The organism is Salinithrix halophila (genome assembly GCF_042650125.1).
Taxonomy (GTDB): Bacteria; Bacillota; Bacilli; order Thermoactinomycetales; family DSM-45169; genus Salinithrix; species Salinithrix halophila.
On the sequence record NZ_JBHSAP010000009.1, the window covers coordinates 341,124 to 398,794 of the forward strand.

General features: G+C 53.2%; 54 protein-coding genes, 1 riboswitch and 2 other annotated features (2 of these 57 cut by a window edge). Of the genes, 9 read left to right on the forward strand and 45 right to left on the reverse strand.

Features of this window, described 5'->3' with window-relative positions; all coding sequences use genetic code 11:
- The 12 genes from ACFOUO_RS07955 to gpr form a co-directional block, all read right to left on the reverse strand.
- On the reverse strand, positions 1-116 hold the beginning of the coding sequence (locus ACFOUO_RS07955; protein ID WP_380703969.1) for a 16S rRNA (uracil(1498)-N(3))-methyltransferase. It extends 640 nt beyond the left edge of the window; the window shows 116 of its 756 coding nt (coding positions 1-116); it begins with the start codon at positions 114-116; its stop codon lies beyond the left edge, outside the window.
- Between the two features lie 17 nt (positions 117-133).
- Positions 134-1,069 (reverse strand): 50S ribosomal protein L11 methyltransferase, encoded by a 936-nt coding sequence (gene prmA, locus ACFOUO_RS07960; RefSeq protein WP_380703971.1) that lies wholly within the window; start codon positions 1,067-1,069, stop codon positions 134-136.
- Between the two features lie 51 nt (positions 1,070-1,120).
- On the reverse strand, positions 1,121-2,248 hold the full coding sequence (gene dnaJ, locus ACFOUO_RS07965; RefSeq protein ID WP_380703973.1) for a molecular chaperone DnaJ: 1,128 nt from the start codon (positions 2,246-2,248) through the stop codon (positions 1,121-1,123).
- 128 nt (positions 2,249-2,376) lie between these two features.
- Positions 2,377-4,227, reverse strand: a complete 1,851-nt coding sequence (dnaK, locus tag ACFOUO_RS07970; RefSeq protein ID WP_380703975.1) for a molecular chaperone DnaK — start codon at positions 4,225-4,227, stop codon at positions 2,377-2,379.
- A 55-nt stretch (positions 4,228-4,282) separates the two neighbouring features.
- Positions 4,283-5,032 (reverse strand): nucleotide exchange factor GrpE, encoded by a 750-nt coding sequence (gene grpE, locus ACFOUO_RS07975; protein ID WP_380703977.1) that lies wholly within the window; start codon positions 5,030-5,032, stop codon positions 4,283-4,285.
- Positions 5,033-5,037: 5 nt separating this feature from the next.
- Positions 5,038-6,582 (reverse strand): TCP-1/cpn60 chaperonin family protein, encoded by a 1,545-nt coding sequence (locus ACFOUO_RS07980; protein WP_380703979.1) that lies wholly within the window; start codon positions 6,580-6,582, stop codon positions 5,038-5,040.
- Between the two features lie 212 nt (positions 6,583-6,794).
- The gene (gene hrcA / locus ACFOUO_RS07985; RefSeq protein WP_380703981.1) at positions 6,795-7,820 is read right to left on the reverse strand and encodes a heat-inducible transcriptional repressor HrcA; all 1,026 of its coding nucleotides are present in this window, start codon (positions 7,818-7,820) and stop codon (positions 6,795-6,797) included.
- An 80-nt stretch (positions 7,821-7,900) separates the two neighbouring features.
- A complete protein-coding gene (hemW, locus tag ACFOUO_RS07990) occupies positions 7,901-9,073 on the reverse strand; it encodes a radical SAM family heme chaperone HemW (protein ID WP_380703984.1) in 1,173 nt (390 codons plus the stop codon).
- A gap of 81 nt (positions 9,074-9,154) precedes the next feature.
- Positions 9,155-10,990 carry a translation elongation factor 4 gene (gene lepA, locus ACFOUO_RS07995; protein ID WP_380703986.1) on the reverse strand — a complete coding sequence of 612 codons (1,836 nt, stop codon included), beginning with the start codon at positions 10,988-10,990 and terminating at the stop codon, positions 9,155-9,157.
- Positions 10,991-11,170: 180 nt separating this feature from the next.
- Positions 11,171-11,542 carry a DUF3679 domain-containing protein gene (locus ACFOUO_RS08000; protein ID WP_380703988.1) on the reverse strand — a complete coding sequence of 124 codons (372 nt, stop codon included), beginning with the start codon at positions 11,540-11,542 and terminating at the stop codon, positions 11,171-11,173.
- 32 nt (positions 11,543-11,574) lie between these two features.
- Positions 11,575-12,720 carry a stage II sporulation protein P gene (spoIIP, locus tag ACFOUO_RS08005; protein ID WP_380703990.1) on the reverse strand — a complete coding sequence of 382 codons (1,146 nt, stop codon included), beginning with the start codon at positions 12,718-12,720 and terminating at the stop codon, positions 11,575-11,577.
- 95 nt (positions 12,721-12,815) lie between these two features.
- Positions 12,816-13,934, reverse strand: coding sequence for a GPR endopeptidase (gpr, locus tag ACFOUO_RS08010; RefSeq protein WP_380703992.1), 1,119 nt, complete (start codon positions 13,932-13,934; stop codon positions 12,816-12,818).
- 197 nt (positions 13,935-14,131) lie between these two features.
- On the opposite strand from gpr, the gene rpsT reads away from it, so the two are divergent.
- Complete coding sequence (gene rpsT / locus ACFOUO_RS08015; RefSeq protein ID WP_380703994.1) at positions 14,132-14,398, forward strand: 30S ribosomal protein S20; 267 nt, start codon at positions 14,132-14,134, stop codon at positions 14,396-14,398.
- Positions 14,399-14,476: 78 nt separating this feature from the next.
- On the forward strand, positions 14,477-14,875 hold the full coding sequence (locus ACFOUO_RS08020; protein WP_380703996.1) for a cytidine deaminase: 399 nt from the start codon (positions 14,477-14,479) through the stop codon (positions 14,873-14,875).
- Between the two features lie 62 nt (positions 14,876-14,937).
- Here the strand turns inward: ACFOUO_RS08020 and trpS are convergent, their stop codons facing one another.
- Complete coding sequence (trpS, locus tag ACFOUO_RS08025; protein ID WP_380703998.1) at positions 14,938-15,924, reverse strand: tryptophan--tRNA ligase; 987 nt, start codon at positions 15,922-15,924, stop codon at positions 14,938-14,940.
- 40 nt (positions 15,925-15,964) lie between these two features.
- Positions 15,965-16,191, reverse strand: a binding site (T-box leader).
- 197 nt (positions 16,192-16,388) lie between these two features.
- Here trpS and ACFOUO_RS08030 point away from each other — a divergent pair.
- Together ACFOUO_RS08030 and ACFOUO_RS08035 are read left to right on the forward strand one after the other, a co-directional pair.
- Positions 16,389-16,886, forward strand: coding sequence for a CcdC family protein (locus tag ACFOUO_RS08030; RefSeq protein WP_380704000.1), 498 nt, complete (start codon positions 16,389-16,391; stop codon positions 16,884-16,886).
- Between the two features lie 131 nt (positions 16,887-17,017).
- Complete coding sequence (locus ACFOUO_RS08035) at positions 17,018-18,523, forward strand: M1 family metallopeptidase (protein WP_380704002.1); 1,506 nt, start codon at positions 17,018-17,020, stop codon at positions 18,521-18,523.
- A 48-nt stretch (positions 18,524-18,571) separates the two neighbouring features.
- Here ACFOUO_RS08035 and ACFOUO_RS08040 read toward each other — a convergent pair whose 3' ends face one another.
- The 11 genes from ACFOUO_RS08040 to ACFOUO_RS08090 all read right to left on the reverse strand — a co-directional run bounded on the left by ACFOUO_RS08040 (position 18,572) and on the right by ACFOUO_RS08090 (position 30,213).
- Positions 18,572-19,093, reverse strand: coding sequence for a GNAT family N-acetyltransferase (locus ACFOUO_RS08040; RefSeq protein ID WP_380704004.1), 522 nt, complete (start codon positions 19,091-19,093; stop codon positions 18,572-18,574).
- Positions 19,094-19,253: 160 nt separating this feature from the next.
- Positions 19,254-19,742, reverse strand: a complete 489-nt coding sequence (locus ACFOUO_RS08045) for a DUF523 domain-containing protein (protein ID WP_380704006.1) — start codon at positions 19,740-19,742, stop codon at positions 19,254-19,256.
- Between the two features lie 211 nt (positions 19,743-19,953).
- Entirely contained in the window at positions 19,954-20,994 is a 1,041-nt protein-coding gene (holA, locus tag ACFOUO_RS08050) for a DNA polymerase III subunit delta (protein ID WP_380704008.1), read from the reverse strand.
- Between the two features lie 14 nt (positions 20,995-21,008).
- Positions 21,009-21,731: an anti-sigma factor family protein gene (locus tag ACFOUO_RS08055; RefSeq protein ID WP_380704010.1), complete on the reverse strand. Its 723-nt coding sequence runs from the start codon at positions 21,729-21,731 to the stop codon at positions 21,009-21,011.
- Positions 21,728-22,279, reverse strand: a complete 552-nt coding sequence (locus ACFOUO_RS08060) for an RNA polymerase sigma factor (protein WP_380704012.1) — start codon at positions 22,277-22,279, stop codon at positions 21,728-21,730. The genes ACFOUO_RS08055 and ACFOUO_RS08060 overlap by 4 nt, the downstream gene beginning before the upstream one ends.
- Positions 22,280-22,384: 105 nt before the next feature.
- Positions 22,385-22,714, reverse strand: coding sequence for a hypothetical protein (locus tag ACFOUO_RS08065; RefSeq protein WP_380704014.1), 330 nt, complete (start codon positions 22,712-22,714; stop codon positions 22,385-22,387).
- Positions 22,715-22,795: 81 nt separating this feature from the next.
- On the reverse strand, positions 22,796-23,014 hold the full coding sequence (locus tag ACFOUO_RS08070; protein ID WP_380704016.1) for a hypothetical protein: 219 nt from the start codon (positions 23,012-23,014) through the stop codon (positions 22,796-22,798).
- 95 nt (positions 23,015-23,109) lie between these two features.
- Positions 23,110-24,045: a pseudouridine-5'-phosphate glycosidase gene (locus ACFOUO_RS08075; protein WP_380704018.1), complete on the reverse strand. Its 936-nt coding sequence runs from the start codon at positions 24,043-24,045 to the stop codon at positions 23,110-23,112.
- Positions 24,029-25,150 (reverse strand): carbohydrate kinase, encoded by a 1,122-nt coding sequence (locus ACFOUO_RS08080; RefSeq protein ID WP_380704020.1) that lies wholly within the window; start codon positions 25,148-25,150, stop codon positions 24,029-24,031. Before ACFOUO_RS08080 ends, ACFOUO_RS08075 begins: the two co-directional genes overlap by 17 nt.
- A 168-nt stretch (positions 25,151-25,318) precedes the next feature.
- On the reverse strand, positions 25,319-27,727 hold the full coding sequence (locus tag ACFOUO_RS08085; RefSeq protein WP_380704022.1) for a DNA internalization-related competence protein ComEC/Rec2: 2,409 nt from the start codon (positions 27,725-27,727) through the stop codon (positions 25,319-25,321).
- 128 nt (positions 27,728-27,855) lie between these two features.
- The gene (locus tag ACFOUO_RS08090) at positions 27,856-30,213 is read right to left on the reverse strand and encodes a transglycosylase domain-containing protein (protein WP_380704024.1); all 2,358 of its coding nucleotides are present in this window, start codon (positions 30,211-30,213) and stop codon (positions 27,856-27,858) included.
- 703 nt (positions 30,214-30,916) lie between these two features.
- Between ACFOUO_RS08090 and ACFOUO_RS08095 the strand changes: the two genes are divergently transcribed.
- A complete protein-coding gene (locus ACFOUO_RS08095; protein ID WP_380704794.1) occupies positions 30,917-31,735 on the forward strand; it encodes a YitT family protein in 819 nt (272 codons plus the stop codon).
- 74 nt (positions 31,736-31,809) lie between these two features.
- Here the strand turns inward: ACFOUO_RS08095 and ACFOUO_RS08100 are convergent, their stop codons facing one another.
- The 4 genes from ACFOUO_RS08100 to ACFOUO_RS08115 form a co-directional block, all read right to left on the reverse strand.
- The gene (locus ACFOUO_RS08100) at positions 31,810-32,070 is read right to left on the reverse strand and encodes a hypothetical protein (protein ID WP_380704026.1); all 261 of its coding nucleotides are present in this window, start codon (positions 32,068-32,070) and stop codon (positions 31,810-31,812) included.
- Between the two features lie 230 nt (positions 32,071-32,300).
- A complete protein-coding gene (gene dcd, locus ACFOUO_RS08105) occupies positions 32,301-32,858 on the reverse strand; it encodes a dCTP deaminase (protein WP_380704028.1) in 558 nt (185 codons plus the stop codon).
- A gap of 129 nt (positions 32,859-32,987) precedes the next feature.
- On the reverse strand, positions 32,988-34,169 hold the full coding sequence (locus tag ACFOUO_RS08110) for an aminotransferase class I/II-fold pyridoxal phosphate-dependent enzyme (protein WP_380704030.1): 1,182 nt from the start codon (positions 34,167-34,169) through the stop codon (positions 32,988-32,990).
- Between the two features lie 6 nt (positions 34,170-34,175).
- Complete coding sequence (locus tag ACFOUO_RS08115) at positions 34,176-35,351, reverse strand: aminotransferase class I/II-fold pyridoxal phosphate-dependent enzyme (RefSeq protein ID WP_380704032.1); 1,176 nt, start codon at positions 35,349-35,351, stop codon at positions 34,176-34,178.
- Between the two features lie 116 nt (positions 35,352-35,467).
- Positions 35,468-35,576: riboswitch (SAM riboswitch) on the reverse strand.
- 543 nt (positions 35,577-36,119) lie between these two features.
- On the opposite strand from ACFOUO_RS08115, the gene ACFOUO_RS08120 reads away from it, so the two are divergent.
- Positions 36,120-37,313 (forward strand): ornithine--oxo-acid transaminase, encoded by a 1,194-nt coding sequence (locus ACFOUO_RS08120; protein WP_380704034.1) that lies wholly within the window; start codon positions 36,120-36,122, stop codon positions 37,311-37,313.
- 355 nt (positions 37,314-37,668) lie between these two features.
- Here the strand turns inward: ACFOUO_RS08120 and ACFOUO_RS08125 are convergent, their stop codons facing one another.
- Positions 37,669-38,448, reverse strand: coding sequence for an MBL fold metallo-hydrolase (locus ACFOUO_RS08125; protein WP_380704036.1), 780 nt, complete (start codon positions 38,446-38,448; stop codon positions 37,669-37,671).
- Positions 38,449-38,612: 164 nt separating this feature from the next.
- Between ACFOUO_RS08125 and ACFOUO_RS08130 the strand changes: the two genes are divergently transcribed.
- A complete protein-coding gene (locus ACFOUO_RS08130; RefSeq protein WP_380704038.1) occupies positions 38,613-39,413 on the forward strand; it encodes a DUF2935 domain-containing protein in 801 nt (266 codons plus the stop codon).
- A 118-nt stretch (positions 39,414-39,531) separates the two neighbouring features.
- Here ACFOUO_RS08130 and gntK read toward each other — a convergent pair whose 3' ends face one another.
- Positions 39,532-41,085: a gluconokinase gene (gene gntK, locus ACFOUO_RS08135; protein ID WP_380704040.1), complete on the reverse strand. Its 1,554-nt coding sequence runs from the start codon at positions 41,083-41,085 to the stop codon at positions 39,532-39,534.
- Positions 41,086-41,386: 301 nt separating this feature from the next.
- Positions 41,387-42,034, reverse strand: coding sequence for a helix-hairpin-helix domain-containing protein (locus ACFOUO_RS08140; RefSeq protein WP_380704042.1), 648 nt, complete (start codon positions 42,032-42,034; stop codon positions 41,387-41,389).
- 146 nt (positions 42,035-42,180) lie between these two features.
- Between ACFOUO_RS08140 and comER the strand changes: the two genes are divergently transcribed.
- Complete coding sequence (gene comER, locus ACFOUO_RS08145) at positions 42,181-43,014, forward strand: late competence protein ComER (protein WP_380704046.1); 834 nt, start codon at positions 42,181-42,183, stop codon at positions 43,012-43,014.
- Between the two features lie 541 nt (positions 43,015-43,555).
- On the opposite strand, the gene leuS is transcribed toward comER, so the two are convergent.
- The 10 genes from leuS to ACFOUO_RS08195 all read right to left on the reverse strand — a co-directional run bounded on the left by leuS (position 43,556) and on the right by ACFOUO_RS08195 (position 53,091).
- Complete coding sequence (gene leuS / locus ACFOUO_RS08150) at positions 43,556-46,015, reverse strand: leucine--tRNA ligase (RefSeq protein ID WP_380704049.1); 2,460 nt, start codon at positions 46,013-46,015, stop codon at positions 43,556-43,558.
- A gap of 76 nt (positions 46,016-46,091) precedes the next feature.
- Positions 46,092-46,338: a binding site (T-box leader), on the reverse strand.
- Between the two features lie 100 nt (positions 46,339-46,438).
- Positions 46,439-46,780, reverse strand: a complete 342-nt coding sequence (gene rsfS, locus ACFOUO_RS08155) for a ribosome silencing factor (RefSeq protein WP_380704051.1) — start codon at positions 46,778-46,780, stop codon at positions 46,439-46,441.
- Complete coding sequence (yqeK, locus tag ACFOUO_RS08160; protein WP_380704053.1) at positions 46,777-47,367, reverse strand: bis(5'-nucleosyl)-tetraphosphatase (symmetrical) YqeK; 591 nt, start codon at positions 47,365-47,367, stop codon at positions 46,777-46,779. Before yqeK ends, rsfS begins: the two co-directional genes overlap by 4 nt.
- Positions 47,354-47,944 (reverse strand): nicotinate-nucleotide adenylyltransferase, encoded by a 591-nt coding sequence (gene nadD / locus ACFOUO_RS08165; protein ID WP_380704055.1) that lies wholly within the window; start codon positions 47,942-47,944, stop codon positions 47,354-47,356. The genes yqeK and nadD overlap by 14 nt, the downstream gene beginning before the upstream one ends.
- A gap of 32 nt (positions 47,945-47,976) precedes the next feature.
- Positions 47,977-48,825: a shikimate dehydrogenase gene (locus ACFOUO_RS08170; RefSeq protein ID WP_380704057.1), complete on the reverse strand. Its 849-nt coding sequence runs from the start codon at positions 48,823-48,825 to the stop codon at positions 47,977-47,979.
- Positions 48,826-48,862: 37 nt separating this feature from the next.
- Positions 48,863-49,966, reverse strand: coding sequence for a ribosome biogenesis GTPase YqeH (yqeH, locus tag ACFOUO_RS08175; protein ID WP_380704059.1), 1,104 nt, complete (start codon positions 49,964-49,966; stop codon positions 48,863-48,865).
- Complete coding sequence (locus ACFOUO_RS08180; protein ID WP_380704061.1) at positions 49,963-50,484, reverse strand: YqeG family HAD IIIA-type phosphatase; 522 nt, start codon at positions 50,482-50,484, stop codon at positions 49,963-49,965. The genes yqeH and ACFOUO_RS08180 overlap by 4 nt, the downstream gene beginning before the upstream one ends.
- Positions 50,485-50,714: 230 nt before the next feature.
- Positions 50,715-50,921, reverse strand: coding sequence for a hypothetical protein (locus tag ACFOUO_RS08185; protein ID WP_380704063.1), 207 nt, complete (start codon positions 50,919-50,921; stop codon positions 50,715-50,717).
- A 70-nt stretch (positions 50,922-50,991) separates the two neighbouring features.
- Positions 50,992-52,716 carry a serine hydrolase gene (locus tag ACFOUO_RS08190; RefSeq protein ID WP_380704065.1) on the reverse strand — a complete coding sequence of 575 codons (1,725 nt, stop codon included), beginning with the start codon at positions 52,714-52,716 and terminating at the stop codon, positions 50,992-50,994.
- A gap of 177 nt (positions 52,717-52,893) precedes the next feature.
- Complete coding sequence (locus ACFOUO_RS08195; RefSeq protein WP_380704067.1) at positions 52,894-53,091, reverse strand: hypothetical protein; 198 nt, start codon at positions 53,089-53,091, stop codon at positions 52,894-52,896.
- A 240-nt stretch (positions 53,092-53,331) separates the two neighbouring features.
- Here ACFOUO_RS08195 and ACFOUO_RS08200 point away from each other — a divergent pair, with 240 nt between their 5' ends.
- Positions 53,332-54,798: a catalase gene (locus ACFOUO_RS08200; protein ID WP_380704069.1), complete on the forward strand. Its 1,467-nt coding sequence runs from the start codon at positions 53,332-53,334 to the stop codon at positions 54,796-54,798.
- Between the two features lie 91 nt (positions 54,799-54,889).
- On the opposite strand, the gene ACFOUO_RS08205 is transcribed toward ACFOUO_RS08200, so the two are convergent.
- From ACFOUO_RS08205 to ACFOUO_RS08220, 4 genes are all read right to left on the reverse strand, one after another.
- Positions 54,890-55,708 (reverse strand): HAD family hydrolase, encoded by an 819-nt coding sequence (locus ACFOUO_RS08205; protein ID WP_380704071.1) that lies wholly within the window; start codon positions 55,706-55,708, stop codon positions 54,890-54,892.
- Positions 55,701-56,471, reverse strand: a complete 771-nt coding sequence (locus ACFOUO_RS08210) for a DeoR/GlpR family DNA-binding transcription regulator (protein ID WP_380704073.1) — start codon at positions 56,469-56,471, stop codon at positions 55,701-55,703. Before ACFOUO_RS08210 ends, ACFOUO_RS08205 begins: the two co-directional genes overlap by 8 nt.
- 123 nt (positions 56,472-56,594) lie before the next feature.
- A complete protein-coding gene (locus tag ACFOUO_RS08215) occupies positions 56,595-57,476 on the reverse strand; it encodes an SDR family oxidoreductase (protein WP_380704796.1) in 882 nt (293 codons plus the stop codon).
- Positions 57,477-57,591: 115 nt separating this feature from the next.
- Positions 57,592-57,671: the 3' end of a DUF4397 domain-containing protein gene (locus ACFOUO_RS08220; protein WP_380704075.1), read on the reverse strand. 715 nt of this gene lie beyond the right edge of the window; the window shows 80 of its 795 coding nt (coding positions 716-795); its start codon lies off the right edge, out of view; it ends in the stop codon at positions 57,592-57,594.

The following is a 57,671-nucleotide window of genomic DNA, read 5'->3' on the forward strand; positions in this document are numbered from 1 at the left end:
TTATCACCTACGGACAACCGCAGCACGTTTTTGATATGGTGTACATCCGTATCCCGAATTCGGATCGTTCCTGTATTTTCATCGATTTGGTTCGAGTTTACAAAATAACGTTGCATCATACACCCCTATTATCCTAACACGATTGGGCTCTAAGCGCCACCCAATCCCCGTCGTGAATCCCTTCCACCACAGTCAGCCCCGCCTTAGCAAGACCTTTGGTTACCGTCTCCTCCTTGTGTTGGACGATACCGGATGCGATAAAAGTTCCACCAGGCTTTAAGACCCGGGGGACATCCGCCGTAAATCGGAGGATGATCTCTGCCAAGATATTGGCTACCACCATGTCGACACGCTTGTCCACCCCTTGAAGAAGGTCATTTTGCCGGACGAAGACCCGATCGGCTACGCCATTGAGATCGATGTTGGACCGAGTAGCCTCAACAGCTACGGGATCCAGGTCGAGGGCGAGCACCTCCCGAGCTCCCAACTTGGCAGCGACAGCGGATAGAATACCGCTCCCGCAGCCTACATCAATGACCGAACCCCCTGGTCTGAGGGCCTTCTCCATCAGTTGGATGCTCAGGGTGGTCGTTGGATGCGTACCAGTCCCGAAAGCCATCCCAGGGTCCATTTCGATGACCTCTTCCCCCGGTTCAGCTTCATATTCCTCCCAGACAGGTTTTATTGTCATCCGCTGGGTAACGCGTACAGGTTTATAGTAGGCTTTCCAAGCATTCACCCATGACTCCTCCGCCACCCGGCGCACGAAAACAGACACTGACCCTGGGTCCAGACCAAACCGGGCTAGTTCTTTTGTCTTTTCTTCCAGGGTCCCCGGCAGGGAAGGATTGTAGACTTGTTCTGGAAAGTAACCCGAAATCCAAACCCCTTCTTCGGGAAAATCCTTCGCATCCAGAGCGATTATCTCCCCGAGGCGGGTATCCCATTCTCTTTCGAGGGCTTCCGAATCCATTGTGGCCGTTCCTTCAGCCCCGGCTTCAAACAATAAGTTGGCAACAGCATCTTCCGCCTCCCTGTTGGTATGGATCCGGACTTCCATCCAATCCATGCAGCACTCCACCCTTCCCACGATAAAAAAACGGGCGCAGTGCCCGTCGAATTATTCTCCCGTGAAAGCTCTTTTCATTTTATCAAAGAAATTGCTGTTCTGTTCGGAGATGTAATCACCAGATAGGCGACCGAACTCCCGTATTGCCTTTTTTTGTTCTTCCGTCATCCGCGTGGGAGTGACCACTTTTACCTTAACAAGCTGATCCCCGCTCCCGTTTCCATAAAGGCGGGGCACTCCTTTGCCTCGAAGCCGGAATTCCGACCCTGACTGGGTGCCTGCCGGGATTTTCAGTTTCGCACGGCTATCCAGGGTCGGAACGACCACCTCATCGCCGAGAGCCGCCTGTACAAATGTGATCGGAAGTTCACAAGTGATGTTATCCCCATCTCGGTGGAAAAATTCATGGGGCCGAATCTGAACGACAATATACAGATCACCTGGAGGGCCTCCGTTCACCCCGGCTTCCCCCTCCCCGGAGACACGCAGCTGCTTGCCCTCGTCGATCCCCGGGGGAATGTTGATGTGGATTTTTTTCCGCTTCTTCACTTGGCCATTCCCGCTACATTCAGGACACTTTTCGCGAATGATTTTCCCCCGACCGCTACACTGCTGGCAGACCCGCTTATTGACGATACGACCAAAGGGGGTGTTTTGCACTGTCTCCGCCTGCCCGGTCCCTTTACAAGTGGGGCAAGTCTCCGGTTTGGTGCCAGGTTTCGCTCCGTTTCCGTGGCACTTGCCACAGGTCTCCGTGCGAGGAATAGCGATATCCATCTTTTTGCCGAAGACAGCATCCTTGAAATCAATCGTCAAACGGAATTCCAAATCAGCTCCCTGTCGAGGAGCGTTGGGGTTGCGTCGCCCCCCTCCGAAAAACATATCGAAAATGTCGCCGAACCCAAAATCAGAGGCTCCGCCTCCTCCGAAACCGCCGAAGCCTCCTGCTCCAGCCGCTCCCGGATCCGCATGGCCAAACTGATCGTATCCGGCTTTTTTCTGCGGATCACGCAATACTTCATAGGCTTCGGTTGCCTCTTTGAACTTCTGTTCCGCATCCGGTGACTTGTTGACGTCAGGATGATATTGACGGGCCAGCTTACGGTAGGCCTTACGGATCTCGTCAGCCGATGCATCCCGACTGACCCCTAGTACTTCATAGTAATCCCGCTTGCTCACCGGATCACCTCCTTCTAATGCCAACATATGTCTCCCCCAGAGAAGAGGTCAACCCTCCTGAGGGAGAAAACATCAAAAGCCAAAGCCAGGATAGCAGCCCGGCTTTGACTTCCAACCAGAGGAAATCCTTATTTCCCCTCTTTTTTGTCCTCGTCATCCATCACTTCGTAATCCGCATCGACAACGTCATCCCGTTCTTGATTTGCTTGGCCGGTGTCGGCACCCTGTTGCGCTTGGGCTTCGGCTGCCTGCTGTTGATACAGCTTGACGGAAAGCTCCTGCACTACTTTTTCTAGCTCTTCGGAAGCGCTCTGGATCGCTTCATCGTCGCTTCCTTCCAGCGCCGTTTTCAACTTTTCTTTGGCTTCCTCAGCTTTTTGACGATCCGCTTCCTCCACTTTGTCCCCAAGATCTTTCAGGGTCTTTTCCGTCGTGAAGACGAGCTGATCGGCCTTATTGCGAATTTCCACTTGCTCTTTCCGCTTTTTGTCCTCATCAGCATGTTCTTCCGCTTCTGTCACCATGCGGTCGATCTCGTCATCGGTGAGGCCACTGGAGGATTGGATGGTGATATCCTGGCTCTTGCCGGTTGCTTTATCCTTGGCGGATACGTTGACGATCCCGTTAGCGTCGATTTTAAAGGCAACTTCGATCTGCGGAACACCACGGGGAGCCGGCGGGATATCCTGAAGCTGGAAGCGACCGAGCGTTTTGTTATCGGCTGCCATCTGACGCTCACCTTGGAGTACGTGGATGTCCACCACGGTTTGATTGTCGGCAGCAGTAGAGAAAATCTGGGATTTCTCCGTCGGAATCGTGGTGTTTCGCTCGATCAGTTTCGTAAAGACACCGCCCAGGGTTTCGATCCCAAGGGAAAGAGGGGTAACGTCGAGAAGGACGACGTCTTTCACATCGCCGGAGAGCACGCCGCCTTGGATAGCAGCACCCATGGCCACGACTTCATCGGGGTTAACGCCCTTGCTCGCTTCCTTTCCGGTCAGCTTCTTGATCGCTTCCTGCACCGCCGGAATCCGAGTGGACCCGCCAACCAGGATAACACGGTCGATCTCGGAAGGATCCATGCCCGCGTCTTTCAGCGCCTGACGTGTCGGGCGCATGGTACGTTCCACCAACTCTGCGGACAGTTCTTCGAACTTCGCCCGGGTCAAGGTTAGCTCCAAGTGTTTCGGCCCGGTGGCGTCAGCAGTCAGGAAGGGCAAGGAGATCATGGTGGTCAATACGCCGGAGAGATCTTTTTTCGCCTTCTCCGCGGCATCTTTCAGGCGTTGCAGGGCCATACGGTCGTTGGAGAGATCGATCCCATTCTCCTTCTTGAATTCCTGCACCAAGTAGTCGATGATGACTTGGTCAAAGTCGTCACCGCCCAGCTTATTGTCCCCGCTGGTCGCCTTCACTTCGAAAAGGCCTTCTCCCATTTCCATGATGGAAACGTCAAAGGTCCCGCCCCCAAGGTCGAAAACGAGAATCGTCTGGTCGCCGTCCTTATCCATTCCGTAGGCAAGAGCCGCAGCCGTTGGTTCGTTGATGATCCGGAGTACGTCGAGCCCCGCGATCTTACCGGCGTCCTTCGTCGCCTGACGCTGGCTGTCATTGAAATAGGCCGGGACAGTGATCACCGCCTGGGTGACCTTTTCCCCCAGATAAGCTTCAGCGTCCGACTTCAGTTTTTGCAGGATCATGGCAGAGATCTCTTGGGGAGTGTATTCCTTATCCCCGAGCTTCTCTTTGTGATTGGTTCCCATCCAACGCTTGACAGAGCTGACGGTGTTATCAGGGTTGGTAATCGCCTGACGTTTAGCAGAGTCACCGACCAGACGCTCACCGGACTTGGAGAATCCTACGACAGAAGGGGTTGTGCGCCCCCCTTCCACATTGGCGATCACCTCTGCTTCGCTTCCTTCCATAAAAGCGACGCAGGAGTTGGTGGTTCCCAAGTCGATTCCAATTACTTTGCTCATTGATGATGTACCCCCTTATGATAATCCTGTACAGATCGGTTTCTTCATTGGCCCGTCAGGAACTGACTTTCACCATCGACGGGCGAAGCACCCGGTCCTTAAACCGGTAACCCTTCTGCAGCTCCTGAACAACCATACCGGGTTCAACACCGGCTACTTCCTCTTCCATCACTGCGGTATGCTCATGAGGATTAAACTCCCGGCCTTCCGCTTCAATGACCGACAATCCTTTATCGCTCAGAACTTGCAAAAGTTGCCGATAAACCATATCGACACCCTGGCGGAGAGCGTCGGTTTCCCCACTTTCCTCCCCTGCGGCCAGAGCCCGTTCCAGATTATCCAGAACAGGGAGAAGGGATTCTGCCAGAGAAGCCGCTGCATATTTGGCGGTCTCCTCCTGGTCTTTCTTGGCACGGCGGCGAAGGTTTTCAAAATCCGCCCGGGCGCGAAGAACCAACTCCTGGTTCTCTTCCGCTTCCCGCTTCCATTTCTCCGCTTCCTGGCGCCATTCCTCTTCCCCGCCTGCTATAGAGCCAGCGGTAGCCCGGTCCTCCTCGTGATCCGTTTCACCTGGGGGGGCTTCTGCTGGGGATGGTTCCTCAAGTGGGGTCGGCTCGGGTTCCGGATCCCTATGTAACGTTCCGTTCCCCTCCGTGCCGACAACCGGTTCCGTCGTTTCCTCCGGACCGGCATCTTGGGCGGCGGTTTTCTGCCGCTCTTGGGCCTTGCGTTTTCTCTCTTCCGCTTGTTTCATTTTCCTGAGTTCCCGAGCCGTCCGTGGTCGGGGCTGGTTGTTAGACGTCAACTGTCTCACCTCAAACTTTCATCATCGGTGCCTCTCATCCGGACCACCGTGTGAATACGCAGGATCGCCGTGCTTACTTCCCCAGCTGCCTGGAGGGCATGGTATTTGACAGGAAGGGGATCTACCACACCCATATCTACCATGTCACATACGGCTCCCCGGTCGCAGTCGATCCCGAGGGAAGCCGACTGTCGTTTCCACTGAAGAGCCTTTACCTCCTCCACCTTTTCCAGGGGATTGAAGCCGGCATTGGCGACCACCTGACCCATCGGTCGGTGAAGAACTTCTGCCACAGCGGCCACTCCAAAAGCCTCCATTCCCTGAACCGTATCCCGGTATTTCTCTACCTCCCGGGCGAGAGCGAGCTCAGCAGCTCCTCCGCCGGGGAGAAAACCACCACGGATGGCCGCTTGAACCGCTGCCGCCGCATCTTTGGTAATTCGCTCTCTTTCTTCCACTACTTCTTCCGTTGCCGCGCTCACAAGAATGGTGGCGAAGGGCCGACCTGCTCCACCTGCGATCCGAATGCAACCGAGGCGTTCTTCGTCCTCTACCTCTTCCGCCATGCCGATCATTCCCTCTAACTCCTCTGGAGCCTTGGCGAGTCCAGTCCGCTTCACCACCCGAGCGCCGGTATGTTCGGCGGCACGATTCAAGTCTCGCTCGGAAACCCCGGCTACCACAAGAATGTCGGCGTCAGAAAGAAGGTCATCAGCATCCGGGTCCACATCTCCCCCGATCAATACCAGATCAACCTTCATTTCCACCAATTTCTCAATCATACGGTGAAATTTCTCCCGGTTTTCCTCCTGTTTCCGGAAGCCGGCTTCTGAGTGGGCCGCCACAGGCTCTGGTGCCAAATCACTGCCAACGACCAATACCCGCGCCTCCGCTTTCAGAGAGGGAGACTGCAGATTGAGACGACTACCCCGAATCAAGAGACCCGAGAAAATACTGCTCTCTGCCCTCGGATGAGCCGTCACTGCGTCAGAGAGGCGGAAATGTTTATCTAAAAGCTTTTCCCGCCCGACCATCAGGGCCGCCTCCATCACCAGTTCGGTAACGTCTTCCTGTTCGCGGCCCGCGGTATAAGCAATCCGTTGTAACCACTCATCTTCCAGATCCCAAATCGGATTGGCCATACCCTGCATCCGTTCTACGGCAAAACGGATCCCACGGCGGATACCCGTGATTACCTTCGCCACAGGTACGCCGCGTTCCACTTGTTTCATCCCCTCTTCCACGAGAGAAGCAGCAAGCAGTGTTGCCGTTGTTGTGCCATCCCCGACTTCTTCCTGCTGAGCACGAGCGATACTGGCAACCATCCGAGCAGCAGGATGAGAGATTTCCATCCGGTCTAAGATGGTCACGCCGTCATTGGTTACGATTACTTCGCCATCATCACCCACCAACATGGTGTCCAATCCCTTAGGACCGAGGGTCCCCTCGACCGCCGAGGCAATAGCCCGAACAGCTTCAGCATTACTGGGAAGGGCACTTGAGCGGGTTCGATCATCCTTGGCCGGGGTAACGTATTCCAGTTGCTCCATTGTAGACGACCCCACCTTCTCACTGATACTGGGCAATAGCCCAGTGAGGTTGCTAACCGGGGAAGACCTCTTCCTCCCCGGCGATATCCATTCAGACTTTTCCATCCATCAACTGAGCAAAAGACCCGGTATCAACCAAACACAGGGGCGGAGGGTGTCCATCACCCCCGCCCAATTTGATGTAGCCATCGGTTTGCAATCCTTTACCCGTATCAACCGTAAAGTTGGCGAAGATGCCGGGAGAGGTCGTCAGTCAGGACCTGTAACAGACTGACCACTTTGCGATAGTCCATCCGAGTCGGCCCAAGGACACCGACCGTTCCCAGAGAGCGTCCGTCTACCGAGAAGGTGGCAGTCACGATGCTACAATTGTTAACCGCTTCAATGGAGTTTTCCTGTCCAATACGGACATGGACTCCCGCATCGTTTGCCGCAAAGAGCCTGGTAACGGTATCAGTCTGCTCAAAGATTTCCATCAAGGCTTTTACCTTATCGAGGTCACGGAATTCAGGCTGGGTCAACATGTTGGTTGTGCCGCTGGTAAAGACCCGTCCGTCTACGTCTACCGCCAGCATCTGGTCCACAACCGACACCAAGAATTCATACTGTTCCACATGCCGGTTCAGCTCAGCGTATAGTTCCTGATAAACGCTCCGCTTCAAGCGGTAAAGAGGCAGCCCGGACAGCTTGGCGTTCAAGAGATTGACCAGCTGCTCGATCGAAGAGAGGGACACCCCTTCGGGAACCGTGAAACGTCGCTGGTCTACATGGCCCGTATCGGAAACCACGATGGCCACCGCCGACCGTTCGTTCAACGGGATCACCTGCAGATGCTTTAGCTTGTTATGGTAAACTTCGGGTCCCAGGATAATGGAGGTGTAATTAGTGATCTTCGACAGGATGGAAACCGTCTGCTGAATGGTTAATTCCAGAGCATCCATCTGTGAAGTAAACAGACGGCGAACTTCCAGCAGATCCTCCCGCTCCAATCGCTGGGGACCCATCAGGTAATCCACATAATATCGGTAACCGAAATGGCTCGGTATGCGGCCGGCAGATGTGTGCGGCTGCTCCAAAAAGCCCATGTCTTCCAGGTCCGCCATCTCATTGCGGATCGTGGCGGCGCTGTAGCCGATGTCTTCTCGTTTGGAAACCGTTCGGGAACCGACCGGCTCCGCGTGAACGATATACTCCTCGACGATGGCTTTAAGTATTTGTCTTTGCCGCTCCGTCAACATCTGCCTCCCCCCTTTGTTAGCACTCAATCAACCCGAGTGCTAAAAGCTTACCATAAAAGTATCAAACCCCTCCCCCGATGTCAACGACAAACCCCGTCTATCCGCGCTTCTCCTAGAAAAGAGGCGAACACCTCGTTGCCGAACAAGAGGCCCTTATCCGTAAGGCGCCAGCGCTCCTCTTCTCTGACAAGCATCCCCTGTTGCTCCAACTTTTCCAACACCGGACCAAACACGTCTTCCAGCCTATAGCCGAAACGGCGGTAAAATGGCATCTTCCCTACTCCTTCCGCCAATCGGAGACCCAGAATCATTTCGTTTTCCATTGCCTCGTGGAAGGGAACTTCCAGGGTTTCGACGGTCGGGCGCCCCGTCCGGGAGCGGCGAATGTAGTCTCCAACCCCCTTGACGTTCATATGGCGGATCCCACCGGCATAGCCGTGGGCTCCTGCTCCGAAACCGTAATAGGGATGGTTCTTCCAATAGGTGGAGTTATGACGACTTTCAAAACCCCTGCGGGCAAAGTTGGAAACTTCATATTGAACGTAGCCAGCTGCAGACAGACGTGCCCGTGTCAATTGATACATGGCCAGTTCATCATCTTCCGATGGAAGGGGAAGCCGTCCTTGAAGGAGCTTCGTATGGAAAAGCGTTCCCTCTTCCACTTTCAGGCTATAGACAGAGAAGTGATCCGGGGATAGAGCCAGCCCCTGTCGGATGGCTTCTTCCATATCTGCCGGTGTCTGCTTCGGCAAGCCAAACATCAAGTCGAGGGAGAGATTGTCGATCCCGGCAGCTCGAGCCTGGTCCACACTGCGACCGATGTCCGCAACGGAGTGGACACGACCAATCTCAGCCAGGAGATCGGGGCGGAAGGTTTGTGCCCCAAAGCTGAGACGATTTACCCCGCCCGCTATCATAACAGTCAGTTTATCGGCATCGGTCGTTCCCGGATTGGCTTCCACTGTAAATTCCAAATCGGCTGTCCAGCGGGGAAAGAAGCGCTGGATCGATTCCAGCAAACGCTCCATCTGGGCTGGTGTGAGAATCGTCGGCGTCCCGCCTCCGATAAATATCGTCTCGATCTCCTGAGGGGGAATCTCTGCCGTTGTATGAGCCATCTCTCTTTCTAGTGCATCCAAATAGTCATCGACAGGCTGACCGCCGACCACATAAGCGGTGAAGTCACAGTAATGGCATTTGTGGCTGCAAAAGGGAATATGGATGTAGACGGACCGGGGAATGTCATGAAGCACCTAGCATCCGCCTCCTTTCCTAAAAAGCCGCCAGCGGTTTCCCACTCGCGGCTCGTTGCAATACGGCACAGATTTGACCGCTCACTTCTTGCTGTCGTCCATTTGCAGAACCGCCATGAAGGCTTCCTGAGGAACTTCCACATTGCCGACGGCCTTCATCCGCTTTTTGCCTTCCTTTTGTTTTTCCAAAAGTTTCCTCTTCCGGGTGATGTCACCGCCGTAGCACTTAGCCAACACGTTTTTTCGCTGGGCGCGGATCGTTTCCCGTGCGACCACCTTGTTCCCGATAGCTGCCTGGACAGGCACTTCAAACATCTGGCGCGGAATCAGCTCTTTTAGTTTCTCCACAAGAATCCGCCCGCGGTGGTAGGCTTTGTCCCGATGAACAATAAAGGAGAGAGCGTCGACAGGTTCCCCGTTGAGGAGAATATCCATCTTCACCAGCTTGGACTCTCTGTATCCCACCAATTCGTAATCAAACGATGCATAGCCCTTCGTCCCAGACTTCAGTTGGTCGAAGAAATCATAAACGATTTCCGCCAGAGGCAGTTCATAGATGATGTTGACCCGGTTGGCATCCAGGTATTGCATATCCATGTACTCTCCGCGCTTGGTCTGGCATAGTTCCATGACGGTCCCCACATAATCGTTGGGTACCATGATCGACGCTTTCACGTAAGGCTCCTCCACAAACTCAATCTGTTGCGAAGGAGGCATATGAGTGGGATTTTCGATCTCAAGAACTTCGCCATCGGTCTTATATACCTTGAAAACCACACTGGGAGCTGTAGTGATCAGCGGGATGTCAAACTCCCGCTCGATTCGCTCCTGGATGATCTCCATATGCAGAAGTCCCAGGAAACCGCAACGGAAACCGAAGCCCAGCGCCCCAGAGGTTTCCGGTTCGTAGCGCAGGGAAGCATCATTAAGTTCAAGTTTTTCCAGGGCCTCTCTTAAATCATCATAGTCCGAGGAATCCACCGGGTACATGCCGCAAAATACCATCGGATTAATCCGGCGATAACCAGGTAGCGGTTCAGAGGCTGGTCGCTTAGCGTCGGTGATGGTATCCCCAACCCGGGTATCCTTTACATTCTTGATGGAGGCAACCATAAAGCCCACTTCCCCAACAGAGAGTTCCTCCCGTGCAACCGGGCGGGGCGCAAAGACTCCTACTTCCGTCACCTCGAACTCCTTGCCGGTAGCCATCATGCGAACCTTCTGCCCCTTGCGGATCGAACCGTCCACCACCCGGATGTAGGTGATCACTCCTTTATAGGAGTCATAGAGGGAGTCATAGATCATCGCTTTCAGAGGCGCCTGTGGATCTCCTGTCGGATGGGGTACCTTTTCGACGATCTGCTCCAGGATCTCTTCGACACCGATCCCTGCCTTGGCGGAAGCCAGTACCGCTTCAGAGGCATCCAGACCGACCAGTTCTTCCACTTCTTGCCGAACCCGCTCGGGTTCGGCACTAGGTAGATCAATCTTGTTGATGACCGGAAGGATCTCCAGGTCATTATCCAAGGCGAGATAGACATTGGCCATAGTCTGGGCCTCGACGCCCTGGGCAGCATCCACTACCAGGAGCGCTCCCTCACAGGCGGCAAGGGAGCGTGAGACTTCATAGGCAAAGTCGACGTGTCCCGGTGTGTCAATCAGGTTTAAAATGTATTCCTTGCCGTCCTTGGCTTGGTATGGCAGGCGGACGGACTGCAGCTTGATCGTAATTCCCCGTTCCCGCTCTAAATCCATGGAATCGAGGAACTGGTCCTGCATCTCTCGATCAGTGAGCGCCCCGGTATGCTCCAGAATCCGGTCGGCCAGGGTGGATTTCCCATGGTCGATGTGCGCGATGATCGAGAAGTTTCGGATCCGCTCCTGCTGCTGTTCTTGCTGCCGTTTTTTTTCTTCCATTCCGTTCCCTCCTGCGTGGAAAAGGCGCAAAACTGCATCTTATATATTATAGCAATCGTCGAGGGTAGGAGCAACGAGGAAGGAAAAATCCTTATCTTACGAAAAGATTCGGAAGGTGAATTCAACGGTAGAGGCAAAAAACTCCATAGAAACAAAAAGAACCGGCTCTTTTAATCCGGTTCAATTCCCATCCTGAACCCATCCAACCATGGTGTCCACCATTTTTCGGGCTGCCTTGCGCACGCCATCTCCTGCCTGATTGCCGGCATCGGCCAGCCAGCTGCTCCCTGCTTCGATCTCTTTCTTCGCTTCCTGTACCTTCTGAGTCTTTTCCTTTACTTTTTCCACCGTGACAGGGTGCTCGGTCTCGTAAACTTTTCCCAAGACAGCGATTTCCACCTGTCCGTCTTCATCCGGGCTGATCTGAACCGCTCGTGGAGCCCCCTGGCTTCCTTGGATTTTCTGGATATTCGTCTCCGCCGTACCGATACCGAGGACAATACCCAGCATCAGTGTCAGCAGCAATGCGATCGCCTGCAAGGTCATGCGCATGGGATCACCACCTTATTCATGGAAGGATTTCGTCAGCGGCCGGAGGGTCTGCCATCTACCGGCACTGCGTCGAAATGAGTCTCCGCCAAGGCTTTGGCTAGTGCGTCAGCCGTCCGGTAAGATTCCGCGAAGGTATTATCCACTCCGCCGATTTCCACCAGAATGCCTTTCTTAGAGAGTGATTGGTTGTATTCTCCATTCCCCATCATCGGAGTTTTGCGGAAAACCCCTTTGGAAAGCCCAGGGTAAAGTTCATCCAGTTTTTTATGCAATTGGCGGGCAAAACGCTCATTTTCTTCCCAATGGGGGTTTCCTGTTCCGATAACAAAAGCAATCCGTGAATAGTTTTTCCCACCGATCTCCTTTGTCGTCTTCCCACGCCGTTGGGAATCCCGATGGAGGTCGATCAGATAGGTGATATCCTTGTTCTCCTTCATAGCAGCAGCAGCCTTGGCTCGGGAAGCCCGGTATAATTGGTTCCAACCGGCCTTGAATCCTCCCGTGTAGACTTTCGTTCCCAGCCCCAGTCGCTCCAGGCTTTCTCCTAAGCGTTCCCCGACCTTGGTAATGTTGTTCCGGTTATCGTAGGCCCGGTTGGGGTGATCGGTGTTCTTCAACTCCGGAAGGTAGGATTCAGTGAAATGGGTATGGTAGATAAAGACTCGTTCCTTGCCGGACATCCGTCTAGGCGTCTTTTTCTCCTTCTTTTCTGGTTTTTCCTTATCAGTGGCCAGCTGCTGTTCCAGATCCGACGGCGGAGGCGATTCGATGGGCACATCGGTATAGTCCACATCCTCACCCGCGACGACAATTTCGGTGTCGAAGAGGGCGAAACCAGGCAATTCGCTCCCCAGAAAACTGCGAGGATCCTTGGGGTCGATACTGGTTACCAATTCAAAGGCAATTCTAGAAAATCCGGGTTTTTTCTCCGCCACTTCTTTCATGGTGTTCAGGTAGGGAACCTCTCCTCCCATCAGATAGAGAAGGGTTTCCGTCGAAAATCGGGAGGTAATGCGGGAGAGGTCAGTGGACTTGGCGTTCCTCTTCGCCTGGATCATCGCAAACAACCCCGTCAGTACGAAAATGATCGCCGTTCCCAGAATCAACATCACAAATAACTGCCTCACCCGGGGAGCTCCCATATTGAAAGCCGCAAACCCGCGGTACCGATGTCGCATTCCCTTCCCTCCCAAGCTTGTCTCTCTTGCTTTTGAAATATATGAAGGAAGGGAACCGGGTAGAACCTCGGTCGATAGATTGCGAGAACGCTCCTTCAGTTGACGTGAGCGGAAACGTTCTCCGGGTTGACCGCTTCGTGAAGGGCGCAATTGAGCCCATCAGCAACCAATTTGCCCATATCACCGATAAAAGCATCCACTTCCTTCGGTGTCACAATGAGGTTTTGCCCCAGAGGTTCCAAAACCTCATGGATCAGTTGTCGCTTCTCCGCATCCCCTAATGTACCCACAATGCCCATCATATGTTGACGGGCTTCTGGGGCGATCTCCTGGGATTGAAGCTCTTTCACGCTCGCCCGGTTGAGGGGATCCAGGGGGTTGGTCGGCTTGGTTTGATTCATCTCCCGGTTGAGATGAGCCAGTACAAAATTGGCGGTATCATAAGCGATCGTGGTCGCATCGACAACGGTGGGAATGCCGATGGCAATAACTGGTATCCCTAGGAAGTCCCGGTTGAGGGCTTTTCGTTTGTTCCCCACCCCCGAACCAGGATTAATACCGGTATCCGCCACTTGAATGGTCGTGTTCACCCGGGAAAGCGCCCGGGAAGCAAGCGCGTCGATAGCGATAATCACATCAGGCCGGGTTTTCTCCACAACCCCAAATATAATCTCGCTCGTCTCCATCCCCGTCGTTCCCAAAACCCCTGGAGAAATGGCCGCTACTGGCCGATAACCCGCCTCCACCTGATCCGGCATCAGCTCGAAAAGATGACGGGTGACCATCGTATGCTTGACAACAAACGGGCCAAGGGCATCTGCCGTCACATTTCGGTTACCCAGGCCCACGATCAGGACACGGGCATTGGGGTCCACACCCACTTCCCGCATAAAACGTTCAAACTCATGCGAGAACTTGGTCATTACCCGCTTTTGCAACTTGGAATCCTGACTTCTGAGATCCGGCACCTCCAGGGTAAGATAAAGACCCGGCTGTTTCCCTAATTCCTGGGCTCCATGATCATCCTGGATCCGTATCCAGCTCGTCATAATTCCGTGTTCCTCGTATTCGTCTATCTGGATTCCGGGAATCTCCCCTTGGTCCCCCCGCTCCTGCAATGCCATGTCATGAGCTTCACGGGCCAAGTCTGTCCGGACGGGAAACCTCCCCAGATCCAGTTTTTTTCCCTGTTCCTGCTGGCCGTTATCCGCCATGATTCGTCCATCCCCTTTTGTCGACTTTCTTCCATTTTCTCCAATAGTTGAGGTTCTTTATTCGGTCCTTTTTGCCGAATCACAGTCGGCACTCGGGAACCCTTCATGAGGTTCTTGCTTTTTACAAATCGCCATGATAGAATTTGACGTGTTGCTTGCTTAGAGGCGTAACAACGATTGGAGCGGGAGGTGAGACCATGCCTAACATCAAATCCGCCATCAAACGGACCAAGACCAACGAAAAACGGCGCCAGCACCGGATTGCCCAAAAATCCGCGATGCGCACCTCCGTCAAGCGCTTCTTGGCCGCCGTGGAACAAAAGGACCAGGAACAAGCCGGCACTCTGCTGCGGGATGCCAAGAAGAAACTGGACAAGGCCGCGACTAAAGGTCTGCTGCACAAAAATGCTGTAGCCCGTCAAAAGTCCCGCCTGGAACAGAAGTACAACGCCCTGAACGGCTGACATACTTCCCAAGAAACACCCGATTCCTTTCCGACAGGGCCACGGGTGTTTTTGTTTTTTCGTGAGAGGATGAATACCTTGGATATGGAGCAGCGGCTGTACCAGGCAGCCATTAAACTCATTGAAAAAAGGTACCCCACAGGTTGGGGAGGAGCAGCAGCAATGGGCACGGAAAACGGAATGATTTTAACAAGCGTAGCCCCAGAGGCCATCAATGCCTCGACAGAGCTATGTATAGAAACCGGTTGCATATGCGAAGCCCACAAGCTCAACCAGATTGTCACTCATTCCATCTGCATTGTGCGCGAGAACGCGATTTCTCCTTTCCAAATCCTAACCCCTTGCGGTGTATGTCAAGAAAGGTTGTTCTACTGGGGGCCCCAAGTCAAAGCTGCCGTTTATACACCTGATGGCCAACTTCGTTATCAATCACTGAAGGAAATTCAACCTTATCATTGGTATCAGGCTTATCGATAAAAGAAGAGGATCCATACAAAAACGACCATCCTATGGATTGATGGTCGTTTTTGTATGGATGGTTACCGCCCTGGGATCAGGCCCATTACTTCTTTCATGCGGGCCATTGTTTTCTCGGATGCGGCTCGGGCTTTCTCGGCCCCTTTGGCCAACACTTCTTCGATCTCTCCGGTTTGCGTTAGCTCCCGGAAGCGTTCCTGGATCGGTTTCAACTCCTGGATCACCACTTCCGCCGTATCCACCTTCAGGTGACCGTACCCTTTACCCTGATATTCCTCCGTTAGGGTTTGTACCGGCTTGCCGGTAATGACGCTCATGATGGAAAGGAGGTTGCTCACCCCGGGTTTTTTTTCCGGGTCATAGCGAATGTCGTTCTCCGAGTCGGTGACCGCCCGCTTGAACTTTTTCACAATAGACTTTTCGTCCTCCAGAAGACCGATGAAGTTGGCTTCACTGGCGGCACTCTTGCTCATTTTCTTCTCGGGATTATCGAGGCCCATGATACGAGCTCCCGTCTCCCCGATCCGGGGTTCTGGAATGGTAAACGTTTCCCCATACTGGCGATTGAAACGCTCGGCCAGATCTCGGGCCAATTCCAGATGCTGTTTTTGGTCCTCACCGACGGGTACTTCGTCAGCCTGATAGAGAAGAATGTCCCCCGCCATCAGGGCCGGATAGGTAAACAGACCAGCGGTCACCGAGTCGGAACCCTGACTCTTGTCTTTAAACTGGGTCATCCGGCTTAGTTCTCCCATCCGGGTGACGCACTGTAACAACCAACCCGCTTCCGCGTGGTGAGGATTATGGGACTGGGCGAAAAGAGTCGCCTTCTCCGGGTCCAGTCCTGCTGCCACATAGAGGGCTGCAAGTTCAACGGTTTTTTTTCGCAGATCTTCAGGATCCCGTGGCACCGTCAATGCGTGGAGATCCACCACACAAAAGAATGACTCGGCCTCTTCCTGCAAAGGAATGAAACGCTTCAACGCCCCCAGGTAATTTCCCAGGTGGAGGTTGCCCGTGGGCTGCATACCTGAAAAGACACGTGCCATGACCCATCACTCCTCTTAAAAAATAAAAAACCTCGCCCCAAAAAGGGACGAGGATCGCTCGCGGTACCACCCAACTTCACCCCCTGCCGAGGGTGCACTCTCGCCGGATATCGGCCGACATACCGGTCCTCCCTTTACCGTTCGTTTCCGGTATTTCGGGAGGACAGCTCCGAAGCCCATTCACACGGCGGCCCCACCGGCTCGCACCATCCGCCGGTTCTCTGGGCGGGCCCGTCCCGCGCTACTCTTCTCCATCATCGCCTCTTGATTCAAATGATATCGTCTTCTATCATACTCTCGGTATCTTTGATACGCAACGCCTTTCTTCTCCATTGTATCCGGAAAAACAACCCCCCAGTCAATTTGTCCCCTATTAGATGGTATAATACGGATCAGAGAAGGAAATCTGTACAAGGGATGAATGGAAACGTCCTCTGCTCTGCTAGAAAGGAGACCCTTAATCGATGGGACAGCCGCTCCCGGTCAATCATCTGACTGTTACCCTAGGGACAGTAATCATGGCCCTGATGTTTATCATTATTCGTCTCCGATCAGCCCGGAAGCCGACGAATCGAATGAAAATCCTCATGCCCCCCGTCGGTATGAGTACGGGATTCCTCATGTTTCTCTATCCACCGGCGCGCATTCCTCTCTCCTGGGGACTGGCTGCCTTCATGATCGGGGCAGTCCTCTTCGCTTATCCCCTGATCCGAACCTCCCGCTTCCACCTGGTGGACGGCGACATCTACTTAAAACGATCCAAAGCCTTCATCTGGATTTTGTTCGTGCTGTTGGGAGTGCGGATGTTAGCCCATGAATATGTGGAACAATTGATCACCCTGCAACAGACGGCAGGAATCTTCTTCGTCCTCGCTTTCGGGATGTTGCTTCCCTGGCGATTAGCGATGTATCGGCAATATCAGCAAATCCGAAAACAGGTGGAAACGACAGCGGTGGAGTGAAAACCACCGCCCTTTTGTCGTCGGGTGTCAGAATAAGGGAAATGTTTCTCTGATTTTGTTGTACCATGGAAGGAAATCTCCTTAGGGCCTCGAATTAATGGTATCGAGAGCCAAATAAAGGAGGTTTTTTCATGATGGGAAAAATCCCACTCCGTCGTTTTCTCATGCTGGGGACTGCTGCCCTGTTAATCGGGTCGGCCTTTCTACCGGTTCCCACCCGAGCAAAAGAAAAAACGGAAATAACCAAAGTGCCCGGTGCCTATCACCCCTCATCCCAGGTCGGGATCAAAGAGTTGCACCCGTCTCCGATCCCTCGTGGGAAAGCCAAGTCAAACAGCAAGATACTCGGCCCCTCCAACCCCGACTATACGATGGACGTCCGTTACAACAGCAAAAAACACCGGATCGACGGAACCATGACCGTCCGCTTCCAAAACGATTTGAATAAGAAGATGAAAGATCTTTGGTTCAATGTCTGGGCCAACGCCGAATCCTTCACGAAGCAAGGCGGTGGAGTACAAATCCATCAAGTCAAGGTGGACGAATATCCCTCCGATTTCACTCTGAAGGAAACGAGACTCCATATCACAGGCCTAGCGATCCCCAAAAACGACCCAGTCAAGGTGCAGATGTCTTTTACCGTCCAGGTGCCCGAGGCTCGGGACCGCTTCGGTTGGGACGGCACTACCGTCTCCTTGGGAAACTGGTTCCCGATCCTGGCGACTTACGATGATGAAGGCTGGAACGTGGACCCCTATTTCCCCTACGGGGAAAGCTTTTACTCTCTGACCGGAGACTTTGATGTTCGGTTGACCACAGAAAAGGAACAGGTAATAGCCGCAACCGGTACGGAAAAGGGAAAACCCAAAGTCTACGGCAAATGGGCAACCCATCGTTACATTGCCAAAAATGTGCGTGACTTCGCCATCGAGATGGACCCTACTTACAAAGTGAAATCCGGCATGGCCGGCAAGGTGAAAGTCAATGTCTACTATACGGATAAACACGCCAAATTTGCTGACGCCATGCTGGAATCTGGGATTGATTCAATCAATCTTTTCAGCAAAAAGTTCGGAAAGTATCCCTGGCCGGAACTGGACGTGGTCAGCATGGAAGGCTGGTTCGGCGGGATGGAATATCCTCAGTTGATTATGATTTCGCTCCACGAAGACCCAAAGGAAGAGTGGGTAAAATCCGTCGTCGCCCATGAGAATGGCCATCAGTGGTTCTATGGCCTCATCGGTAACAACGAATACGATGAACCCTGGTTGGACGAGTCATTTGCCACCTTCTCCGAGGCCCTATACGACAAAAGTCTCGATTCCCTAAGTGTCTCTCCCCCTGAAGAACCTTATTACCACCTTTCCTCTCCCGTGTCCACTTTCACTGCCCGGGGCGAACAAGGAATTAACGCCTACTACCATATGATATACTCCTATGGCGCCTCCACTTTAAATGACCTGCGTATGGAACTAGGGAATCGCCAGTTCTACCAGTCGATGCAGGCTTACTTCAAGGAGAAAAGGTACGGGATCGCCACCACCCGCGACTTTATCCGCATCATGGAAGAGACCAGCGGTCAGGACCTTTCCTCCTTCTTCCGAAACCACCGCGTCTACCTGACCGATCAGGAGTAAACACACAAGAGCCAGGCTATAAAGCCTGGCTCTTGTGTGTTGTCGCAATCAAAGCGGGCCCCATACACTGAACAGATGAACCCGTCTTCCGTTCAACATGAGATCACGTTCGATCTCCATCCCCACTGCCTTCGCCACTGATGCAGAAGCTTTGTTTTCCGATTGCACTAAAGCGATCAGGCGTTTTTTTCCCAATTGGCGAAAGCCATAATCGCGGAATGCCCCGGCAGCTTCTTTTGCCAGCCCTTGTCCCCACCATTCCGGCGCCAACCAGTAACCGATTTCCCACTCCGCACATCCGTCCAAGTTCTGCCGGACAATTCCCGCATGGCCCACCCGGCAGCCTGTAGATTTGTCAATGGCCAAGAAGAGACCCGCCCCGCTGTCCACGCTAGCGGAAACGAGCCACCGATGAAGGGTGCGAGCCGCCTCTTTCGCGGTTTTCGTTCTTCCACTCCCTATGTAACGGACCACCTGAGGGTCTCCCCAAAGCGAGGCGTAAAATTCAAGGTCATCCAGGGTGTAAGGGCGAAAAACAAGTCGATGGGTTTCCGGAAGTCTCCCGGTCATGGATGCTGACAGTCTCCTTTCGTCATCAACCGAAAGCAGGCTACGGCTGGGTTTTTCATCTCTGTCTTCCGGATCATCGCCCCATACTCCTCTCTTTTTAAGAAATCCAAAAGCAAAAAAGCCGTTGAGAAACGGCCTCCGAAGGAGATCGTAATCCCCCTTATTCCTCATCTTGTCCCTTTTCTTTCTCCTTATCCTCCATCCCTTCCCATGTTTCTTCCGAAGTGACTCGGATTCCGTGACGGCGCAGGAGGGCTGCGGTGACGCCGAGGCCGGGCTTTTTGACACCACTGAAAGTGCCATCGTAAATCATGCAACTTCCACAGGAAGGACTCCGCTCCTTGAGGATCGCTTCCGTTGCCCCAACGGAGCGGGCCATATCCAGCACTTCCCTCGCTCCAGCCAAGAATTCGGGAGTCACATCCTTACCAGTATTGTCGATCACCTTCGCTTTGCCGTCCAGAACGTCCTCACCATCTCCTCCGATAATTTCTGCAGGAGGGCGGGGTGTGGGCAAACCACCCAACTGCTCGGGGCAGACAGGGAGTGCCCGTCCTTCCTTTACCAGTCGCTGAATCTCACCGACTCGGTTGTGCCCTTTCTTATAGGTACAATGGATGCCCGCAAAGCATCCGCTCACAATCTTCATGGGGGTCACCCTTTCGACTAAATCATCCTCCAACCTCACCTCACTAGGTCTTCTCATTCCGGTAGGTTCGGATTTTTGCAAAGTCTTTTTAGCGTTTTTCTATACTCTTCCCTCTAAGCCCTTGTTTCAACGGGAAGGTTCCATAGTGGTGAACGAAGAAAAGCCCGGCTACGAGTAGCAGCGGGTTGGAGGATCGATTGAAAGCAGAGATTCAGGGGGCCGAACTGCCGATTCGCACCTCCGCTACCGACAAGAGCAGCCGTTCTACGGCTAAAGTTTTGTCGATCTGGCCAGATTTAATCATCCTGTCGGTCTCGATCGAGCGAGAGAGAAGATTTCGCAACGTCTCTTCGGAATAGGAACGTCCCTGGCGAAAAGCCAATTTGACAGGGTAAGGATGAACCTTGAGGAGCGAGGCGATTTCCCGCTCTCCCTTCCCTTGCTCTGACAGCACTTTCACTTGGAGCATCAGGCGAAACTGGCGGATGATCAGTGAAAGGATCCGGATGGGTTCCTCCCGGTTGCAGAGCAAGTCATAAAAAACGGCCAAAGCTTCCCCCGCCTGACGGCGTGCCACCCGATCCACCAATTTGAAAACGTCCTGTTCCATGGTCCGAGGAACCAGCTCAGCTACTGTATCCGGCGTAATCGTTCCTCCTGCTCCCACGTAAGCAGCCAATTTATCGATTTCCATGGATAACATCCGGAGATCTTGCCCTACCTGTTGGATTAGGCGCTCTCCAGCCTGGGGATGGATTTTGGCCTTCGTTTCTCCGAGACGAGCAGCCACCCAGGCGGAAAGCTCCTTCGGTTCCAAGGGGTTACAGACGACCTCTCGCACACGCTTTCTTAACTCCTTGACTACTTTCTTACGGGCATCCAGCTTTTCTGCTGGCACAGTCAAGATCAACACGTTTTCTTCCAGTGGGCGTTCTACATATCGAAGGAGTTCCTCCGGTCGGTGGTCGACCTTCTCCTTTCCTCGGGCTGCGGTCAGAAACCAAGCATTTCTTCCGATCACCACCCGCCGCTCTCCGAAAAACGAGGGGGTTTCAGCCTCCTGAATTAACTCCTGGATCGGAACTTCTTCTAAATCCATCACGGTCCGGTTCCAGGCCGAGCTTTCCCCGGAGAGAACCTGACTTTCAATCCGGGTACAGGCCTGTCCGATCAGAAAGGTTTCTGTCCCGTAAAAAAGATAGGCAGGGGCGATCTTACCCGCTTTTAATTCCCGCTCAAGTTTGCTATCCATCATGCCTACCTCCATTAACCCGGCCAAGGGCTTTTGCTCTCTGTTTTTGAAGCGGGGTCGATCTCCCGTATCTCACCCCGGCCTCCCTGTTTCGATTCTCGCCGGAGCCAAACAGACAGCTGTCTCTTCTCCCGCCATTCCATTTTGACGGCTGTCGCCCCTGAGGGCCAGGGCCGAGAGCGATACACCGTTTTACCACCCCCATTTTTGATGACCACCTGCTTCCCGATTACAGTAGCCCGGTATTTACCGTCTGGGGAGGAGACCGGCCCAGGACGTTCTTCCGTGCTTTGAATTCCTATGTCTCCATTCCGATCCCCAGATCCCGGTTGGCTCTGAATCCCGATCTCTCCGTTCTCGTCCGTCCCTTTTTCCTTTGTGGACGGACGTGTCTCTGTGGGCTGATCTTTTGAGACTGGATCGACGAAGGGGAGGGTCAACATAACCAGAACTGCAGCAGCAGCAGCCCCACCCGCCCGCAACCCCTTTCGCCTCCAACCATTGGCTGAAAGCTTTTCTTCTTCTGCAATTCTCTCCATAACCCGATCGGTGATGGAGTAAGGGGGCTCCACGTCAGGGAATCGAAACAGGCCACCGGAGAGATGATGCCACTCTGCCCTCTCCTGTGCACAGGCGGGGCAAGTTTGTATATGGTTCTCCAACTCTTTTTCCTCCCAGTTGGAGAGGTCACCATCCAGCTCTCGCTGGATCCAATCTCGATATTCTCGGCACCTCAAGGGAGTAGCCCCCCTTCCTGGTAATCGGCGAGCAACCGTTTCAACTTTTTTCTCCCGCGGAATAGGTGGGACTTCACCGTGCCTACAGGGAGTTCCATCGCCTCGGCAATCTCATCATAGGTATAATCCTGCAAATGACGAAGGACAACGACGATCCGTTCCGGCCCCTGCAAACGATCGATGGCCGAACGTACATCAGCGACCGTTCCCGTTCGCTCTACCGGACTTTTCGCTCCCTTGCCGGCTTCGGAGGCGACCTCTTCCATCAGAGGGACGGTCTTCTTTCGCTTGCGGGAAAGATCGATGGCCGTGTGAACGGCAATCCGCCGGGCCCACGTCTCAAACCGCGACTCTCCGCGGAAGCTGGAAAGTTTCCCGTAGATCCTCATGAGTGCTTCTTGGGCGGCGTCCAGCGCATCCTGCTCATTTCCTAGTAAATAGTAGGCTGTACGGTAGACCGGCTTTTCCACTTCCTTCAACAGCCGGGTCAGGGCCTGTCGGTCCCCCTTCCGGGCGCTATCAATCCACTCCGCTTCGACCACGCCCATCCCTCCTATTCTTCAGACGACGAAAACGTCCGAAAAGTTGCGGCGGTTCTCCCGAAAAAAGGAAATCGCATGGGAAGAAGACTTGACTTCTCTTCCTGACATGCTTCATTGTACCATAGAGAACCTTTCTCTCGGCGGAGAGCAGGCTGATGGAATCCGTTCTACAATCGGGTGAAAGGGGAGCTGGAAGAAGCCCTTCGGACAATCAACCTGCCCGCCCTCCACCTTTTCCGCCCCTCCCTCCTTTTGGGGAAAAGGCAGGAAACCCGGATCGGTGAAACTGCGGCAGCCAAGTTGCTCCCCTTTCTCCCGCCCCTGCTGAGGGGCCCCCTGAGAAAATACCAGTCCGTACCGGGTAAAACCGCCGCCGCTGCGATGTACCGTGCTGCCCGCTCCGATGATCACGGCGTCTGTATCCACGAGTCCGATGATCACCCGATTGGGAATGCTAGAATAGAAAAATCCCCAACTATTGCTGGGGAGTCCCGTTGCATGTTTATTGATGATTTCACCGCATCAAGAAAACGTTCCCAGACATATGGATGCCCCGATCAAAATCAGGCCTCCGATCAACCAAACCGTTGATCGCTTCCGGTCTACCCGTTTTTGTTCCCGGCCCTTCATTCCTTCCACGTGGGCGTCCCTGTAGCTTCCGCCGGGGTTACCCATCGCCCCCATCGAAGCAAACAGCATCAACGCACCGATGATCCCCAACACCCAACTGAGCGTCTGCAACAACGCGGTATCCTTTGTGTTCTTCTAACATCGAGAACCGCTCCTGCCTGAACATTCACCTGGAGGAAGGCTTCACATAGGCGGCTTCGCCACCGTCACTGATCCTTCCCTTGCAATCCGATCAAGCCCCGTGCCACTTCTGCCGCAAGACGGGCGTTGTTTTTTACCAGGGCGATGTTGGTAGCGAGACTCCGTCCTTCGGTTAGGGTTTTCACTTCTCCCAGCAGGAAAGGAGTCACATCCTTACCCGTGATTCCTCGATCTTTCGCTTTTTCCAACGCTTGCTCGATGATGGTATCCATCTCTCCTTCATCCAGGGCATCCGCTTTGGGGACCGGGTTAGCAATGACGGCACCGCCCGCCAGGCCCAGCTCCCATTTCACCTGTAACAGCCGGGCGATGTCCTTCGGCATCGACAGCTGGGTATCCACCGGAAAACCGCTCTTGCGACAGTAGAAAGCCGGGAATTCCTCCGTACCGACCCCAATCACCGGGACGCCACGCGTCTCCAGATACTCCAGGGTCAATCCGATATCGAGGATCGATTTAGCACCCGCACAGACAACCGCTACGTTGGTTCGTGACAACTCCTCCAAATCGGCAGAAATATCCAGGGTATCTGCTCCCTGCCGGTGGACCCCACCGATCCCCCCGGTGGCAAAGATGGGGATTCCTGCCCAGGCGGCAACAATCATGGTTGCCGCCACGGTGGTAGCTCCATCACGACCGGTGGCGATCACCCAGGGAAGGTCCCGGCGGCTGACTTTCATCACCTCGCTACTTTGGGCCAGCTTTCGGATCTCCTCCTCTTCCAGCCCCACCCTCATTTTCCCCTCCAATATGGCGATGGTGGCGGGAACCGCCCCCTGTCTGCGAACTTCCTCTTCCAGCGCCAGAGCCGTGGTCACATTCTCTGGCCATGGCATCCCATGGGAAATGATCGTCGATTCCAGGGCAACGAGGGGACGACCCTGCTCCCTTGCATCTTTTACTTCCTGCGAAAACATCAGCACCTCATCGATGAATCCCATGATTCTCCTCCCATCGTTTTTGCATCCACGCCGGTGTCAAAGCCAGGGGAACACTCTGCTCGGATTCCAATGCCTCTTTGGCAAAGGCCATCCCAATGCGACAGGCTGTTTCTAGCTCCAGCTTGCGGCACAAACCGGCGATAACCCCGGCAGCGAAAGCATCCCCCGCCCCTGTCACATCGCGCACCTGGGCTTCCACGGGTGGAACTCGGCCCGCTTTCCCCTGTCCCTCCAGGTACACCGCCCCTTCCGGCCCCATCGTAATCACAACGCGCCGAACCCCGCGGCGAACCAACTCCTGACAGGCAGACTCTACATCCTGCCGCGAATGAACCATCCCGCCGGTCATCGCCCCGGCTTCCTCCCTGTTTCCAATCAAGAGATCCACCCCGACCAGGCTTTTAGGTAAGCGTTTCGCCTTGGAAGCAGAAACCGAGAGAATACACAACTTGACCGCTTCCGCTTTACTACGCTGGATCATCCACTCCAGCGCATCGGTCGGCAAATTGGTATCCACAGCGACCACTTCCGAATTCCGGATGCGAGGCCAGTTGGCCTCCATCATGGAAGCGGTCATTTCCTCGTAAACCTCCATGTCTGCTAAAGCCAGGAACAGTTCCCCGGAGAGGTCGAGGATCGCCGTGTAATTCCCTGTTCTGAATCCCGGAAGCTGACGGCTCAGACTCAGATCCACCCCGTGTTTTTCACATTCCTGAAAGAGCGCTCGCCCTTCCGCATCATCCCCGACCACCGTCATCAGGTAAGCGGGTAGTCCGACACGCCCCAAACTTTCTGCCACGTTGCGGGCGACTCCTCCAAAGGAGCGGTGAACGTGCACCGGGTTGGACGTATAGAGTTCCACCGGACCCCCAGTGCGAGCCTTTCGGTCGATGTTGGCTCCTCCGATGCAAACCACTCGTTCTGCCTCTGCCAGCATATAGGCCCGCCCCAGGATTCTCCCCTGCTTGATTAACCCAGCGATAATCCCTGCCACGGCGGATCGAGAAAGACCTAACTCACGCGCTAGCTCCTGCTGGCTGATAAACGGATTCTGCCTGATCGTTTCCAGGATAAATCCCTCTTTGTCAGTGATTGGCTTCTTCATAACCCCCCTCGCTTTCTATTGCTATTAAACACCTGTCTTAAATTTAAACTTATGTTTACTTTCGGTCAATAGAGCCCTATAAAAAAGGAGGGCTTCCCCATCAGCCAGGGTTGATCTCTCACGAGGAATAACGCAACCACGGGCTGCCGGATTTTCTTCGTCAATCCCCTACTCGTCAATGCCTCCCTCCATCATTTTCTCCACCCGCCATCGCCCTGGCCGGATGAATACCGTAAGCGCCCCATCCCGGTCGGTTCGCCAAATGCGACTTCCTTGCTCCTTTAGTCGTTTGAGCACTTCAGGGGTCGGATGTCCGAAACGGTTGTTCCGCCCAGCGGAGATGATTGCTTCACGGGGGCGAATGCCCTGTAACCAATCGGTTCCTGTGGAGGTGCGGCTGCCATGATGGGCAACTTTTAGCAAGTCGACCGGAGGAAGCTTCCACCTGGACAAAATCTTCTTCTCCACATCCTCTCCGATGTCCCCTGTGAACAGAAGGCGCTTCCCTGCGGCCTGCAGCAAAAAAACCACGGAATCATCGTTGGTTCCTTCCGTTACCTTCCGGGTCAAATCATCCCCGACCGGGTGAAGGAATTGCCAGGAAACTCCCCTCTCCAACCGACGGGGCCCCTTCGGTGGTAAATAGATCCGAGCGCCGGATTCTCGCAACGTCTCCATCAACTCAACCTCCAATGACGATTGTGGCGGATGGGCATTACGAATGACCCCCTCAACAGGAATACGGCTTACCACTGCCGCCAGCCCGCCAATATGATCAGCATCCCCATGGGTCATAACCAGCCAGTTAATCCGGTTAATCCCCCGGTAACGGAGAAAAGGAAGCAGGGCTTGCTCCCCAACATCGTACGATTGCCGTTTCTCCCGCCATCTCTCCTGGGAAAAGGGGAGGGAACCTCCACCATCCACCAGGATCACTTGCCCTTCTGGGGTTTCAATCACCGCACAATCTCCTTGGCCCACATCGAGGAAGGTGATCCGAAGCTCTTTTTCGCCAGTGAACGCCTGGGGGAGAAGAATAATAACAACCATGACCACCAGAGAGATTCCTCCCCGTTGCCGTCGTCGCAGGGAACCACCAGTCCAGCTCCTCAGCAGGTATAAAGCAGCCGCTCCATAACCGGCCATCCACCAAACCGACGGCTTTCCCCCAGATCGTTGCGCCCCTTTCCAGTCTGCCAGTAGTCCCAACCAATCGAAAAGACTGGACAAAATCTTCGAAGACAGCTGGGCGGGAAGCCAAGACAACCCCGGATGTATAAGAGAAAGGAGTAGCGCCACGTAAGAAAGAGGAACTGCGATAAGGCTGATCACCGGGACGACAACCAAATTAACACCCCAGGAGATCCAGGAAAGATAATGAAAATGGAAGAGAAGCAAAGGGAAAGAGGCCACTTGGGCCGTCAACATGATAGCGACAGCGTTGTTGACCGACTTCCAGGGAAAAGGAAGTACACGGGCTATAGGACCCGCAGCCATCAACAGAGCCCACGTCACCCCGAAAGAAAGCTGAAAGCCCGCTTCAAATAGCGCATACGGCTTCAGCCACAACAACAAAAGAGCGGCTGCACCCAAAAAAGAAAGGCTGTCCCCTTGTTTTCTGCAAAGAAGAGCGATCAGCCCCAGTTCCGCCATCACCCCCGCCCGCACGACCGGCTCTCCTGCTCCGGTGAGCAAGATATAGAGCGGGATAAGAGCCATGGTAAAGATGGCCGCTTTCTCCCGGGTTACACCCGCTAGGGTGAGTCCCCCGAAAAAACAAGTGACGAAGATACCCATGTGCAGACCGGAAATAGCCAACAGGTGAACCAGTCCCAAGGTCTTGAAATCCTCTTCGGTAGCGGCTGGCACCTGTTTCCGCTCCCCCAGCAGCATCCCTCTGACGAGGCCCGCCGATTCTACCGGATATACGGTTTCCAGCCGCTCTCCCAAAAACCGGCGTATACGGTCTGCATAGCGAAGAAACCCTTCCGGCGGGGAAACCGTCAAGACCGTTCCCCACCCCTTCCCCTCCCCCACCCAGTGAATCTGCCGTCGATGGAGGTACTCCCGATAGTCAAAGGCACCGGGGTTACGTGACCGATCTGGAGGCTTCAACCGTAGAGGGAGAGTGATCCCCGTTCCCCTCTCCAGCCGATCAGCCGCTTGCTTCTCTGCTGGGCTCTTTAGGAACATACGGAGGAGGATCCTTTCCCCGTTCATCCGTACCCTTCCTTCTTCCGTCTCCATCCAGTCCACCGCCAACTCCGTCTGCAAACGATCCCCATCGATGTCCGGCAGGGAAGCGACTCGCCCCCACACAGTCCCTTCATGCGATGAACCGGAAAGGCGGGATACGTTGTGACCGTCCACCCAAGTAAAGTGAGCAGCTCCGGCAAAACAAGCCACCGTCAGCAAAGTCATGGTGAGATACCGGCGATGAAAGTAAAACACTCCGGCACCGACTGTTCCCACAAGAACGGTCGCAACCAACCACATCCACCAAGCAGTAGGGGTTCCCACCCCTAGAAAGATCCCAGATGCCCAACCCGCCGCTACGACAAATAAAGGCCGTTTCATCTCCACCTCCATTGATGGAAATATGACCCATTTCGACGAAGGTCGACATCATTCCTTCTCCGCCTATAACCCAATTGGGGTTATCCAAAAAAATAACACCTTCCGCAAAAACGGAAGGTGTTTCCTTATTAATCCCCTTGTTCTGACGGTGGGGGCGGCTGTGGGATGCCGACCTCGTCCCCCTGTTGGTCATCTCCCGGGTTTTCTGGATCATCGGGTGGCGGTGGACTATCACCATTCCCTTGTTGGCCACCTCCCGGATTTCCAGTCTCCGGATTGTCGTTGGAAGGAGGGGGAGTCTGCCGATCGGGCGGCTTCTGCGGGCCCTTCTCCCCATTGCCATCTCCGTCATTCTCCTCTTTCTTTTTCACCTTGTTGCATTCGAAACACTTGTAGGGGAGAGGAGACTGGTACTTAAATCGGTGCCCTGGGGGCGAGAGTTTGCTATCTTTCTTGGTAATCGCATTAAAGATCGCAGACCAGACGATCTTTGCCCGCTTGTCGTTGGGCAAGGATTTATTCTGGTCGTACCCAATCCAGACCCCGAGAGTGATGTCCGGCGTATAACCCATGAACCAAACATCGGACGTATTGTTGGTCGTTCCTGTTTTACCAGCTAGATCGTATCCCGGTGCCCGAGCTCCTATGTAATTCCCTGTTCCTTTTCGGACAACGTCCCGCAACATATCGGTCGTCCAATATGCGGCCCGGGAGGAGAACACCTGAACCGGATCTTGTTTGTGTTCGTATACCACCTTGCCATTGGCGTCCTCAATCCGCTGGATCATGAAAGGTTCATTGAACTTTCCTTGGTTGCCCAGCATGGCATAGCCTGCGGCCATCCGCTGGGGAGTGAACCCATAGGTGAATCCGCCGATTGCAGAGGCTTCTCCGTCATGCTCATGCACCGGAAAGTTCATCTTACGCAGGTAATCGAGTCCCGCTTGCACCCCTACTGCACGCAATGCCTTGATGGCCGGGATGTTGATCGATTTCATCAGAGCTTCCCGCGCGGTCATGGCTCCGTCGTAACGACGGGTGTAGTTACGGTAAACCCCGCTGGCATGGGCGAGAGGTTCGTCGATCATAATCGATTCCGGAGAGATGATGCCTCGATCAAGGGCTGGTCCGAAATCAAGGAGCGGCTTAATCGCAGAACCCGGCTGTTGGGGAGCATCATTTCCCAAAGCGCGGTTCACTTGGCTATCCTTAAAATTTCGTCCGCCCACAAAGCCCAGGGTAGCTCCGGTCTTCGTATCGAGAAGGGCGGCACCCACTTGCTCCTTGGCGTTCTTATACGTCCGCCCGTTCATCGTGTAGGTGATCGGTGAAGCGTATAAATCGTTATTCTGAGCCGCCTTGTTCATCGCCTTATAGACCTTTTGGTCGATGGTGGTATAAATCCGGTACCCCCCGGTTAGCACCTCTCCCCGGTATTTCTGAAGCGTGCTCCCATATTTGCCTTGTTTGCTCAACTTTTTCGGATCATTTCCATCCGCTTTCAAGAGAATCGAAGCAGCTTCCTCTTCCACGGCCATCGTGATGTAGGGGTATTTTGAATAAGCGTTTTTCTCCCCTTTTTTAGCCAAAGACTTCTTGATGTCAAATTGAGCCGCTTCCTTGTATTCCGCTTCGGTGATCTTCTTGTTTTCTACCATATTGCGTAGAACTGCCTTCATCCGCCGCTTTCCGTTTTTCAGGTATTTCTCGCCTCGGAAAGGATTATAAGCATTAGGGCGCTGCACCATGCCAGCTATATAGGCGGATTGGGCCAAATTGAGATCCTTGGCATCCTTACCGAACATCCCCTGAGCCGCTGCCTGAACACCCAGCATATTACGACCGGTTACCCCAGGACCGAAATAGACGCTGTTCAGATAAGCACCTAGAATCTTGTCCTTGGAGAAAAAATTATCCATCCGAACAGCCAGGAATATCTCTTTGGCTTTCCGTTCGAACGTTTTACCGCGATCATCCAGGATGGAGTTTTTCACGAGTTGCTGGGTAATCGTGCTTCCCCCGGTCTGGGCATCGGCGCCGGTCACCTTTTGGTAGACAGCCCGCATAATCGAACGGGGAACAATCCCTTCATGGGTGTAGAATTCCCGATCCTCAGTGGAAAGCAGGGCGTCAATTACGTGAGGGCTGACATCCTTCACCGTTACCACTTTCCGGTCCGCGTCGGTCCTCATCCGTCCGATGGGGGAACCGTCACGGAAATAAGCATAACTGGTCTGACTCCATTGTGAAATTTTCGATTCCAGTGTAGCTTTCTCACGGACTGGCTCGTCCTTGACCAACGATGCGACATATCCCGCCGCTGCACCTACTGTCGCCATCGTTCCCAGAAGGAAAATTGTAAACAAGACAGTCAGTGTGAAAAGAACGCTTTTCAGCCACGGGCGTCCTTTGTCAGGTTTTTTCTGCATTACCTGATTATTGTTCTTTTTCTTTAAAAGGGAAAAAGGTGATTGTTGATCTGCCACCGCTCTCCACCCTCCTTGCGTCTAGAATAATATTGTATCATATGATGGAAAATCCGGTGAGATGGTTTCTAAGAAAAAAGTCGATGGCAAATATGTGAACACCCTTATCGGAAAATTTATGGGATTGTCTCATTTCCGCTTTCTCCGTTCCCTACGCGTGCTGTGAAATCGTTAAAGGCATTGTTTTTCCTCTTTCGCCATGGTAGGATGAGACCTGTTTTGGGTAAACCTATAGAAATCCTTCTTTTTCGGCTCAAAAGGAGCCGTATTGAGACTCCACACGGCTGAAGCCATGGGATTCTTGGGTAGTTAGCGCCCTCAGTCCATTTCTGTTTCGGACAACTCCCAAGTTCAGGGCTGTCTCATCAGCCCATCCCATGCAGTTAGAGTGTACCCACATGGGCGGAACGCCTGTTACCAGCGTTCTAGTTCCTGATCGCTCACTCTTATGGTTTTACCCAGCGGGAGAGATTCGTTCGCCGCTGGAACCCCATACCATAACGTTTTCAAGGAACCACCCACTACCAGTGGGATGAACACCGCTCATATGTTCGATTATATTAGGGATTGGTTGCTCTTTCCACCCCCTTTTTTGGGGGTGGAAAGAAAACGCCGTCTTTCATCCACGATTGAAACCGTGGGCTTTCAAACGGCAACTTACTGTAAAAGAATCATCCTGTAAAAAGAGGAGGAATCGCTTGTGGTGGGTCGTCTGTTTCGTTTCTTTGTTATTTTTGTTTCATCCGTCCTGATCGGATTCGCCTTTAACATGTTCCTTCTTTCCCACAAAGTACTGAGCGGGGGGGTCTCCGGTATCGCGATGATCCTGGGCCTCGTCACATCGATCAATTCGGGAACGCTCATTTTCTTATTAAACATCCCAATTTTCATTCTCGGCTGGATGAAACTGGGCAAGCGGTTCGTAACCATAAGTTTGTTCTCGGTGGCGGTCACTTCGATCTCCATGGGCATCATCCCGGTGGAAAAGATCTCCGAAGACCCGATCCTCTCTTCCATCTTCGGCGGGGTTATTGTCGGCTTCGCTACAGGACTCATCTTCCGGAGCGGATCTTCCACCGGGGGCTTCGACATCGTCGGCATGGTGCTCACCCGCAAAAAAGACCTTCCTCTGGGCAGCCTCATTTTCTCCATGAATGCGATTGTCGTCTTTATCTCTGGTTTTGTTTTCAACTGGGACCTCGCTTTGTACACGATGGCTTCCATCTTCGTAACCGGCAAGACAATTGATGCCATCCACACCCGTCATATCAAACTCACGCTGATGATTATTACCCCCAAAGGGGATGAGGTAAAAGACCAGCTCCTCTCCAATCTTGTTCGGGGAATCACTATTCTTGACGGAGAAGGGGCCTACACCAAGGAGAAACGCCGAGTGCTGTTTACCGTCATCTCCCGCTATGAACTGGCCCATGTCAAACGGATGATCGCCGAAGTCGACCCACAGGCTTTTGTCAATATTACCCAAACCGTTGATGTTATGGGTTACTTCCGCCGTACATAAGCCAGAACAAAAAAAGCGAACACCCCGGGACCCTGTAATAGGAGGACATCAAGGTGTTCGCTTTTGGTTGGATCTCAAATCACTTGGGATTCCTTCTCCGCCGCCTTGTGCCAAGTTGGCAGGGATACCATAGCCAATTCATCCCCGTAAACAATACCCATCTTGTCTGTAACATAGACCCGCCGTCTGCGATAGGTATAACTTTCTTTGATTCGCAGTCGGGTCACCTTGCCGAAGCCGTGAAGCAGTTGCAGCTCGTCCCCCGCTTCCATTGCGTTGAGGGTGGGGCCCGCTTCGACGCCGCCCATCACGAATTTCCCTTTGTGTGTCGCCATGGAAACCGCCTCCCATTTGATTATTTCGAATATTTTACATTGTTACAATACGTTAACATTTTGATTACACCCTTTTGTCGTTCATTCTAATCTCTCTATACCCCTTCCACAACCAATTAATTTGACTAATGTTTGAACTATTGTGTGTTAACAAAATGTTCACATCTACCCTCGGCAGAAAAAAAGCCGACCGTTTCAAGAAACGGTCGGCTTTTTCCTTTGGCCTATTGTTAGATCCGGGGGAGTGTGATTCCCCGTTGATTCTGGTATTTCCCCTGTTTGTCCCGATAAGAGACTTCGCAAACTTCATCACTCTCAAAAAAGACCACCTGGCACAATCCTTCATTGGCGTAAATTTTGGCCGGAAGAGGTGTCGTATTGGAAATCTCCAACGTGACATGTCCTTCCCAGCCTGGCTCAAAAGGAGTTACATTGGTAATGATGCCACATCGAGCATAAGTGGATTTGCCAACACACATGGCTAATACATTATCCGGAATTCGGAAGTACTCCACCGAAGTGGCCAAAGCGAAGGAGTTCGGCGGTACAATGGCTACTTCCCCTTCAAAATCAAGAAAAGAATTTTCGTCGATCGCCTTGGGATCAATCACCGGCATTAAAGCATTGTGGAAGATCTTGAAGTGAGTTCCTACCCGAAGGTCATACCCATAGCTGGAAAGGCCGAAGCTGACGGCTTCTCCCTTGCCCACGTTTCGGTCGACAAAGGGTTCGATCATGCCGTGTTCCAGGGCCATTTTCCGTATCCATTTATCCGATTTGATCGTCATAAACGCGCTTCCCCTTTTACTCTCTGGTTTCCCATTCATTTTACAACAACCCGTCCCCACAAAAAACCGCCTCACCTGAATCGGTGATTGGCGGTTGCTGGGAAACCTCCCATAACAGGGCTCCCGGATTCAAATAATCGAAGCCCTCCACTCAACCCCTACAGAGTATAGGCGACGTCCCTCAATGGACTGTTCCAGATCATGGAGGATATCCTCTGCGTCTTCAAGGCCGACGGAGAGACGCAAGAGGCCGTCGGCAACCCCCCTGGCCTCCCGTTCCTCTTTCGGCATGGCGGCATGGGACATCCGGGCGGGATAGGAAAGGATGCTTTCCACCGAACCAAGGCTGACAGCAACGATCGGAATTCTCACTTGAGAGAGTACTTCCCGGACTTTTTTCCCGCTACCCAGATCAAAAGAAAGGACGGCTCCATGGGCACTCGCTTGGGAGGACTGAAGCGCATGGCCGGGATGTTCAGGTAATCCGGTATAAAAGACCCGTTCCACACCGGGGATCTGTTTCAACCCTTTAGCGATTTTGGCTGCGGAAGCGGTGGAGGCATCCATCCGTGCCTTCAGGGTCTTCAGCCCCCGCATCGTCAGCCAGGAATCCTGAACACCCAAGATGGAGCCAAGAGCATTCTGCAAACCGCTAATTCGTTCCGCCGTCTCCTTTTCTCTTGCCACTACCAGCCCGGAGACCACGTCGCTATGACCGCCGATAAATTTGGTGGCGGAGTGGACCACAATATCCGCACCCAACTCCAGCGGACGCTGGTAACAGGGAGTCATAAACGTGTTATCCACGATGGTCAACAGCCCATGATCCCGGGCGATTGCCGCCGCGCCCCTAAGATCGGTCACCTTGAGGGTAGGGTTCGAGGGTGTTTCAATATAGAGGGCTTTTGTATTGGGGCGGATCGCCGCTTCCACCTGTGCTAGATCGGTGGTATCCACGAAAGATGATTCAATGCCCATCCGGGGCAACACCTGGGTCAACACCCGAAACGTACCGCCATACAAATCGTTGGAAACTACGAGGTGATCACCAGAAGAGAAAAGGAAAAAGACACTGGAAATCGCGGCCATCCCGGAAGAAAAGGCTGAACCTCCAGCCCCCCCCTCCAGTTCAGCGATGGTCTGTTCCAAGGCCCGCCGAGTCGGGTTCCCCGAGCGGGCATAATCAAACTCACCGGGAGAATCGATGTCCGCCTGATGAAAGGTGGATGCCTGATAGAGCGGTATGCTGGCAGCGCCGGTTATCGGATCGATTTCATTCCCATTGTGCAAAAGGCGCGTTCCAAATTTCATCGCGTGTCACACCCTTTCCTCTTTGGAGTAGAGAGACGTCTGTATACTTGCTTGCTTCAGCGCCCCGGACAGGTCGTCAATCAAGTCACCCAGATTTTCGATCCCAACAGAGAGGCGGAGCAGTTTGTCGCAAACCCCTACCCGGTGCCGGATCGCTTCTGGAATGTCCGCATGGGTCTGAGTGGAAGGGTACGTAATCAAGCTTTCCACGCCCCCCAGGCTTTCGGCGAAGGAGATTAGCTTCAAGGATGCCAAGAGTTCCGGAACCAAAGAGGAGTCCTTCAACCGGAAGGAAAGCATCCCGCCGTACCCCCTCGCTTGAGCTTCTTGTACCTTGCGATCCAGAGGGTCGCGTGTCGGATAGAAAACATCTTCTACCGCCGGATGTTCCCGCAGAAACTGGGTGAGGGCAAGAGCATTTTCCTGATGCTTCTCCATCCGCAGAGCCAGGGTTTTCATTCCCCGCATCAACAGCCAAGCATCCTGGGGCCCCAATACCGCCCCGATAGAGTTGTGAAGGGCGAATACTTTTTCCGACAGTTCTGTGCCCCGGCTGACAATCAGCCCTGCCAAGACATCATTGTGGCCTCCTAAGTATTTGGTCGCGGAGTGAACGACCAAGTCCGCTCCCAGCTCCAGCGGTTGCTGAAAATAGGGTGTCATAAAGGTATTATCCACAATGGAGAGCCATCCCTGGGCCGTGGCCAGTTCGCAGACGGCCTGGATATCGGTTACTCGCATCAGAGGGTTGGTGGGGGACTCAATGAAAATCCCACGGGTTTCAGGACAAGCCGCCTTCCGGATCGCTTCTAAATCCCGCAGATCGACGTAGCTGAAGGAGAGCCCGTAACGGGTCAGCACTTCCTCGAACAGCCGGTATGTCCCTCCGTAAAGATCCAAAGAAACAATCAGATGATCTCCCCGGGAAAAAAGTCCCATCAACGTCTGGATCGCGGCCATCCCGGAGCTACAGGCAAACCCTCTGTCTCCTCCCTCCAGATCGGCGATCGCTTCCTCTAGAACCACTCGCGTCGGGTTGGCCGTCCGGGTATAATCAAAACCCGTCGACTGTCCCAATGCCGGATGTTCATAAGCTGTGGAGTAATAGACCGGACAGCTGATCGCTCCCGTGGTACGACATCGGCTTTTTCCGATTTGCGCTAGTTTTGTCTCTTGATGCATATCCAACCCTCCATACCATATCCGCTCCCGTCTTCAGTTCCCGAAAATTCGTGCTCCTTCAGCAATAAAAAACCTCTTCCCTTTATCAAGAGAAGAGGTTGGATCGCAAGTCCCTCCTCTTATCTCTCAGAAACCAGCAGGTCTCTGCAAGAATTGGCACCTTCCGGTCTCAACCGGGGTTGCCGGGCTTCATCGGGCTCGTCCCTCCGCCGCTCTTGATAAGAGTGTTACAAGAATTCTTGATTTAATTTCCGTCTGAAACTTGTGTTTTATTATACCGGGGTCTTTCGGGGGCGTCAACCCTTCCCACACAAAAAGGAACAAGAGCCAAAAAAGGCGATTAAAACCTTGAAATCACGAAACTCAAGAAGATCAGCTTGTTGACAAGTGCTTCCACCACATCGCAAAAAATAAACCGGTTTCCGGCAGAGAGTCTGTTGGCACCAGCCACTCAGCAAGTATCCAACCAGCATCACGCTACTGGTTGGAGTCGGAAGGGACGGAGCGGACTAACCCCATATTGCGGGAGGGACATCTGGCACGAAGTCGGAAATCCGGCTCCGCGCCCCTGCATCGGTGTGTCAGCCGCCGCGAAGATCACTTTCTCTGGTGTTTTCAGAATTCATATTTATGTATGCGAATACATTTTGATCCGTTTTACCCAGAAGCCTATGAACCAGGGGCAGGCGGTGTTATATTTGAGGAGAGAATACCGCTATCAATCATATTTCTGCCATGATCGAGCAAACCCCCGAAGGAGTGGAGCCGATGTCTAAGAATCAAACCCTCATCAATCTGACCGACCAACATGGTGCCCGCAACTATCATCCCCTTCCTATCGTCATCGCCAAAGCGGAGGGGGTCTGGGTAGAAGACGCGGACGGCAATCGCTATATGGATATGCTTAGCGCTTATTCGGCATTGAACCACGGTCATTGCCATCCCAAATTGATCCGGGCACTGAAGGACCAGGCAGAAAAGGTCACCTTGACTTCCCGTGCCTTCCACAACGATCAACTGGGTCTATTTTACGAACGTGTCGCTGCCCTCACAGGCAAAGATCTCGTCCTTCCGATGAACACCGGAGCCGAAGCGGTGGAAACAGCAATCAAGGCAGTACGCCGCTGGGCCTACGATGTAAAAAAGGTACCTGCCGACCAGGCTGAAATCATCGTCTGCGAGGAAAATTTCCACGGTCGTACGATGGCCGCCGTTTCCCTCTCCTCCAGTGAAGAATATAAGCGCGGGTTCGGCCCGATGCTGCCCGGAATCAAGGTGATTCCCTATGGAGACGCCGAAGCGCTGAAACAGGCGATCACTCCCCACACGGCTGCTTTCCTCGTCGAACCGATCCAAGGAGAGGCAGGCGTCATTGTACCGCCCGAAGGCTTCCTGAAAGAAGCCGCCGCCATCTGCCAGGAGAACCGTGTTCTCTTTGTTGCGGACGAGATACAGACAGGGTTTGGTCGTACGGGCCAACTTTTCGCCTGTGACTGGGAAGGCGTGAAGCCCGACATGTATATTATGGGGAAAGCCCTTGGTGGAGGGGTCTTGCCCATCTCGGCCGTAGCTGCCAATGAAGAGGTTCTCGGCGTTTTCGAACCCGGCTCCCACGGCTCCACCTTCGGCGGCAACCCCCTTGCCTGCGCTGTTTCCATCGCCGCCTTGGAAGTGCTGGAAGAAGAAAACCTCGTCACCCGTTCTCGGGATTTGGGCCGGATCTTCATGGATGAACTACAGAAGATCCAAAATCCTGCCATCAAGGAGATCCGCGGCAAAGGACTGTTCATCGGGATGGAACTCGACGAACCTGCCCGTCCCTACTGCGAAGCGTTAGCCGATTCAGGCCTCCTATGTAAAGAGACACACGAAAATACCATCCGCTTCGCTCCTCCCCTCATCATCACCGAGGAGGAACTGAACTGGGCTCTCGAACGGGTTTGCTCCGTTCTCCAGAAATAACAACCAAAAAACAAACCGGCTCCCTTTCAGGGGTGCCGGTTTGTTTTTTATTTCCTTCAAAGGGCATTGGCAATCGCAACGATTAAGGCAATAGCTCCGATCACCATCAGGATGGTACGTACCACGCCAATCGCTCCTCTCGATCAGAGATTTCGGATGACGAATAATACCACAACGACAATTCCGATAATGATCAAGATGTTTCTCAGCAAGTGGTTTTCACTCCCTTTGAGATCGGTAAATTTCTAACTCCAATGGCTCCGTCCTTGTGTATAAAATAACCGACTCCGTCTCCTATCAAACATCCCATTGCTATGCCCGTGCCATCTACCACACTCTTGTACAGGCAGGATTCCTATCGTTTAGCCTCGTTTCCCACATACCGGCCTTGATCGGGAACAGCCAGCTGATCAAAGTTGACGGCTAGCCTCCCCAATTGACGAAGCAATTCCCCGCCATGCATGGGAATACCATGGCCGGTGGCCACAGCCAAGGGTTTCAATCCATAAAGCTTTTTCACAGATCGACCAGCCTCTTCCCAATCACTCGTGAAATAGGCAGGCGGGCCATGGACTTCCCGACGTTGTGTCACGACGGCCCAAGCGGATTCCTGTTTGACGGTGGTAAAGGCGTCACCCGCAATGAGCACCCGATCTTCATCCCGAAACAGGGCAATGTGTCCCTCTGTATGCCCGGGTGTATGAACCCATCGCCAGCCAAGAAGGGTAGGTAGACTGCCATCCGGGGGGAGCGATTGTACCCGCCTTCCAAGATCAATTCCCCGATAGGGATACAGCGGCGCCATCCGAGCCATCAACCCGCCCCCGACTGAGGAGTCCGGGGGAAGATAGTCGGATTGTCCGGTCAAATAAGGCAACTCCCTTTCGTGGGCATAAACAGGAACATCCCAATAGCGCATGAGGGTTTCTAGAGCACCGACATGATCAAAATGTCCATGGGTCAGAATAATCGCTTGCGGTCGGCAGCCCTTCCCAAATCGCTCCTCTGCTGTACGGATGATCTCGGCTGCGGTTCGGGATAACCCTGCGTCCACCAGGGTCCATGTTCCGCCGGACTCCCCAATCATACAGACGTTGGCGATGAAGAGGCGCTTGCAGAGGACATCCGAGGCCACGGAATATCCTCCCCCCTTTCCCATAACCACGATCATCTCACCTACCATGAAAAAAGATGCTTTCATGATGTCCAGCACGAGAAAATCTTATGTATTGAATCCAGCATGAGATTTTCGCTTTCTTCATACCTTGGTTGAGAAGCAGGTTGAAGGGAGGCGCTCGCTTGGACAGCCAGTACAGACAGACAGCCGTTTTCGAACTCCGATTCTGGCTACAGATCTTGGGAGATCATGCCCGATTTATCCGGGATTCACTCTCCCCCGAAGAAAAGAAGGAAGTGGAAAGAGCCCGTCATTTCATCACGATCTTTGATACCTTGTTAACCCACATTCACCCCCAGACGGATCTCCGCACCCTGTCCCGTCAAGTGAATCAGCAGGCACGGGAAATCCGTCAGTTCAAACTCCATCTGCTCCAGCGCCATTTGACAGGTAAAATCCTGTTGGGTCTTTCTCCTACGTTTATCAACCATATGGTGAGCGAAGTCGATGAAGCCATCCGGATTTTCGATTATCTAACAGAGGGACAGATCCCTCCCATCCAACACCCGATTCATCACCATCTCTTGTGGCTTCTGGATGCAGCCGGACATGCCGGAGCCATCGACGCTGAATTGGATCTGGTAGAAAAACGGATGAAGCAGAAAAGCCGCTCCTTCACGCGACACTTCGAAGATTTTTATCTCAAGGCCGTTGAATTGGCGGGTTACCTCAGAACGTCCCTCCCAGACTTCCCGGCACTTCAGCGTTTTAATCAGCAAACGAAATTGGAAATCCTCCTCTTCCGTACGTTTTTGGCGGAGTTGGAGGAACTGAGGATGGATAAGGAAACCCTAGGCACCCTCACCCCTCTGATGGCCGACCACATGGCGAGGGAAGAATGCTACTACCTGATGAAGCTGGCGGAATCCACCCGCTTACAACCGCCCGAATGTGATCCGGGCAAACCTCGGGTACAAGGTTAAACCATCACGCAGGTTATACAAAGGAGTGTGATACCCAGGATTGTCACTTCGATTAAGCCGGTAGCACTCATGACATCCTCTCCTTTAAAGCGCTTTCAAAAAACCGGACAAAGAGAGATCAGTCCCTCTTCTCCGTTGGAGCATGGCGGCGTTGAAAGGCAGCGATTGCTTGATACTCTTCTTCATATTTCCGAGACACTCGAATAAAGATCGGCATTAACTCTTCATACAGCCGGCTACACTTCGGATCTGGTCGAATGAAATGAGTGGTACCTATCCACTCTTTGACAAGGTGGAACGAATCAGCCATTCCTGTTGCCTTCATGCCGAGAACGACAGCTCCTAGGCAAGAACTCTCCACCTGTTCTGGAACCCTCACTTCCATGCCAAACATATCGGCCAACATCTGCCGCCATAACGCAGAGCGGGCAAAGCCCCCTGTAGCGTGAATTCGCTTCGGCTCTCCCGTGTGTTCACAGAGCGCTAGAAACACTTGATACAGGTTGAAAAGCACGCCCTCCATGGCTGCTCGAAGCAGGTGTTCCTTTGTATGATGCATTCCCAGTCCAAAAAACGACCCACGAGCATCGGCGTTCCACAAAGGGGCTCGCTCCCCCATCAAGTAGGGATGGAACAATAAACCGTCACTGCCTGCTGGAATCCGACCCGCCATCTCCATCAGGCGTTCATAGGGATCCTTCCCTTCAGCCTTGGCTTGCGCTGCCTCCTCCTTCATCCATTCATCCCGAATCCAACGAAGAACCACCCCACCATTGTTGACAGGCCCTCCGAGAACCCAGTGATCTGGGGTGAGAACATAACAGAAGGTGCGCCCTTTCGGATCCGTCGACGGTTGATCCGTCACGGTGCGGATCGCTCCACTGGTACCGATGGTGAGCGCAACCACTCCAGGGTCGATCGCCGCCACCCCCAGATTGGATAGGACACCATCACTCGCTCCAATCACAAAAGGCGTTGTAGGCAGAATTCCCAGCTGTTGAGCCCACTTGGGATGGCAACCCGTCAACACATGGGTGGTAGGCACCAGTTTCGACAGCTGTTCCCTTTCCACGCCTGCGAGAGCGAGCGCTTCCTCGTCCCAATCCAGTTGGTAAAGATGAAACAGCCCGGTAGCCGAAGCGATCGAATGATCCACCACATACTGACCGAACAAGCGATGGAACACATACTCCTTCAACGAGATAAACCGGTAAGCGCGCGCCCATATATCCGGCATGGACCGTTTCATCCAGACCAACTTACTCAACGGAGACATTGCATGGATGGGAGTACCCGTACGCTGGTAGAGAGTGTGGCCATCCCCCGCTTCCTGAATCCAACGGGCCGCTTCCGCACTTCGGTTGTCCGCCCAGGTGATGCTACGTGTCAGGGGATACCCCGCCCGATCCACCGCCAATAAACTGTGCATCGCCGCACTGAAAGCAACAAATTGAACGGATTCGGGATGAACCTTGTTCTCTTTCAATACTCCCCCGACAGCATCCACTACCGCCTGGAAGATTTGATCCGGATCCTGTTCCGCGACCGCCGTTGTCGGTGTATACAGGGGGTACTCCACATGCTTTCGTCCCAAAACCACCCCGGATGGATCGAATAATAACGCCTTCGTGCTCGTGGTGCCCACATCCACACCCACCATCACTCGGCTCATTTACTCACCTCACTCCCTCAAGTTATAGTAAGGGTAAAATAGAATAACTTCCTATACAAAGGGATGAGATACCCCTTTTTCGGAGACACAAAACAATTCGGGCTGAGTAGTAAAAAAGCGGTTCGTATCAGGGCTAAACGTTTTTCAAATCATCCAACACAAAATTTCACGATGAACGATAACCTTCCGATGTCGTTTTCCTTCTTGAGCCGTTTTGACATCCACCAGCGGTAAATATCGTCTGGTTCCTCTTACCTAAAATCCTAACTACCGATAATAAAGGACTATCGGAAGTTAGCGGTCATTGCACGGTCACTTGGTCCCGGAGTTGTTCCAAGGTCTTCTCCCCGATGCCAGGTACTTCCGTCAGCTGGTCGACAGAGGAGAAAGGGCCGTTTTCCTCCCGGTAGCGGATGATCGCTTCCGCTTTGGATGGGCCGATTCCATTCAGTTGCTCCATATCTGCCGCTTCGGCCGTATTAAGGTTAATCGCGCCCCCAGCCTGGCTGGCGGAGGCCTGACCTGGCGATGAAGAAACCGAACCCGGCGGAGGAGGCCCGGCTTTTTCCCCTTTGGCGGGGATCACAAGAGCCATCCCGTCGGACAGCGGTTGGGCCAAATTGACTTGTCCCATGTCCGCCTTGGCATGGGGTCCACCTGCACGTTCAACGGCATCCTGCACCCGAGATCCCGGTTCAAGCTGGTAGACTCCCGGTTTTTTCACCGCTCCCTTCACATCAACGACCACTTCAGCCGGTTCCTTTTTCTTTTTACTCTCCTTCTCTTGCGCGGGTTTTACCGGCTTGGCTTCGTATGCCGACCAATCGGCGTCCGCCTCCGGTTCTTCTCCCTGCCAGACAGCAAACACCACCCCTGCCAAAACCAGGACCAGTACCCCCGCGATGGCAGCCAGTCTTTTCTCCCTCGGAGTCCAACCCTCTTCCCACATACGCTTCCCTCCCTGCTGTTTCCTTTTCCATCTCCTCACATCCGGCCCACAGGGCAAATCAAGTCCACGACCATCATAATCCCCCTTTCCGGCCCATAACTATAACCATACAGCGGTTCATGAATCGGTTTGAAGGAGGAAACGTTATGACGGTCGGTTTTATCGGCACTGGCAGCATGGGCAGGACCCTGATCGAAGCCTTTATCCAGGCTGGAAAATTGAAGCCTGCGGATATCCTCGCAGCCAACCGGACGAAGGCCAAAGCAGCACTGCTCGCCAAAAACCATCCTGGACTCCGCGTTGCCCACAGCAACCGACAACTCGCCGAAGAGTCCCCTTGTATTTTTTTGTGCATCAAACCGAAAGAATACCGAGCCGTCTTGGAGGAAATCAAAGATGTGGTCCGGCCCAACCAGATCGTGGTCTCCATCACCAGTCCCGTTATGATCCGAGACCTGGAAGAATGGGTACCGGCCAAAGTAGCCAAGATTATCCCCAGCATCACCCAGGCCGTCCTCTCCGGCAACTCCTTGTTTGTTCCCGGTTCCCGGTTGACAGAGGAAGACCAGGAGATGCTATGGGATCTTTTCTCCACCGTCAGCCGCCCCCTCGTCATCGAAGAGCGACACACTCGCATCGCCTCGGACTTGGCGAGTTGTTCCCCGGCCTTCCTGGCCAACCTCCTGGAAAAACTGGCCGACGCTGCCGTGGAGGAAACAAAGATTCCGCCAGAGGCAGCCCGTTCTCTGGTCACCCAGATGGCCCACGGGTTAGGACGGTTACTGACGGAAGGCGGATTTACTCTGGAAAGCCTCCAAGACCGGGTAGCTGTTCCCGGAGGTATCACCCGAGAAGGGTTAAATCTCCTCGATCAGGACGTGGGACCCGTGTTCAACCGGCTTATCCGCCTCACCCATGCTAAATATGACGAAGATGTTCAGCAAGTACAGCACTCCCTTTGTACAGGAAAAAAAGTCTGATTGGTTCCTCCGACCTTTGATAGGAATCCCTACAAATGATGGATGAATTTAGTATATCATGAAAGCGTCCATTCCAGAGGATATCGCAGCCGGGGTGGACGCTTTTTTCTATAAAAAAACGCCTGCTGGGAAGCAGGCGTTTGGGTATTCCAAGTTTATAATTTTTTGCGAGCGGGAAAACCCTTAGATTTATCTATGGGGATGAAAGCGAGCGTCGTTCGGTATCCCCCTGTGGGGATACTTAGAACGACAAATTTGGAAAATTCATTTGCAAACATACGTTCCATGGTTTAAATTAAAAGTAGTTGCTCTTTGAAAAGTGGATAGCATATGGGGTTGTGCAAGCCAATCGTCTTGCATGTAAAATGCTATGCGTACCTCAATGGTTGGAATGTCATGCGAAAACCAAGCAATCATTTCAGCCTGAGACATGGCAACGAAACGCTTTTTTAACCGTGGGGCCCACGGGGTTCGCTTGGTCAATTTCTCTGGGTTACTGGAGATTACCCAAGAATCCCCTGCGTTTACGCATGGGGAGTGGTCAATTGGCTACGATGTTCACCAATTTCCCCGGAACAACAATCACTTTGCGAAGGGTTTTCCCTTCGATCAGACCCTGCACTTTTTCCTCGTTCATCACCATCGATTCGATCGCAGCCTTATCCGCTTGAGCCGGAACCACGGCCTTGTGACGAACTTTTCCATTCACCTGGACAGCGATCTCTACCTCATCCAGAACCAGGGCCTTCTCTTCATAGGAAGGCCAGGGCTCCTCGTGCACACTGGACGTAAACCCGAGATCCTGCCACAACTCCTCCGTAATGTGGGGGACAAATGGAGCCAGCATCTGTACGGTCTTCTCTACGGCCTCAGCCAATATGCCCCGGTCTGCCTCTTCCGGGTAGGCATAGATCCCGTTCACCAGTTCCATGATCGCGCTGACGGCTGTGTTGAACTGATAACGCTCCCCCGAGTCTTCAGTTACTTTCTTCACGGTGTAGTGAAGCAATCGGTTTAGCTCTTTGGCTGCACCGTCTTCGATCCGAGGGGCGGGTTTGGCTTTCACAGTGTCTACGTGTTGCTGTACCATCCGCCAGACCCGGTTGAGAAACCGGAAGCTCCCCTCGACGCCGGATTCGCTCCAATCCAGCTCCCCGTCCGCCGGAGCGGCAAATAGGATGAACATGCGAGCCGTGTCGGCACCAAAACGCTCGATAATCTCCATCGGCGAAACGACGTTCCCCTTGGACTTGGACATTTTGGCCCCGTCCTTCAATACCATTCCCAAAGTAAAGAGCCTTTTGAAAGGTTCATCGGTCTCCAGCATTCCTGCGTCGTGCAACACCTTGGTCACAAAGCGGGAATACAGTAGGTGGAGAACCGCGTGTTCGACCCCACCAATATAGTCGTCAACCGGCATCCACCGGTTCGCTTTTTCCGGGTCGAAGGGCTTCTCCGTGTTATGGGGATCGATATAGCGCAGATAGTACCAGGAGGAATCGATGAAGGTATCCATCGTATCCGTTTCCCGGCGCGCTTCCCCGCCGCAGGAAGGACAGGTGGTGTGAACGAAGCTCTCGGAAGTTGCCAAGGGATTGGACCGTCCGTCGAAGGTGACGTCCTCCGGCAGCACGACCGGCAACTCTTCTTTCGGAACCGGCACGATACCACAGGAATCGCAGTACACCATCGGGATCGGGCACCCCCAGTAACGCTGGCGGGAAATTAGCCAATCCCGGAGTCGGTAGGAGACGGTCTTGCCACCTTTGTCCTCTTGACCCAGATGTTCCGTGATCGCGGTAATCGCTTCCCGGTTAGCCAACCCGTCGAACTTCCCGGAATTCACCAGCACCCCATCATCCGTGTAAGCCTCTTCCAAAGACGTGTAGGTACTCTCCCCCTCGGGGGCGATGACTGGGCGAATGGGAAGATTGTATTTCTTCGCAAACGCAAAATCCCGTTCATCGTGAGCGGGTACCCCCATGACGGCACCGGTTCCATAATCCATCAGGACATAGTTGGCCACCCAGATCGGGACTTCTTCCCCAGTCAATGGATGCCTGGCAACAGCACCGGTCTCATAGCCGATCTTTTCCACATCGGATCCCGTCCGGGTAAGTTCCGTCTCCTTACGCATCGCGTCCATAAAATCGCGGATCTTTCCTTCATTGGGCTTCCCTTTGATCAACCGGGGAACCAAGGGATGTTCCGGGGCCAGCACCATGTAACTCACCCCATATAAGGTATCCGGTCGGGTTGTAAAGACAGAGACTTCCTCATCGGACAACTCGGGAATCGAAAACGAGATATGGGTTCCTTCGCTCTTTCCGATCCAGTTCCGCTGCATCGCTCGAACCTTTTCCGGCCATTGGGGCAAGGTGTCCAACCCCTCCAAGAGACGGTCAGCGTAGTCGGTGATCTTCAGATACCACTGTTCCAGATCCTTTTTTACCACTTCGGTATCACAGCGCCAGCAACGGCCGTCCTCTACCTGTTCGTTGGCCAATACCGTGGCACATTCGGGACACCAGTTAACCGCCCCTTTTTTTCGGTACGCCAACCCCCGCTCATAAAACAGCAGGAACAGCCACTGAGTAAACCGATAATATTCAGGGGTGCAGGTACCCACATAGCGATCCCAATCATACGAAATCCCCAGGCGGGCCTGCTCCTCCCGGATTTTCCCCATGTTGGCAAGAGTCCATTCCCGGGGATTGACCCCCCGCTGGATCGCCGCATTTTCCGCCGGCAGGCCGAAGGCGTCAGCCCCCATCGGGTGAAGAACCTGATATCCATTCATCCGTTTGAAACGGGCCAGAACATCCCCCATCGAATAATTTCGGACGTGACCCATGTGCAGCCCTTCCCCAGAGGGATAAGGAAACATCTCCAGGGCATAGAAGGTGGGTTTATCCGGGTCTTCACCGGTTTTATAGGCATCCCTGTCTTTCCAGATCTGCTGCCACTTGGGCTCAATCTCCCTTGGCATGTATTTTTTCATCTGACATCCTCCAGTTCCGGTTTGCTCAAACATTCCCCTTGAGAAATATGAAAACCTCCCGCCCCCAGCTTGTATCGCTAGGGACGAGAGGTTGGTTCACAATGTCCAAAACTCCCGCGGTACCACCCTGATTGGCATCCACTACAAATGCCCGCTCTTGGAATCCGTTATCGGGGATCAGGCGTCAAAGAGTACTGTCCCAAGAGGGGTTCCTCTTTAAAGCGGAGGGGCGAGTTCCCCCGGTACCCCGGTCGACTTTCACCGAACCGTCGACTCTCTGGGAACGGGCTTACCGGGGTACTGCTCCCCACCATTGCCGTTTTGTGGTGAATTTGTTTTTAAAAGAATTTAGTTTACATTATATGAAACAGCTTGGACGTGTGTCAACGCTTATAAACATTTTTTTGTTGGTTGAAATCATTTTTATTGCGCCGTGACTTGAGCCGCATCGCCCCACAACCGTTCCAGATCATAGAAATCCCGCTCGTCCTTGTGGAAGACATGGACGACCACGTCACCGAGATCGACCAGCACCCAGCGGGCTTCGCGGAGTCCTTCCACGCCCCTGAGGGTCACCTTCGCCTTTCCCATCTTCTCCTTGATCGCTTCCACGATCGCCTGCACTTGGGTTTGTGAATTCCCGTGACAGACCACGAAGTAGTCGGCGATGACAGACAATCCCCGGATATCGAGGATAGCCACACGCTGGGCTTTTTTCTCTTCGGCGGCTGCGGCCGCTAACTGTGCGATTTCCACTAGGTTCAAAGAGATTCCTCCTTCGGTTTGGGTTGGTGAACAAGATCCACCATGAAATTACGGGCAAACAGGGTCAGTGGATACACCTTCATTCCCTTGCAGACAAGAAACTGTATCGTGTTGTCCAAGGATTTCAGCAGCGCTTGGTCCAAATCCTCCCTGGCCAACTCTCTCACTTCCTCCACCCCAGGAAAACGGCGACCCGGTTCCATATAATCCGCTACAAAAACTACTTTGTCTAATAAAGTCATATGCGGCCGACCGGAGGTGTGATAACGGATAGCGTCTAAAACTTCGTTATCCTGGATACCCAATTCCTCCCGAACGATCTCCGCTCCCACCGGCGCATGCCATAATTCTCGGTTATAGGAAAGGAGATCCTTGGGCAATCCCCGAGTAACGATGATTTCCCTCATCTTTGCTTCCGGCCAAAACTTACAGTAGTCATGGAGGAGGGCAGCCAGATCCGCTTTTTCCTTATTCGCCCCGAAACGCTCCGCCAATTCCAAAGCCGTTTCCATCACCCGTTGGGTGTGTTCCCAACGGGAGCGGGTCAATTGCTGTTTGACGTCCTGGATCCTCTCATCTCGGTTCATACAGGTGATTCTCCTCCATATACAGCCGAGCCGGTTCAGGAACGAGATAACGGACAGAGCCGCCCGCACGTCGATGATCGCGAATAAGTGTAGAGGACACCTCTACCTGCACCTTTTCCTTGACCAGGGTAAGGCACCGTCGAATTTTCAAGGGAATTTGCCTTTCCTCCAAAAGATATCCCGGCCGCAGAAGGCCGATCACCCCTACCTGTGCGAGGAGATCTCCGATCCGGTGCCAATGCGGTAAATCCAAAACCATGTCCGCCCCCATTATGAGGGAAAATTCCCGTTCCGGATGAAGACGGGTCAAGCTTTCAATGGTATCAACCGTGTAGGATGGACCTTCTCGGTCCATTTCCGCCCGGGAGACACGAAAGTGGGGATGGCTCTGCACCGCCCGTTGTACCATAGCAAAACGGTGCTCTACACTGGTTCTGTCACCCTTTTTGTGGGGAGGATTCTTGGCCGGAACAAACCAAACTTCATCCAGCCCCACCGCCTCACGAGCTTGTTCAGCCATAATAAGGTGGCCGATGTGTACCGGATCGAAGGTGCCTCCGAAAATCCCTGTCTTCATGACCCCTCTCCTGTTCCGGTGTCGCTGTGTTTCTATTTTTCCAAGGCTTTACTCAAGGTTTTGTACATGCGTTCTACTGGAGCCTTTTCGCCGGTCCAACGCTCATATGCGAGGGCCGCCTGGTGAACCAGCATTCCTAGCCCGCTGTGAATACGAGCTCCACGGATTTTCGCCTCCCGAAGAAGCCGTGTCTGCCGCGGATGATAAATCAAGTCGCTGACGACCAGATCCCGATGAAGCAGAGCGGGGTCGATCGGGCAATCCTCCTCGCGGGGAACCATCCCGACAGATGTGGTCTGTACGAGCAATGTCGCCGTGGAAAGGGGTTCCTGTAAACGATCCATCGTCGTCCAATCTGCCTCTGTCAATCGGTTGAGGTGGGATGCCAGCTTTTGTCCCTTCGCCTCCGTTCGATTGACGACGGTAATCCGGGAAGCCCCAGCTGCCGCCAAGGCATGGCCCACTGCTCTCGCAGCCCCACCTGCACCCAGGAGAACAACCCGCGCCCCCCGGGGGTCCAGTTGAATATCCTGCCGCAAGGATTGGATATATCCTTCCCCATCGGTATTGGTTCCAATCATGATTCCATCCCGGTTGATCACCATGTTAACCGCCCCGATCTCCCTCGCACTTTCCTCCAGTTCATCCAGGAGATCCATGATGGCCACCTTATGGGGGATGGTCACATTCCACCCTTTAAACCCGAGGGCTTTTAATCCTCCTACGGCGTCACGGAGATTTTCCGGCGCTACATCGAAGGCTAAGTAGGCAAAGGGGAGTTTCTGTTCTTGAAAGGCATCATTCATAATTTCCGGCGACTTGGAATGGCCGACAGGATGGCCGATGAGGCCTATCTTCTCTGTCCGGCTGGTAATGGTCATCCTATTCCCCCCGTCCCCGTTTCTCTGTTGAAAGATCTCAGATGATTGCTGGCCGCAGTTCGACACGGACTCCTTTGGGAGCCCAGATATCGACTCTTGCTTTTTCGTTTCCCCCGGTGATCCACCCTAAACCCGACACGACAATATCTTGCTTTTCGTCGCCTTTTAAATGGAAGGTATGTCGGGTCAACTCCGGCAAGCTGGAGGGGTCCTTCGGCGGGGCAAGAAGCTGGCCACGGTGATTAACCCACAATTCCTCCGCTTTTTCCGATTTTGTTCGGTGAATGTAGAGGGAATTAGCGACATGGCAAACGAAAGCCTGCCGTGCCCCTTCCACAAAATCGAAACGGGCTAACCCCCCGAAAAAGAGGGTCTGGCCCTCATTCAACTGGTAACCTTTCGGTTTGATTTCCCCATCGGGAGTGATCGCTTTCAATTCCTTCGGCTCGATCCATTCGCTCATTCGATCTTTACGGATGACGCCGGGCATGTCGACGATCCGTTTACCACCGTCCAACGGAATACTGATCGCCTCCAAGGTGGTACCCGGATACGGCGAAGTCGTCACGGCCTCTTCCCCGCCGCCGAACTCCTTTAAGAGCCGATTGATCAGCGTAGACTTTCCAGCATTAGCTGTTCCAATGACAAACACATCCTCGCCCCTGCGGTGTTTCTCGATCGCCTGAGCCACCTGTTCCAAGTTCGTCCCTTTAGCTGCGCTGGTCAATACCACGTCAACGGGCTTCACACCCAGATCTTTGGCTGTGCGGTAGACCCATTCCTTTAAACGTTGGGACTTGACGGAACGGGGGAAAAGATCCATTTTATTACCCAGGATCAGCAAGGGGTTATTCCCCGTGTGACGATGGATTCCTGGAATCCAGCTTCCCGAGATATCAAAGAGGTCAACCACCTGAACAACCAGGGCTTTTGTCTCTGCAATCTGGTTAAGCAAGGAGAGTGTCGCCTCCGGATCTTGCTCCACGGGGGACACTTCATTGTAATGTCGGATCCGGTAACAACGTCGGCAGATGATCTGCTCCCGTTCCAATGCCGCCAAAGGCACATAGCCCGGTGCTTTCGGATCCTCGGTCTGTAGCGTCACACCACAGCCTTCACACCATTCTCTTCCTTCGGTCACTTCTGGTCCTCCCATCCCAACAATCCCTTTTGACGCATCCATCGGAATACCAGGCGCTCGGCAAGCCGATTCATCTTGGTAAAAAAGCCTTCGGCCTCAGAAACAGGCACCACCAGGATAGTGTGAAGGCCGAGGGTATTCCCTCCTAGAACATCGGTAAATAGCTGGTCGCCGATGACTACCACCTGATCCGACCGGATTTTCATCTTACGCATCGCCTTTTTGAAGGCGGGGGAAAGGGGTTTGCGGGCTCGGTGAATATAAGGGACACGTAGCGGCATCGCAAATTTAGAAACCCGTGTTCGCTTATTGTTGGAAACGATCATGACTTTGAAACCCATCCCCTGCAACTGATCCAGCCAGCTGACCAGTTTCGGAGTGGCGTCAGGCCGGGTAGATTCCACAAGGGTATTGTCTAGATCTACAATCGCCCCCTTCACCCCGCGCCGCTGCAATTCGTTAAAATCGATTTCATAAACCGATTGGACAAACTCGTCGGGAACGATTCGTTTTAACACAACTCCACCCCATCGCCGCATACTGTTCGGGACTTACTATACCATATGACAGAACCGCGTTGCAAAAAACGGCAACCCCCGAATCAGGCGAAACGACAGGCTTAACGCCCCTTTCCTCAAAGCCAAATAGGGTTGCCCGCCCTTCCAATAATCTCCCCCGGACGCTCTATTCTTCGAACCAAAAAACCGTCGGCTTTTTCACCGAAGGTTTTGGTGGAGCGCGGATATCGTCACTTAAAATAACTATCCATAGCCATGCAATCGTAGCAATACAATTTATCAAGGTCCAGCCCCATCAGTTCCATTCTCCCCAGGGGCTCCATCCGTTGCGCTACCGCCTGCTCCAGTTCTTCAAGGTTGGTCTTTGTCTCAATGACGCGTTCGCATGTGTCACAGGAGGCCATGTATTCCCCTGTATTTTCATCATGTTGAATCAATCGGATCACCTCGTCGGTTTATTATGGCGGAAGAAGGTGACCGGTTATACCCTTGTCGTCCATCACGATTCTACCGCTTCCTCACTTCCCAACCATCCCCCGCCCACCCGACACATAGGTTCTTGCCCTGGGCGTTGGTGATGCGGGGAGCTTTCACATACCAACCGCGCCCGTTACCGGAACCATCCGTGTGATAACGGAAACGAAGGAATTTTACTCCCTCCGGAAGTTTGATCACCTGCTGCTCCCAGCCCTGGCTGTTTCCGGTAAAAGGCGAGGTGAGTGCCGTCCATTCTTTCCCGTCGGAGGATCCCTCCACACTTCCATAATCCAATCCAGCTTCAGTCCGGTACCAGGTTTCAAAGGCGAGTGTTCGGCTTTCGGAGGCAGGAAATTCTTCGGATGTTAAGCTGCGGTTCAGATTGTCCCCATAACCTCCAAACCAGGCCCCCCTCTTCCCGGGAATCGGAACCGAAATCGCATCAGCAGCCATTCGGGCGATGTGACGGCGGACCGGGTTGATCGAAGGGGTGTTTCGGGTAGGGTGAACCCGGTTGGTCAGGGTAATAACCATAGCGGCATTTTTTCTGCTGACAGCAAGGGCGGTTCCGGTATAACCCGTATGCCCCATAGTCTCGATGTCCGCCAAGGCATCCATATACCAGTGCTCGTTCAGTTCCCAGCCTAGTCCATGGTCGTGTCCAGGAAAGGCCTGGTTCTGGTTTACCTCCATCAACTTGACTGTTTCCGGTTTTAAGACCCGCGTCTTACCGTATTTGCCACCGTTTAGCATCGTATGGGCAAATATAGCCAAGTCTCGGGCGGTGGAGAAAACCCCCGCATGACCGGCCACTCCACCCAGGGACCACGCATTTTCGTCATGCACCGATCCCCAAACCATCCCCCGATCAGGAGAAGACTGGTATTCCGTGGCGGCAATCCTTGGTCTGAGGGAAGAGGGCGGGTTGTACATCGTGTCCTTCATGCCAAGCGGCCCGGTGATCGCTTCCTTGATATAAGTGTCCAACCCTTTGCCGGAGAGCTTTTCCACCAAGGCTCCGAGGGTGACCATATTGAGGTCACTGTATGTGTAAGTTGAGCCCGGCTGGTCTTTAAGGGGGTGAGCAAAAACGATCTGCATTCGCTCCTCCCGACTGTTTCCCATCTCCCATAGAGGAATCCAAGGTTCAAAACCAGAGGTGTGGGTCATCAATTGGCGGATGGTCACTTTATCCTTGCCGTTTTGGGCAAACTCAGGGATATACTTGGCGACAGGGTCGTCCAAGTTGAATTTCCCTTCTTCATAGAGCTTCATCGCTGCCGTGGATGTAAAAACCTTGCTGATGGACGCGAGATCGAAAATCGTATCCTTTCGCATCGGGACAGGGGTCTCGAGGGGTGTCTTCTGATCATCGGAATAAAGTGCCGCATTACCGTAAGCTTTAACCTTCACTACTGCCCCCCGGCGTGCTATGAGCACAACCGCTCCCGGTGTTATCCCCTTTTGGATCTCCTGTTCCATAAAGGAGTCCATGGCATCCAACGGACCGTTCGCCATCCCCGCCGACCGAGGGGAACCCGGATGGAGTACAGGGCTTATCCGTCCCGGATTATCCCAGGATTTTGGCCTTCCCGTCGCCTGGTGAATGACGTCCACCCCCACTTCGCTCTTTTTCGTCCATGTCTCAATCATCGGTTTCGGCGAACCCTCGTCCCCCCACACAGTAAGGGGTGAAAGTAAGCTCAATCCGAGGGTGACAGAGAACGCTTTTCGCCAAGGAACGCCATTTGTCATAAGGATAACCCCTTTCCTATCGATAGCTTATCCTCGTCTGATGAAATTTTTCCTCTCCTTTCTTATATTATCAGAAATAACAGAAAAATGATTCGGCCACACGTGCAAAGCTCATATCCGGAAGATAAAAAAACGGCTCCCGGCTTTCACCGACAGTCGCTTTTTGTTTTGTCACCCTTATGCCCCTTTTCGTTCGTCATCCCAGCCACTCGTTTCCAGGGTGGTTTTTACAGCCCGTTTCTCCTCTTCCACCAACATCATCCGTAGGTAATCCCGGCCATCGTAAATCCCCCGGTGGGTAAGAGGCTTACACACGCCGGAATGGGTTCTTATCTCCTGTCGGCCAAATACCTGTTTCATCATTTTCACAATCATGTAATCATCCCCTTTCACCGGGAGATTGAAGAGATTTACCCGTATTCATATATAATGTTTCATTTTTTATATACCCTCTGTTTCATAATGTGTAAACCATGCTTTTATGACCAGTTGTTTTCATTTCGATGACAAGATCATCCGCCCTAAAAAACCCGTTGACACCTCCTCAAATTATAATTATTATTAATAACAAGTTATTATCAAACAATAATACATATAACAGGAGAGTGCTCATTCATGGATGAGAAGCGTCGACTGACGACGAACCAGGGTGTACCAGTGGGAGACAACCAAAATTCACGTACAGCAGGGCACCGGGGACCGACTCTGATTGAAGATCACCATCTGATCGAAAAACTGGCCCATTTTGACCGCGAACGTGTGCCCGAACGCGTGGTTCACGCCCGTGGTTCCGGCGTTCATGGGGTATTCAAGGTGACCCACAGCATGAGAGAGTACACAAAAGCGGCCTTTCTCCAAGAATTAGGAAAAGAAACGCCGGTCTTTGTGCGGTTCTCCACGGTGATTCACCCCTCGGGCTCTCCCGAGACCGCCCGTGATCCGCGTGGGTTCGCTGTCAAATTCTACACCGAAGAAGGTAACTATGACCTTGTGGGGAATCATTTGCCTGTCTTTTTCATTCGTGACGCAATCAAGTTCCCTGACATGATTCATTCCCTGAAACCAGCTCCAGACACCAATATCCAGGACCCGGATCGCTATTGGGACTTTATGAGCCTTTCCCCTGAGTCCACCCATATGATGACCTGGGTATTTTCCGATTACGGAATTCCAGCCAATTACCGCCAGATGGAAGGATTCGGGGTTCACGCCTTCAAATGGATCAATGCCGAAGGGAAAATCACCTATGTAAAGTACCACTGGAAACCTCTCCAGGGTGTGAAAAACTTGACCGCAGAAGAAGCAGCGCGGGTGCAGGCAAAGGATTTCCAGCACGCCACCCGCGACCTATTCGACAACATCGAGAAGGGAAATTACCCCATGTGGGACTTATACGTACAATTGATGGATCCCAAGGACCTGGACAACTTTGAGTGGGATCCGCTAGATGATACGAAAATTTGGCCGGAAGACCTTTACCCGCTGTATCCGGTCGGTCGTATGACGCTCAACCGCAATCCGAAGAACTTTTTCGCCGAAGTGGAACAAGCCGCTTTCTCTCCCGGCGCTTTTGTACCAGGAATCGAAGCTTCCGAGGACAAAATGCTGCAAGGCCGCCTCTTCTCCTATCCGGACACTCAGCGTCACCGAATCGGGCCCAACTATCTGAATCTGCCGATCAACTGCCCTTATGCACCGGTGCAGAATTACCAGCGCGACGGGAACATGCAGACGAAAACCGATTTCTCCACGATCAACTACGAGCCAAACCGTTATGAACATACTCCCGAGGAAGATCCAACCTACCTGGAAGCCCAGTTCCCCCTTGAAAAGAACGAGGTAGTTGGGCGTCAGAAAATCTACAAGACGGATAACTTCACACAAGCTGGAGAACGCTACCGTTCATTCAATCCCTCCGAGCAGGAAAATCTCATCAAAAACCTAACCAACGATCTGAAACGGGTGAATGAAAAGACCCGCCTTCTGGCCATCTGCAACTTCTACCGCGCTGACCGGGAATACGGAGAACGGTTGGCGGAAAGTCTCGGTGTAGATATCAGCAGTTATGTGAAGCAAACCTGAGGAAACCCTTGCCCAATTCCCGATGGTTTTCAACTTAATTCGCTCGTTAAACAAACAGGAGGCCGGATAGATATCCAGGCCTCCTGTTTGTTTATTTCATTGGCACAATACATTTTCTTTCCCGGTCCAATTGCTCAGCCAACCGTAACGCATCAGCGACAGAATCGGCTTTACAGCGGGCTTTTTTTCGTACCCCCTCGGGGGCGTGAGCCATGGCGATACTGTTGTCGGGGAAGGCATCAAACATCGAGACATCGTTAAAGGCGTCCCCTACACACATGACTTCCTTTGGTTGCAGCCCGAGATGCTTCACAAGAACCTGAAGACCGTGTCCTTTGGAGACGCCGGCAGGCATAATATCCAGGCAATCCTTATCGGAGATAAACGTATCAATTTGCCCGGGAAAACGGAAATCCACTTCCGCTTTTAACTTCTTAATCGTATCCATCTCCCCGAAATAACTAAATTTACAGGGGAGAAATTCCCTGCCATACCGTTTGCGAATATCCGGCAACGTCTCAATCGGGGCAAAGAGCCGACTCCGGACGATCTCTCCGTATGGGTGTTCCTCCTCCACGAAAAGATTGTTCTCAAAGCAAACGATCATAAACACATCCCAACCGATGGTCTGATCGTGAAGCTCCTGGGTTAATTCCAGGGGAAAGGAAGAGACATGAAGGGATTCATTCCTCTTCGTACGGACGAAAGACCCGTTTTGACTCACCCCGTGGCAAGGGATGCCGAGGGTTTCCATCACCGGGGTAAACTCTTCCTGCATCCGACCGGAAGCGAGGCAGATGTCTGCCCCCCGGTCTTTAGCCGCTTTTAAAGCTTTTTGGTCTTCTTCTCGGATTTTCTGGCCTTGATCCAGCAGGGTCCCGTCCAAATCGCTGACAACCAATTTAATCATTCGTTTCTTTCCCCTCCATTACTTTGATCTCTTTTTCCTCCAGTACATCCCGGATCGCTTCAGTGGGGATCCGATCAGCGACGATCCAGTCGATCTCTTCTAACCCGCAGACCCGATGGAAAAACCGGCGGTCAAATTTCGTAGAATCGGCGAGTACAACCGTCTGGTCAGCGCGGCGAATCGTCTCACGAATGACATAACCATCCTCATCGTGGGGGAAAAAGAGCCCTTCCTCCGTGATCCCGCTCGCCCCGAACAGCACTTTATCCACCCGGTACTCTTTTAGTTTTTCGATGGTCGCGGCACCGTAAACATAGCGGTGTTTTTTATGGAGGAGCCCGCCCAAAAGATGGATGGAGACTCCCTCTTTTTCGGTCAAAATATCGGCAATATCGATCGAATTGGTCACCACGACGACATCCTTTGCCTTCAGATAACGGGCGGCAAACTGAACGGTCGTGGAGGCATCCATGATCACATAATCCCCATCTCGGATCAGGGAGGCGGCCATCCGGCCGATTTCTTCTTTGACGGCTGGTTCAGCGCGGAGTCGCTCTTTGTAACCCTGAACCTCTTTATTCAGAGTGGGTAGAATCGCTCCACCCCGTGTGCGGATAATGGTACCCTCTTCATCCAGCCTTACTAGATCCCGCCGAGCAGTATCACGGGAGATGCCGAAGAGATCACACAATTCCTGAACACTGACCCGTTTGTTTTTCTTCAAATGTTCAAGGATCGCAAGCATTCGCTCTTCCTGATACATAAAGCGCCCCCATTTCCCCTTAATACGCATATATAAGCAATAGAATCAAGCATTTATCATTCATTATAAGTATTTAAAAGTGATGAGGCAACAAAAAAAAACCACTCCGCAGCCCGGATGGTGTTAAAGAAATGGCTCGACATACTCCTTGAAATACCGTCCCCAATGAGGCTGTCTTCCGTCTTCGTCGGTAAACCCGTATTCTTCAACCAATTCCCATGTAGAGAGAGCACGCCCTGATTTCTCCTCCACATAGGGATCGGCTGCGAGGCACGTCACAGCTTTTCCGATATAGGAAGGGGTCTCCGAGGCGATGAAATGGGGATTCTTCTTGGCTCCTTCCCGCCAGTTAGCTTCTGTGACCCCGAGATGGTCCAGCATCGCTTCTGATCGGAGAAAACCAGGGGTCAGGGAGACGGATGTAATGTTGTGCGGTCGCAATTCCTCGGCCATCCCCTCTGCCAGGTGGATGGCCGAGATCTTGGTAAGGCTGTAGTAGAGGGACGTATCCCTCCTGTATCGATAATCCACCCCGTCTGTGATCTCGATGATAAGCCCCTGATTGCGGATCACCATGAGAGGAACGGCATAACGGCTCGTCAGGATGCGGGAATTCACGGCCCGTTCCTGCAACCGGATGCCCTTATGCGGAGGCAGCTCCCAAAACGCCATCCCCCATTCCATCCAAGTATCTCCGTCCCCCAGATTGTTTACCAGCAGATCCAGGCATCCATCCTGTTCTTTTTCGATCCGTTCAAAAAGGTTCTTTACCTCTTCCTCAACCGTATGATCCACCCGGACGGCGATACCCTTTCCTCCGCGGGCATCCACCATTTCAGCTGTTTCCTCAATCGTTTCCGGACGTCTGGTAGCGGGTTTTCCATGGACGCTGCACCCGGTCACATAGACGGTTGCGCCGGCCTCCCCCAGCATCAGGGCAATCCCCCGCCCCGCACCCTGGGTGGCCCCCGCCACGACGGCGACCTTTCCCTTCAAGGAATTCAACGACGGTTCCACACGATCCCTCCAAATATAGGAATTACCCGACTCATCCCTATATTATTTAAGACCGGATCGTTCTTATCCTGCCGAAAAGGATAATTCCTCCTTTTCTTAACGTTCAACCGTCTTTGAGCACCAGCCCTCGCAACCCCGGTTTTCCCTTAAGAAGACCAATCGCATACACCGTGTAAGCCGCAT

Excerpts from the sequence above, each read along its gene's own strand:
- prmA (WP_380703971.1), bottom strand. The coding sequence starts at position 1,069 with ATGGATTGGATGGAAGTCCGGATCCATACCAACAGGGAGGCGGAAGAT.
- dnaK (WP_380703975.1), bottom strand. The coding sequence starts at position 4,227 with ATGAGCAAAGTAATTGGAATCGACTTGGGAACCACCAACTCCTGCGTC.
- ACFOUO_RS07980 (WP_380703979.1), bottom strand. The coding sequence starts at position 6,582 with ATGGAGCAACTGGAATACGTTACCCCGGCCAAGGATGATCGAACCCGC.
- hrcA (WP_380703981.1), bottom strand. The coding sequence starts at position 7,820 with ATGTTGACGGAGCGGCAAAGACAAATACTTAAAGCCATCGTCGAGGAG.
- lepA (WP_380703986.1), bottom strand. The coding sequence starts at position 10,990 with ATGGAAGAAAAAAAACGGCAGCAAGAACAGCAGCAGGAGCGGATCCGA.
- ACFOUO_RS08000 (WP_380703988.1), bottom strand. The coding sequence starts at position 11,542 with ATGCGCATGACCTTGCAGGCGATCGCATTGCTGCTGACACTGATGCTG.
- spoIIP (WP_380703990.1), bottom strand. The coding sequence starts at position 12,720 with ATGCGACATCGGTACCGCGGGTTTGCGGCTTTCAATATGGGAGCTCCC.
- gpr (WP_380703992.1), bottom strand. The coding sequence starts at position 13,934 with ATGGCGGATAACGGCCAGCAGGAACAGGGAAAAAAACTGGATCTGGGG.
- rpsT (WP_380703994.1), top strand. The coding sequence starts at position 14,132 with ATGCCTAACATCAAATCCGCCATCAAACGGACCAAGACCAACGAAAAA.
- trpS (WP_380703998.1), bottom strand. The coding sequence starts at position 15,924 with ATGGCACGTGTCTTTTCAGGTATGCAGCCCACGGGCAACCTCCACCTG.
- ACFOUO_RS08030 (WP_380704000.1), top strand. The coding sequence starts at position 16,389 with ATGGGACAGCCGCTCCCGGTCAATCATCTGACTGTTACCCTAGGGACA.
- ACFOUO_RS08035 (WP_380704002.1), top strand. The coding sequence starts at position 17,018 with ATGATGGGAAAAATCCCACTCCGTCGTTTTCTCATGCTGGGGACTGCT.
- ACFOUO_RS08040 (WP_380704004.1), bottom strand. The coding sequence starts at position 19,093 with ATGACCGGGAGACTTCCGGAAACCCATCGACTTGTTTTTCGCCCTTAC.
- ACFOUO_RS08045 (WP_380704006.1), bottom strand. The coding sequence starts at position 19,742 with ATGAAGATTGTGAGCGGATGCTTTGCGGGCATCCATTGTACCTATAAG.
- holA (WP_380704008.1), bottom strand. The coding sequence starts at position 20,994 with ATGGATAGCAAACTTGAGCGGGAATTAAAAGCGGGTAAGATCGCCCCT.
- ACFOUO_RS08060 (WP_380704012.1), bottom strand. The coding sequence starts at position 22,279 with ATGGGCGTGGTCGAAGCGGAGTGGATTGATAGCGCCCGGAAGGGGGAC.
- ACFOUO_RS08075 (WP_380704018.1), bottom strand. The coding sequence starts at position 24,045 with ATGGGATTCATCGATGAGGTGCTGATGTTTTCGCAGGAAGTAAAAGAT.
- ACFOUO_RS08080 (WP_380704020.1), bottom strand. The coding sequence starts at position 25,150 with ATGAAGAAGCCAATCACTGACAAAGAGGGATTTATCCTGGAAACGATC.
- ACFOUO_RS08085 (WP_380704022.1), bottom strand. The coding sequence starts at position 27,727 with ATGAAACGGCCTTTATTTGTCGTAGCGGCGGGTTGGGCATCTGGGATC.
- ACFOUO_RS08100 (WP_380704026.1), bottom strand. The coding sequence starts at position 32,070 with ATGGCGACACACAAAGGGAAATTCGTGATGGGCGGCGTCGAAGCGGGC.
- dcd (WP_380704028.1), bottom strand. The coding sequence starts at position 32,858 with ATGACGATCAAATCGGATAAATGGATACGGAAAATGGCCCTGGAACAC.
- ACFOUO_RS08110 (WP_380704030.1), bottom strand. The coding sequence starts at position 34,169 with ATGAAATTTGGAACGCGCCTTTTGCACAATGGGAATGAAATCGATCCG.
- ACFOUO_RS08115 (WP_380704032.1), bottom strand. The coding sequence starts at position 35,351 with ATGCATCAAGAGACAAAACTAGCGCAAATCGGAAAAAGCCGATGTCGT.
- ACFOUO_RS08120 (WP_380704034.1), top strand. The coding sequence starts at position 36,120 with ATGTCTAAGAATCAAACCCTCATCAATCTGACCGACCAACATGGTGCC.
- gntK (WP_380704040.1), bottom strand. The coding sequence starts at position 41,085 with ATGAGCCGAGTGATGGTGGGTGTGGATGTGGGCACCACGAGCACGAAG.
- ACFOUO_RS08140 (WP_380704042.1), bottom strand. The coding sequence starts at position 42,034 with ATGTGGGAAGAGGGTTGGACTCCGAGGGAGAAAAGACTGGCTGCCATC.
- comER (WP_380704046.1), top strand. The coding sequence starts at position 42,181 with ATGACGGTCGGTTTTATCGGCACTGGCAGCATGGGCAGGACCCTGATC.
- leuS (WP_380704049.1), bottom strand. The coding sequence starts at position 46,015 with ATGAAAAAATACATGCCAAGGGAGATTGAGCCCAAGTGGCAGCAGATC.
- yqeK (WP_380704053.1), bottom strand. The coding sequence starts at position 47,367 with ATGAACCGAGATGAGAGGATCCAGGACGTCAAACAGCAATTGACCCGC.
- nadD (WP_380704055.1), bottom strand. The coding sequence starts at position 47,944 with ATGAAGACAGGGATTTTCGGAGGCACCTTCGATCCGGTACACATCGGC.
- ACFOUO_RS08170 (WP_380704057.1), bottom strand. The coding sequence starts at position 48,825 with ATGACCATTACCAGCCGGACAGAGAAGATAGGCCTCATCGGCCATCCT.
- ACFOUO_RS08190 (WP_380704065.1), bottom strand. The coding sequence starts at position 52,716 with ATGACAAATGGCGTTCCTTGGCGAAAAGCGTTCTCTGTCACCCTCGGA.
- ACFOUO_RS08195 (WP_380704067.1), bottom strand. The coding sequence starts at position 53,091 with ATGATTGTGAAAATGATGAAACAGGTATTTGGCCGACAGGAGATAAGA.
- ACFOUO_RS08200 (WP_380704069.1), top strand. The coding sequence starts at position 53,332 with ATGGATGAGAAGCGTCGACTGACGACGAACCAGGGTGTACCAGTGGGA.
- ACFOUO_RS08205 (WP_380704071.1), bottom strand. The coding sequence starts at position 55,708 with ATGATTAAATTGGTTGTCAGCGATTTGGACGGGACCCTGCTGGATCAA.
- ACFOUO_RS08210 (WP_380704073.1), bottom strand. The coding sequence starts at position 56,471 with ATGTATCAGGAAGAGCGAATGCTTGCGATCCTTGAACATTTGAAGAAA.